General features: G+C 70.3%; 55 protein-coding genes (2 of these 55 cut by a window edge). 33 read left to right on the forward strand and 22 right to left on the reverse strand.

What is annotated here, in order from left to right; translation table 11 throughout:
• From ugpA to J8J14_RS04615, 7 genes are all read left to right on the forward strand, one after another.
• Positions 1 to 471 carry the 3' portion of a sn-glycerol-3-phosphate ABC transporter permease UgpA gene (gene ugpA, locus J8J14_RS04585; RefSeq protein WP_209378267.1) on the forward strand. 411 nt of this gene lie to the left of the window's left edge, so the window shows 471 of its 882 coding nt (coding positions 412-882); its start codon lies off the left edge, out of view; its stop codon occupies positions 469 to 471.
• Positions 471 to 1,379: a sn-glycerol-3-phosphate ABC transporter permease UgpE gene (gene ugpE / locus J8J14_RS04590; protein WP_209378268.1), complete on the forward strand. Its 909-nt coding sequence runs from the start codon at positions 471 to 473 to the stop codon at positions 1,377 to 1,379. Before ugpA ends, ugpE begins: the two co-directional genes overlap by 1 nt.
• A 4-nt stretch (positions 1,380 to 1,383) precedes the next feature.
• Positions 1,384 to 2,451 carry a sn-glycerol-3-phosphate import ATP-binding protein UgpC gene (locus J8J14_RS04595; protein ID WP_209378269.1) on the forward strand — a complete coding sequence of 356 codons (1,068 nt, stop codon included), beginning with the start codon at positions 1,384 to 1,386 and terminating at the stop codon, positions 2,449 to 2,451.
• A gap of 53 nt (positions 2,452 to 2,504) precedes the next feature.
• Positions 2,505 to 4,925, forward strand: a complete 2,421-nt coding sequence (locus J8J14_RS04600; RefSeq protein ID WP_209378270.1) for a glycosyltransferase — start codon at positions 2,505 to 2,507, stop codon at positions 4,923 to 4,925.
• 62 nt (positions 4,926 to 4,987) lie between these two features.
• Positions 4,988 to 5,248 carry a hypothetical protein gene (locus tag J8J14_RS04605; RefSeq protein ID WP_209378271.1) on the forward strand — a complete coding sequence of 87 codons (261 nt, stop codon included), beginning with the start codon at positions 4,988 to 4,990 and terminating at the stop codon, positions 5,246 to 5,248.
• Between the two features lie 53 nt (positions 5,249 to 5,301).
• Entirely contained in the window at positions 5,302 to 5,874 is a 573-nt protein-coding gene (locus tag J8J14_RS04610; protein ID WP_209378272.1) for an NUDIX hydrolase, read from the forward strand.
• Positions 5,871 to 6,302: a hypothetical protein gene (locus J8J14_RS04615; protein WP_209378273.1), complete on the forward strand. Its 432-nt coding sequence runs from the start codon at positions 5,871 to 5,873 to the stop codon at positions 6,300 to 6,302. The genes J8J14_RS04610 and J8J14_RS04615 overlap by 4 nt, the downstream gene beginning before the upstream one ends.
• Here J8J14_RS04615 and J8J14_RS04620 read toward each other — a convergent pair.
• From J8J14_RS04620 to J8J14_RS24870, 6 genes are all read right to left on the reverse strand, one after another.
• Positions 6,299 to 7,099, reverse strand: coding sequence for a creatininase family protein (locus tag J8J14_RS04620; protein WP_209378274.1), 801 nt, complete (start codon positions 7,097 to 7,099; stop codon positions 6,299 to 6,301). The two genes, J8J14_RS04615 and J8J14_RS04620, sit on opposite strands and share 4 nt — an antisense overlap.
• Entirely contained in the window at positions 7,099 to 8,214 is a 1,116-nt protein-coding gene (ftsY, locus tag J8J14_RS04625) for a signal recognition particle-docking protein FtsY (RefSeq protein WP_456307505.1), read from the reverse strand. The genes J8J14_RS04620 and ftsY overlap by 1 nt, the downstream gene beginning before the upstream one ends.
• A gap of 295 nt (positions 8,215 to 8,509) precedes the next feature.
• Positions 8,510 to 9,340: a diaminopimelate epimerase gene (dapF, locus tag J8J14_RS04630; protein ID WP_209378276.1), complete on the reverse strand. Its 831-nt coding sequence runs from the start codon at positions 9,338 to 9,340 to the stop codon at positions 8,510 to 8,512.
• 47 nt (positions 9,341 to 9,387) lie between these two features.
• On the reverse strand, positions 9,388 to 9,927 hold the full coding sequence (locus tag J8J14_RS04635) for a deoxycytidylate deaminase (protein WP_209378277.1): 540 nt from the start codon (positions 9,925 to 9,927) through the stop codon (positions 9,388 to 9,390).
• The gene (locus J8J14_RS04640) at positions 9,924 to 11,336 is read right to left on the reverse strand and encodes a serine/threonine protein kinase (protein ID WP_342452385.1); all 1,413 of its coding nucleotides are present in this window, start codon (positions 11,334 to 11,336) and stop codon (positions 9,924 to 9,926) included. The genes J8J14_RS04635 and J8J14_RS04640 overlap by 4 nt, the downstream gene beginning before the upstream one ends.
• Before the next feature lie 4 nt (positions 11,337 to 11,340).
• Positions 11,341 to 12,078, reverse strand: a complete 738-nt coding sequence (locus tag J8J14_RS24870) for a metallophosphoesterase family protein (protein ID WP_245215418.1) — start codon at positions 12,076 to 12,078, stop codon at positions 11,341 to 11,343.
• A 216-nt stretch (positions 12,079 to 12,294) separates the two neighbouring features.
• Between J8J14_RS24870 and rpmI the strand changes: the two genes are divergently transcribed.
• From rpmI to J8J14_RS04710, 14 genes are all read left to right on the forward strand, one after another.
• Positions 12,295 to 12,501, forward strand: a complete 207-nt coding sequence (gene rpmI, locus J8J14_RS04645) for a 50S ribosomal protein L35 (protein WP_073132793.1) — start codon at positions 12,295 to 12,297, stop codon at positions 12,499 to 12,501.
• 18 nt (positions 12,502 to 12,519) lie between these two features.
• Positions 12,520 to 12,891 (forward strand): 50S ribosomal protein L20, encoded by a 372-nt coding sequence (rplT, locus tag J8J14_RS04650; RefSeq protein ID WP_209378279.1) that lies wholly within the window; start codon positions 12,520 to 12,522, stop codon positions 12,889 to 12,891.
• Between the two features lie 145 nt (positions 12,892 to 13,036).
• The gene (gene pheS, locus J8J14_RS04655) at positions 13,037 to 14,122 is read left to right on the forward strand and encodes a phenylalanine--tRNA ligase subunit alpha (protein ID WP_209378280.1); all 1,086 of its coding nucleotides are present in this window, start codon (positions 13,037 to 13,039) and stop codon (positions 14,120 to 14,122) included.
• 10 nt (positions 14,123 to 14,132) lie between these two features.
• Positions 14,133 to 16,628: a phenylalanine--tRNA ligase subunit beta gene (gene pheT / locus J8J14_RS04660; protein WP_209378281.1), complete on the forward strand. Its 2,496-nt coding sequence runs from the start codon at positions 14,133 to 14,135 to the stop codon at positions 16,626 to 16,628.
• 70 nt (positions 16,629 to 16,698) lie between these two features.
• On the forward strand, positions 16,699 to 17,289 hold the full coding sequence (locus J8J14_RS04665) for a peroxidase-related enzyme (RefSeq protein ID WP_209378282.1): 591 nt from the start codon (positions 16,699 to 16,701) through the stop codon (positions 17,287 to 17,289).
• A gap of 105 nt (positions 17,290 to 17,394) precedes the next feature.
• Complete coding sequence (locus tag J8J14_RS04670; RefSeq protein WP_209378283.1) at positions 17,395 to 18,174, forward strand: potassium channel family protein; 780 nt, start codon at positions 17,395 to 17,397, stop codon at positions 18,172 to 18,174.
• Between the two features lie 119 nt (positions 18,175 to 18,293).
• Positions 18,294 to 20,099 carry a translation elongation factor 4 gene (gene lepA, locus J8J14_RS04675; protein ID WP_209378284.1) on the forward strand — a complete coding sequence of 602 codons (1,806 nt, stop codon included), beginning with the start codon at positions 18,294 to 18,296 and terminating at the stop codon, positions 20,097 to 20,099.
• Between the two features lie 94 nt (positions 20,100 to 20,193).
• Positions 20,194 to 21,189, forward strand: a complete 996-nt coding sequence (locus tag J8J14_RS04680) for a tripartite tricarboxylate transporter substrate binding protein BugD (protein ID WP_342452386.1) — start codon at positions 20,194 to 20,196, stop codon at positions 21,187 to 21,189.
• A gap of 122 nt (positions 21,190 to 21,311) precedes the next feature.
• Complete coding sequence (locus J8J14_RS04685) at positions 21,312 to 21,674, forward strand: response regulator (protein ID WP_209378285.1); 363 nt, start codon at positions 21,312 to 21,314, stop codon at positions 21,672 to 21,674.
• A gap of 67 nt (positions 21,675 to 21,741) precedes the next feature.
• The gene (locus J8J14_RS04690) at positions 21,742 to 23,118 is read left to right on the forward strand and encodes a xanthine dehydrogenase small subunit (protein WP_209378286.1); all 1,377 of its coding nucleotides are present in this window, start codon (positions 21,742 to 21,744) and stop codon (positions 23,116 to 23,118) included.
• Between the two features lie 8 nt (positions 23,119 to 23,126).
• Complete coding sequence (gene xdhB, locus J8J14_RS04695; protein ID WP_245215377.1) at positions 23,127 to 25,421, forward strand: xanthine dehydrogenase molybdopterin binding subunit; 2,295 nt, start codon at positions 23,127 to 23,129, stop codon at positions 25,419 to 25,421.
• Between the two features lie 188 nt (positions 25,422 to 25,609).
• Complete coding sequence (locus J8J14_RS04700) at positions 25,610 to 26,779, forward strand: isovaleryl-CoA dehydrogenase (protein WP_209378288.1); 1,170 nt, start codon at positions 25,610 to 25,612, stop codon at positions 26,777 to 26,779.
• On the forward strand, positions 26,779 to 28,401 hold the full coding sequence (locus J8J14_RS04705) for a carboxyl transferase domain-containing protein (RefSeq protein WP_209378289.1): 1,623 nt from the start codon (positions 26,779 to 26,781) through the stop codon (positions 28,399 to 28,401). The genes J8J14_RS04700 and J8J14_RS04705 overlap by 1 nt, the downstream gene beginning before the upstream one ends.
• Positions 28,402 to 28,406: 5 nt before the next feature.
• The gene (locus tag J8J14_RS04710) at positions 28,407 to 30,386 is read left to right on the forward strand and encodes an acetyl-CoA carboxylase biotin carboxylase subunit (RefSeq protein ID WP_209378290.1); all 1,980 of its coding nucleotides are present in this window, start codon (positions 28,407 to 28,409) and stop codon (positions 30,384 to 30,386) included.
• Positions 30,387 to 30,391: 5 nt separating this feature from the next.
• Here the strand turns inward: J8J14_RS04710 and J8J14_RS04715 are convergent, their stop codons facing one another.
• From J8J14_RS04715 to J8J14_RS04725, 3 genes are all read right to left on the reverse strand, one after another.
• Positions 30,392 to 32,350 carry an AsmA family protein gene (locus J8J14_RS04715; RefSeq protein ID WP_209378291.1) on the reverse strand — a complete coding sequence of 653 codons (1,959 nt, stop codon included), beginning with the start codon at positions 32,348 to 32,350 and terminating at the stop codon, positions 30,392 to 30,394.
• 121 nt (positions 32,351 to 32,471) lie between these two features.
• On the reverse strand, positions 32,472 to 33,065 hold the full coding sequence (locus tag J8J14_RS04720; RefSeq protein WP_209378292.1) for a hypothetical protein: 594 nt from the start codon (positions 33,063 to 33,065) through the stop codon (positions 32,472 to 32,474).
• A gap of 95 nt (positions 33,066 to 33,160) precedes the next feature.
• Positions 33,161 to 33,586, reverse strand: coding sequence for a secondary thiamine-phosphate synthase enzyme YjbQ (locus J8J14_RS04725; RefSeq protein ID WP_245215378.1), 426 nt, complete (start codon positions 33,584 to 33,586; stop codon positions 33,161 to 33,163).
• 261 nt (positions 33,587 to 33,847) lie between these two features.
• Here J8J14_RS04725 and J8J14_RS04730 point away from each other — a divergent pair, with 261 nt between their 5' ends.
• The 10 genes from J8J14_RS04730 to phnE (J8J14_RS04775) all read left to right on the forward strand — a co-directional run bounded on the left by J8J14_RS04730 (position 33,848) and on the right by phnE (J8J14_RS04775) (position 44,374).
• A complete protein-coding gene (locus J8J14_RS04730; RefSeq protein ID WP_209378294.1) occupies positions 33,848 to 35,617 on the forward strand; it encodes an IlvD/Edd family dehydratase in 1,770 nt (589 codons plus the stop codon).
• A gap of 14 nt (positions 35,618 to 35,631) precedes the next feature.
• A complete protein-coding gene (locus J8J14_RS04735) occupies positions 35,632 to 36,702 on the forward strand; it encodes a LacI family DNA-binding transcriptional regulator (RefSeq protein WP_209378295.1) in 1,071 nt (356 codons plus the stop codon).
• Positions 36,703 to 36,713: 11 nt separating this feature from the next.
• On the forward strand, positions 36,714 to 37,658 hold the full coding sequence (locus J8J14_RS04740; protein WP_209378296.1) for a sugar kinase: 945 nt from the start codon (positions 36,714 to 36,716) through the stop codon (positions 37,656 to 37,658).
• Positions 37,655 to 38,293: a bifunctional 4-hydroxy-2-oxoglutarate aldolase/2-dehydro-3-deoxy-phosphogluconate aldolase gene (eda, locus tag J8J14_RS04745; RefSeq protein ID WP_209378297.1), complete on the forward strand. Its 639-nt coding sequence runs from the start codon at positions 37,655 to 37,657 to the stop codon at positions 38,291 to 38,293. The genes J8J14_RS04740 and eda overlap by 4 nt, the downstream gene beginning before the upstream one ends.
• A gap of 37 nt (positions 38,294 to 38,330) precedes the next feature.
• Entirely contained in the window at positions 38,331 to 39,521 is a 1,191-nt protein-coding gene (gene uxuA, locus J8J14_RS04750; RefSeq protein ID WP_209378298.1) for a mannonate dehydratase, read from the forward strand.
• A gap of 135 nt (positions 39,522 to 39,656) precedes the next feature.
• Positions 39,657 to 40,670: a Bug family tripartite tricarboxylate transporter substrate binding protein gene (locus tag J8J14_RS04755; protein ID WP_209378299.1), complete on the forward strand. Its 1,014-nt coding sequence runs from the start codon at positions 39,657 to 39,659 to the stop codon at positions 40,668 to 40,670.
• 107 nt (positions 40,671 to 40,777) lie between these two features.
• Positions 40,778 to 41,587, forward strand: coding sequence for a phosphonate ABC transporter ATP-binding protein (gene phnC / locus J8J14_RS04760; RefSeq protein WP_209378300.1), 810 nt, complete (start codon positions 40,778 to 40,780; stop codon positions 41,585 to 41,587).
• 48 nt (positions 41,588 to 41,635) lie between these two features.
• On the forward strand, positions 41,636 to 42,544 hold the full coding sequence (phnD, locus tag J8J14_RS04765; protein WP_245215380.1) for a phosphonate ABC transporter substrate-binding protein: 909 nt from the start codon (positions 41,636 to 41,638) through the stop codon (positions 42,542 to 42,544).
• Positions 42,545 to 42,617: 73 nt separating this feature from the next.
• Positions 42,618 to 43,508, forward strand: a complete 891-nt coding sequence (phnE, locus tag J8J14_RS04770) for a phosphonate ABC transporter, permease protein PhnE (protein WP_209378301.1) — start codon at positions 42,618 to 42,620, stop codon at positions 43,506 to 43,508.
• Complete coding sequence (gene phnE, locus J8J14_RS04775) at positions 43,505 to 44,374, forward strand: phosphonate ABC transporter, permease protein PhnE (protein WP_209378302.1); 870 nt, start codon at positions 43,505 to 43,507, stop codon at positions 44,372 to 44,374. Before phnE (J8J14_RS04770) ends, phnE (J8J14_RS04775) begins: the two co-directional genes overlap by 4 nt.
• Positions 44,375 to 44,506: 132 nt before the next feature.
• On the opposite strand, the gene phnN is transcribed toward phnE (J8J14_RS04775), so the two are convergent.
• Genes phnN through phnF form a run of 9 tightly spaced genes read right to left on the reverse strand, consistent with a single transcriptional unit; the run spans position 44,507 to position 51,420 of the window.
• Positions 44,507 to 45,049, reverse strand: coding sequence for a phosphonate metabolism protein/1,5-bisphosphokinase (PRPP-forming) PhnN (gene phnN / locus J8J14_RS04780; protein ID WP_209378303.1), 543 nt, complete (start codon positions 45,047 to 45,049; stop codon positions 44,507 to 44,509).
• Positions 45,046 to 45,750 (reverse strand): phosphonate C-P lyase system protein PhnL, encoded by a 705-nt coding sequence (phnL, locus tag J8J14_RS04785; protein WP_209378304.1) that lies wholly within the window; start codon positions 45,748 to 45,750, stop codon positions 45,046 to 45,048. Before phnL ends, phnN begins: the two co-directional genes overlap by 4 nt.
• On the reverse strand, positions 45,747 to 46,529 hold the full coding sequence (gene phnK, locus J8J14_RS04790; RefSeq protein ID WP_245215382.1) for a phosphonate C-P lyase system protein PhnK: 783 nt from the start codon (positions 46,527 to 46,529) through the stop codon (positions 45,747 to 45,749). Before phnK ends, phnL begins: the two co-directional genes overlap by 4 nt.
• A complete protein-coding gene (locus J8J14_RS04795) occupies positions 46,526 to 47,383 on the reverse strand; it encodes an alpha-D-ribose 1-methylphosphonate 5-phosphate C-P-lyase PhnJ (protein ID WP_209378305.1) in 858 nt (285 codons plus the stop codon). Before J8J14_RS04795 ends, phnK begins: the two co-directional genes overlap by 4 nt.
• Positions 47,380 to 48,471, reverse strand: coding sequence for a carbon-phosphorus lyase complex subunit PhnI (locus J8J14_RS04800; RefSeq protein ID WP_209378306.1), 1,092 nt, complete (start codon positions 48,469 to 48,471; stop codon positions 47,380 to 47,382). Before J8J14_RS04800 ends, J8J14_RS04795 begins: the two co-directional genes overlap by 4 nt.
• 4 nt (positions 48,472 to 48,475) lie before the next feature.
• Positions 48,476 to 49,051, reverse strand: coding sequence for a phosphonate C-P lyase system protein PhnH (phnH, locus tag J8J14_RS04805; protein WP_209378307.1), 576 nt, complete (start codon positions 49,049 to 49,051; stop codon positions 48,476 to 48,478).
• The gene (gene phnG / locus J8J14_RS04810) at positions 49,048 to 49,509 is read right to left on the reverse strand and encodes a phosphonate C-P lyase system protein PhnG (RefSeq protein WP_209378308.1); all 462 of its coding nucleotides are present in this window, start codon (positions 49,507 to 49,509) and stop codon (positions 49,048 to 49,050) included. The genes phnH and phnG overlap by 4 nt, the downstream gene beginning before the upstream one ends.
• Positions 49,506 to 50,675, reverse strand: coding sequence for an alpha-D-ribose 1-methylphosphonate 5-triphosphate diphosphatase (locus J8J14_RS04815; protein ID WP_209378309.1), 1,170 nt, complete (start codon positions 50,673 to 50,675; stop codon positions 49,506 to 49,508). Before J8J14_RS04815 ends, phnG begins: the two co-directional genes overlap by 4 nt.
• Positions 50,662 to 51,420, reverse strand: a complete 759-nt coding sequence (gene phnF / locus J8J14_RS04820; RefSeq protein WP_209378310.1) for a phosphonate metabolism transcriptional regulator PhnF — start codon at positions 51,418 to 51,420, stop codon at positions 50,662 to 50,664. The genes J8J14_RS04815 and phnF overlap by 14 nt, the downstream gene beginning before the upstream one ends.
• A 150-nt stretch (positions 51,421 to 51,570) precedes the next feature.
• Between phnF and J8J14_RS04825 the strand changes: the two genes are divergently transcribed.
• Positions 51,571 to 52,248 carry a type 1 glutamine amidotransferase gene (locus tag J8J14_RS04825; RefSeq protein WP_209378311.1) on the forward strand — a complete coding sequence of 226 codons (678 nt, stop codon included), beginning with the start codon at positions 51,571 to 51,573 and terminating at the stop codon, positions 52,246 to 52,248.
• 31 nt (positions 52,249 to 52,279) lie between these two features.
• Here the strand turns inward: J8J14_RS04825 and J8J14_RS04830 are convergent, their stop codons facing one another.
• From J8J14_RS04830 to J8J14_RS04845, 4 genes are all read right to left on the reverse strand, one after another.
• Complete coding sequence (locus J8J14_RS04830; protein ID WP_209378312.1) at positions 52,280 to 53,254, reverse strand: Bug family tripartite tricarboxylate transporter substrate binding protein; 975 nt, start codon at positions 53,252 to 53,254, stop codon at positions 52,280 to 52,282.
• 73 nt (positions 53,255 to 53,327) lie between these two features.
• A complete protein-coding gene (locus J8J14_RS04835; protein WP_342452389.1) occupies positions 53,328 to 53,792 on the reverse strand; it encodes a DUF2214 domain-containing protein in 465 nt (154 codons plus the stop codon).
• Positions 53,793 to 53,807: 15 nt separating this feature from the next.
• Complete coding sequence (locus J8J14_RS04840; protein WP_209378314.1) at positions 53,808 to 54,179, reverse strand: DUF6152 family protein; 372 nt, start codon at positions 54,177 to 54,179, stop codon at positions 53,808 to 53,810.
• 192 nt (positions 54,180 to 54,371) lie between these two features.
• A complete protein-coding gene (locus J8J14_RS04845) occupies positions 54,372 to 54,911 on the reverse strand; it encodes a hypothetical protein (protein WP_209378315.1) in 540 nt (179 codons plus the stop codon).
• A 205-nt stretch (positions 54,912 to 55,116) separates the two neighbouring features.
• Here J8J14_RS04845 and J8J14_RS04850 point away from each other — a divergent pair, with 205 nt between their 5' ends.
• Positions 55,117 to 55,185, forward strand: the 5' end (the start) of a protein-coding gene (locus J8J14_RS04850) for a hypothetical protein (protein WP_209378316.1). 510 nt of this gene lie beyond the right edge of the window; the window shows 69 of its 579 coding nt (coding positions 1-69); the start codon lies at positions 55,117 to 55,119; the stop codon falls past the right edge of the window.

The raw sequence follows: 55,185 nt of genomic DNA on the forward strand, positions 1-55,185 counted from the left end.
AAGGGGCTGAACGCAATCGGCATCCCCTGGGACTACAGGCTGAACGGCACCCATGCGATGATCTTGGTGATCATCGCCGCGGCCTGGAAGCAGCTGGCCTACAACTTCATCTTCTTCCTTGCAGGGCTGCAATCCATTCCCGCCAGCGTGCTGGAAGCCGCCGCCATCGATGGCGCGCGCCCGGCGCGGCGCTTCTGGACGGTGGTGTTCCCCTTGCTCTCCCCCACCACCTTCTTCCTGCTGGTGGTGAACCTGACCTACGCCTTCTTCGAAACCTTCGGCATCATCCATGCCCTCACCAATGGCGGGCCGGCGAAGGCGACGGAGACGCTGATCTACAAGGTTTATGTGGACGGGGTTGAGAACCTGAATCTCGGCCAGTCCGCCGCCCAGAGCGTGATTCTCATGATCATCGTGATCGGGCTGACGGCAATCCAGTTCCGCGCGATCGAGAAGAAGGTGCACTACTGATGGAGGGCAGCCTCGCCACCCCGGCGCCCGTGCTGCAGGACGATGCGCTGCTGCGCGCCACGCGCCGGCGGAAGCTCGTGTCCCGTATCATCGCGCATGGTGCGCTGATCCTGGGCGTGCTGATCGTCGCCTTCCCGATCTGGATGACCCTGGTGGGTTCCACGCATGACGCCGCCACCATCGGCCGGGGCGACGTCCCCCTGCTGCCCGGCGCGCACGCGGTGGAGAACTACACCACCGCCTGGAACGAGGGCGGCGGGCGCACCCGCACCACCCCCGCCCAGGTCATGCTGCTCAACAGCCTGCTGATGGCGGTGCTGATCGCGGTCGGGAAGATCCTCATCTCCATCCTCTCGGCCTATGCGGTGGTGTTCTTCCGGTTTCCGGGCCGGATGGCGGCCTTCTGGGCCATCTTCATCACGCTGATGCTGCCGGTGGAGGTGCGGATCATCCCGACCTTCCAGGTCATCGTGGACCTTAATCTCGGGAACACATGGACCGGCCTGATCGTCCCGCTCATCGCTTCTGCCACCGCGACGCTGCTGTTCCGCCAGTTCTTCCTGACGATCCCCGACGAGTTCGTGGAGGCGGCCAAGATGGATGGCGCGGGTCCGCTGCGCTTCCTCAAGGACGTGGTGCTGCCCCTCTCCCTGACGAATATCGCCGCGCTCTTTGTCATCCTCTTCATCTATGGGTGGAACCAGTATCTCTGGCCGCTGCTCATCATCAACGATCGTTCCATGGAGACGATCGTCGTCGGCCTGTCCAAGATGATCGGCCGCGGCGACTCCCAGAATGACTGGAACACCATCATGGCGACCGCCGTGCTGGCCCTGCTGCCCCCCGTGCTCGTGGTGGCGCTGATGCAGCGCTGGTTCGTGCGTGGCCTGACCGAAACCGAGAAGTAAGCCGATGGCGACCCTTTCCCTGCGGGATGTCCGCAAGTCCTTCAACGCCACCGCGGTGCTGCATGGCATCGATCTGGAGGTGGCGGATGGCGAGCTGGTCGTGATCGTCGGCGCGTCCGGCTGCGGCAAATCCACCCTGCTGCGCATCGTGGCCGGGCTGGAATCGCCCAGCTCCGGCCAGGTGGTGATCAATGGGCGGGACGTGACGGGGCTGGAGCCGGCGGACCGCGACATCGCCATGGTGTTCCAGAACTACGCGCTCTATCCGCATATGACGGTCTTCGGGAACATGGCCTATGGCCTGAAGATCCGGGGCCTGCCGCGCGCGGAGATCGAGCGCCGCGTGAAGGATGCCGCCGACATCCTCGGCATCGGCGCGCTGCTCGACCGTCGGCCGAAGCAGCTCTCGGGCGGGCAGCGGCAGCGCGTGGCCATGGGCCGCGCCATCGTGCGCGAGCCGGCCCTCTTCCTTTTCGATGAGCCGCTCTCGAACCTCGATGCCAAGCTGCGCGTGCAGATGCGGGCGGAGATCCGCCGCCTGCAGCGGCGCCTCGGCGTCACCTCGCTTTTCGTCACCCATGACCAGGTGGAGGCGATGACGCTGGGCGACCGGCTGGTGGTGATGAATGCGGGCCGTCCGGCCCAGGTGGCGCCGCCCATGGAGATCTTCTCCCGCCCGGCGGACACCTATGTCGCCGGCTTCATCGGCAGTCCCGCCATGAACTTCATCCCGGCGACGCTCGAGGAAGGCGGCGCCTCGGCCCGGCTCCCCGGCGGCGCGCCCATCCATTTCGCGGATGGGCCCCGCCCGGGCCCCGCGGGCAAGCCGCTGACCCTGGGGCTGCGGCCCGAGCATGTCTCGCCCGGCGACGGGGCCGACTCCATTCCCCTGGCCGTGGAACTGGTGGAGCCCCTGGGCTCCGAGACGGTGGTGCATGGCCGGGCGCCCGGCGGGCTCGCCGTCACGGCCCGCCTGCCCGGCGCCTTCTCCGGCTCGGCCCTTCCGGTTCGGCTTCCCCCGACGCATCTGCACGTGTTCGACGCTGAAACGGGCCGCCGCATCGATCCCTGATCACGCGCCTTTCCCCTTCCGGCGGCGCCTGTCCCCCGCTACCCATCACCCCGATGGACGCCTGGCCGAACGAGACCCCCGCCCCCTCCGCCCAGCAGGAGCAGGCTGCCCGCCTGTGGCACGCCGGTGATCACCAGGGTGCCGCGCGGTTGTTCGCCGAGGCCGCGGCGCTTTCAGCGGATCCGGCACCGCTGATGCTGTGGCAGGGCCATGCGCTGCAGGCGGCGGGGCGGACGGATGAGGCGCTGGCCGCCTATGAGCAGGCGGCGGCGGAGGCACCGGCCGATCCGGCGCCGCACCGCCATCGCGGCCATGCCCTGCGCCTGGCCTCCCGCCCCGAGGAGGCGGGCCAAGCCTATGCGCTCGCGGTGGCGCTGGAGATCGGGGCAACGGCCACGCCCGAGGCGGAAGCGGCCATCCAACGGCTCGGGGCGGAGAGTCCCGCCCCGCCAGAGCCACCCCGCCCCGAAAGCCCCGCCGGGACGCCCCCTGGCCCCGCGGACTTGCAAGCCGCCCGCGCGCCAGCCGCATCGGCGCGGACGGAAGCGCAGCCAGCACAGGGCATGGCACATCGCGGGCTGGTCCCCGCGGCGGCGGCGGCGCGCGCCACCACCCAGCTTGCGCCACCCGCCCGGCCCCGGATCGCGATGCTGCGGGTTGGCGGCAGCACGCCGCGCAGCGCGCAGCCCTCTCCCTCCGCCATGGCTGGCGGCAGCGCGGTGCCCGCGGCGGCCCGCGGGATCCAGGCAAGTCGCCTCACGGCCTTCGACGTGACGGACCTGCTGCTCCATTTCGGTCATCGCCGCACGCTCACGGGCATCCAGCGCGTCCAGGCGAGCATCCTCGGCGCCTCCCTCGCGGCGGGCTACGAGGCAAGCTATGTCAGCTTCGAACGGGAGCGCGCCGGCTGGCGTGCCGTGGACCCCGAGGCGCTGGCCCGCCTCCTGGCCGCCGCCGCCGCCGGGGCGGACACCGCGGACCCTGCCTGGATCCTTGCACGGGATGCGGTGCTGGAGCCCGGTGGAAACGCCCTGCCCTACAGCTTCCTCCCTGGCAGCACCCTCGTGAACCTGGGCAATTCCTGGGGCATCCCGGATTATTTCCGCGCGCTCCGCTTGGCGCAGCGCCAGGCCGGGCTGCGCTACGTGCCCTTCCTGCATGACTGCGTGCCGCTCGTGATGCCCGAGCATTGCGTCCGTACGCTGGTCCAGGACTATGCGCGCTGGTTCTCCTCCATGGGGGTGCATGCCCATGCGGTGCTCTGCAACTCCGAATGCACCCGCGCGGATGGCCAGCGATTCCTCGATGCCCTGATCCCCGGCCTGAACCTTCCGATGGAGGTGGTGCGGCTGGATGCGGATCCGCGCCCCACCGCCGCGCCCGATGCGGCCGCGCTGGAAGGCACGCGCGCCCCGCGGGCGCCCGAGCCCTATGTGCTCTTCGTGGCGACGATCGAGAGCCGCAAGGACCACCTCACCGTCTTCCGAACCTGGCTGAGCCTGCTGCGCCGGCACGGCGCGGGGCGGATCCCGCGCCTGGTCTGCGTCGGTGCCCGGGGCTGGCATGCGGAAGCGGCGATGAACTTGCTGGAGGGCAGCCCCGAGCTGGCCCGGCATGTGGTGCTTCTGCACGACATCTCGGATGGTGGGCTGGCGGTCCTGTACAGGGACTGCCTCTTCACCCTCTACAACTCGCATTACGAGGGCTGGGGCCTTCCCGTCACGGAAAGCCTGGCCTGGGGCAAGGTGCCGGTCATACCCCGACATTCCGCCCTGCTCGAATCGGGAGAGGGCGTCGCGGTCTATGTGGAGCCGCAGAGCGAGCCGCATATGGTCGCGGCGGTGGAGCGCCTTCTCTTCGAGCCGGGGGCGCTTGCGGCGGCCGAACGCGGCGTGGCGGCCAAGGGCCGGCGCCGTTCCTGGGAGGCGGTGCTGTCGCAGATCGGCACGGCGCTCGAGGCATTCGGGCAGGAAGAGCCGCCCCCGGTCGCCGAGCGTATCGCCATCCCCCTGGGCCACCGAATTCCGCTGCGCCGCAGCGCCTCCCCGGTGCCGGACCTCTCCATCGCCCTGTCCGACCTGGTACGGGACGGGGTCGGCTGGCGGCCGCTCGAGGATTGGGGAGCCCCGATGGCGGAGGGGCGGGCACGGCTGCGCATGCCCTTGCCCCCGGGCCTTTCGGGCCTGCTGCGCCTTCATCTCGAGTTGCGTGGCGTGGGCGGGGGCCCTCTCTCCTTCGTGCTGCTGGCGGATGGGGCGCCGGCCGGGGCCGCGACGATTGCCGAGCCGCCCGAGGGCGATTTCGCCACGGCCATGCCGGTGGAGGTGGCGGAGGGTACGCGGATCCTGGACCTGGAGTGGGACGCCGCAGACGGTATGGGGCTTCGGGGCCTCATGATCTGCCGCGAGGACGACCTGCTGGCGCGGCTCGACTTCCTGGAGGCGCAGCGCATGCCCGCCTTCCACGCCGGCTGATCTGCCCGGAATACAGCCACCGGTTGCTGGATGGTTAACGCCTGCCGGGGCGAGGCTGCGGCATGCGCGCTGCCAGCCATTCCGCCCGATTCACCCGTGATTCACGCCTTTCCGGCATGGTGCTGCGCATGATCAGCACCAACGCCCTGGCCGCCTTCACGCAGGATGTCTCCCGTGCTGCCGGTATCCGGGAAATCCAGCCGGTGCGGGAGGCGCGCGGCGGATCGGGCCAGGCCGTTCCAGCCCAGCGGGCGCTCGAATCAGTGCCCGCCGCCCCGGCGACTCCCCTGCCCCGCGGGTCACTCCTGGACCTTCGTGTGTAGCACCGCCGCCAATTGGGGTTGTGACCGGGGAGGCCCGGCGCCATTCTGTGCCCATGGCCGGTGCTTTCGAGAGAAAACGGCATGAGGGTGACGACCGGGACCGGCTGACCTGCCGAGACTGCGGCTTCGTCGCTTATGAGAATCCCAAGGTCGTGGTGGGCTCCGTGGTGTCCATCCCCGAGGCGGGGCCGGGTGGCGTGCTGCTCTGTCGCCGGGCGATCGAGCCCAGGCGGGGCTTCTGGACACTGCCCGCCGGCTATCTCGAAATGAACGAAACGGTCGAGGAAGGTGCGCGGCGCGAGGCCTGGGAGGAAGCATGCGCCCGGATCGCGACCGACGGCGTGCTGGCGGTCTTCTCCATCGCGCGGCTGGGGCAGGTGCAGGTGATGTTCCGGGCCCGGCTGGCCGTGCCCGGCTATGCGCCCGGCCCTGAGAGCCTGGAGGTCCGCGCCTTCGCCTGGGATGAAATCCCATGGGCCGAGATCGCCTTCCCGAGCGTGCACTGGGCCTTGCAGGCCTGGAAGGAAGGGGCCGGGCATCCCGGCCCCGCCATGCTCAATCCGCCCGAGGATCCGCGTGGCATGCGCCCGCTGGCCGGGCCTGCCCTGGCGGGAGATGCCGGATGATCGCCACCCTTGCCCTGTCGGCCCTGCTGCTCGGCGCGGCGCCCGAAGCGCCTTCCTCCCCAGCCATCCTGCTGGTCCAGGAAACCGAGGCGCCACGGCCAGCGGCCGCCCCGGCCCGCCGCCAGCAACAGCGCCCGGCGCGCCGGCGTTCCGCGCGCCGGGCTACACCGCCCGCGATCCAGGCGCCGCCGCCTCCACCACCCACGCCCGCCCCGCGCGCGGACATCGCGCCGATGCCGGATCGCTCGATCGAGGCGCCGCGCGGACCCTTCGAGCCGGAAACCGCACGGCTGCGGCCAGACCTCATCCGGCCCCGGAACCTCCCCGATGCCCGGGTCCAGTCCGACAACGAGTACACGCGGGAGCGGGACAGCCTCTATCGAGAGCCGGCGGCCGGCGCCCGGATGAACATTCCCTTCTCCTACTAGGCCGGGCGCTGGGCGCGGCCCGGAGTCCAGACATCGTCCGGGGTCGCCCAGAGCGCCTCGTCCCGCAAGCCGCGCGCGAGGGCTTCCGCGATGGCGGCGAGAATGCGCTCCCCCTTTTCGGCCGTGGCGGCGCGGGGATCGCCCCGCACGCCCGTCACCGGCGCGCGCTCGGCGAAGGACCAGAAGCGCTGGAAGGCGCTGCCGCCGACGGAAGGGCCGCCATTGGAGAGCGCACCCGCCACCTCGTCCTTCCGCACCTGGTCCGGTTCAAGCGCGAGCCAGAGGCTCGTTTCCGCCTCGCAGGCATGCTGGGTGCCGGGCTGTGTCTCCAGGATGGAGGCGATCGCGGCCGCCGCGGCCTGGTGCACGGTGGTGGTGACCACGGGAATGCCCATCTCCGCGCCGAGCTCGCGCGCGATGACCATCAGCGGCTCGATGTTCCCACCATGGGAGTTCACCAGGAACAGCTTGCGGAAGCCGCAGGCCATGATGGATTTCGCCACGCAGGCGATCACCGCCTGCATCGTCCGGAAGTCCAGGCTGATCGTGCCGCCGAAGGGCAGGTGATGCTCGCTGATGCCCTGCCACATCGGGGGCAGGACGAGAGCGGGGGCATCTTCCGCCACCAGCTCCGCCGCGCGGATGCAGGAGGCATGCCCGATCAGGCTGTCGGTCCAGACCGGCAGATGCGGGCCATGCTGCTCCAGCGCCGCGACGGGCAGCATCACCACCGCGTCGCGCGCGGCCCATTCCTTGATCTCGGGCGCGGTCAGCCGCTCCCAGCGCACTTCGGTCATCAGGAAAGTCCCACCAGCGAACGGGCGTAGTCGCGTGCCTCGAAGGGCCGCAGGTCAGCGGCGGTCTCGCCCACGCCCACGGCATGCACGGGAAGGCCGAATTCCTCGGCCAGCGCGACAACGACGCCGCCCTTGGCGGAACCATCGAGCTTCGTCACGACGAGCCCGGTCACGTCCACCATCTCGCGGAACACCTTGCATTGCTGCACGGCATTCTGGCCGGTGGTGGCGTCCAGCACCAACAGGACAGCATGGGGCACGTCCGGGTCGAGCTTGCGGAGAACGCGCACGACCTTGCGCAATTCTTCCATCAGACCGGCCTTGTTGTGGAGCCGACCGGCCGTGTCGATCAGCAGGATGTCAGCGCCTGCGCCCCGGGCGCGCTGCAGCGCCTCATGGGCGAGGCCGGCGGCATCGGCGCCCTCCTTGGCCGGAGCAATGACGGTGCTGCCGGTGCGCTCGCCCCAGATCTGCAGCTGCTCCACGGCGGCGGCGCGGAAGGTGTCGCCGGCCGCCATCATCACGCTGCGGCCCTCGGCGCGGTAGTTCTGCGCCAGCTTCGCGATCGTGGTGGTCTTTCCGGTGCCGTTCACGCCGACGACGAGGACCACATAGGGCTTCTTTCCCCAGTCCGGCTGCAGTGGCTGGGCGACGGGGGCGAGGATGGCGGCGATCTCGTCGGCCAGTGCCGCCTTCACCTCATCGTCGCCCACCTCCTTCCCGAAGCGCGTGCGGCGGAAGCCGGCCACGATGCGCTGGGCGGCGGGAAGGCCGAGATCGGCGGTGATGAGGGTTTCCTCCAGCTCCTCCAGCGCGGCATCGTCCAGCCGGCGCTTGCGGAACAGGCCGGTCAGGTTCTCGGTCAGCTTGGCGGTGGAGCGGGAGAGCCCTGCCTTGAGCCGCGCGAAGAAGCCGCCCGCCGCGGCCGGTTCGGGCTCCGGGATCGGCACGGGCGGCTCGGGGATCGGCTCCTCTGGCTCCGGGGTCGGTTCCTCGGGCGGCATGGTGAAAGCGGGCGGGATGCCGGCCTGGGCGCCGACGGGCTCGCCGAGCTTCGGTTCCTCCGGGATGCTCGGCATGGCAGGGCCCGGGGCCTGCGGGAAGCCGCCCTCCATGGGCATGGGGGCGAGCTGCGGCGGGGCGAATCCCGCGATCCCGGTCACCGAGGGAAGGAGATGGTCCGGCTGACGTGCCTCGACCGGAGGAGGCGATGCGGGCGGGTCGCCCTGCCCCGGTTCCGTCCCCGGCTCCCGGACCGGCGGTGGCGCCTCGGCGGGCGGGGGCGCGACGGGCGGCGCTTCCGGCTCGGTGACGGGGGGCGTGGGCGCTTCGGGCGTGCCCGCCCTGCCCGTCAGCCGGCTCCAGAGGTCCTTCAGCGCCATTTCGTCTCCTCTCCGAAGCCGCCGCGACTCAGGCGGGGTAGGCGTCCAGCTCGATCATGCCCGTGAAGGCCGTGGCGGTCGGGCCGGACATGAGCACATGCCCGTCAACGCGCCATTCGATGTGCAGGTCTCCGCCGGGCAGCGACACGGTGGCGGCCCGGCCGCACAGGCCGCGCCGGGCCGTGTTCACCAGGGCCGCGCAGGCGCCGGAGCCGCAGGCGAGCGTCAGCCCCGCACCGCGCTCCCACACCACGAGGCGGATGTGGTCCGGGGCCAGGACCTGGACGAAGCCGATATTGGCCCGCTGGGGAAAGAGCGCGTCGTGCTCCAAGGCCGGGCCGATCCGGGCCGCATCGATGGCGTCCAGATCCGGCACGAAGAAGGTCGCGTGCGGATTGCCCATGGAGCAGGCGGCGGGATCGGAGACGCCATCGGCCGAAAGGGGCAGGTGCAGCGTATCCATTTCCCGGGCCAGGGGCACATCCGCCCAGCCCAGCCGGGCCGGCCCCATATCGACGCGGATGATCCCGCCGGGCAGGGTTTCGGAGGGCAGCAGGCCCGAGATGGTGCGAATGGTGACGGCTTCCGTCCCGGCCTCGGCCATCGCCAGATCGGCGATGCAGCGCGTGGCGTTGCCGCATGCCCCGGCCTCGGAACCGTCAGGGTTCAGGATCCGCATGAACAGGTCCGCCCCTTCCCTGCCCGGCTCCATGATAATGAGCTGGTCGCAGCCGATTCCCCGGTGGCGGTCCGCGATGGCGGCGGCGCGTGCGGGCGTGACGGGCAGCGGCGCCCGGCGTGCGTCCAGCACGACGAAGTCGTTGCCAAGGCCGTGCATCTTGCGGAAGGGAATGATCATCGCGGAGCCGATATAGGCGCCGCAGGGCCGTGCCGGAAGCGGCAGGCCTATCCGGAGGGGGTCGGGGTGGGATCGAGCGTGCTCGCCCCGCCGGCCTCGCCCGGCAGCAGCTCGGCCAGCAGAACCTCGGGCACCGCGTCGAACCGCAATCCCGCCTCGGCGAAGAGCCTGGCCGAGATATGCCCGCGGCGGTCCCATTCAGAGCGCGTGCCCAGGCGCGGCGGAGAGGCCACCACGCGCCGGATGCCGGACTGGATCGAGAGCACGGCGCAGTGGTTGCAGACGGGTTTGCCGACGACGTAGAGGGTGCATCCCCGCGCCTCCCGCCCGGCGAAGAGCAGGGCCGACTGCTCGGCATGCACCATCATGTCCAGCTTGGTCGGCTTGTCGGAAAGCCGGTCCATGTCGTCCTCGATCCGCGTGGGGAAGCCGTTGAACCCGGTGGCGACGATGCGGTTCAGCTCCGGCGCGACGATCACGGCGCCCACCCGGCCGCGCGGGTCCTTCGACCAGTCGCGGATATGGGCGGCAAGGCGCAGGTAGCGGCGGTCCCAATGGGTCAGGGTCACGCCCTGCTCGGCGTTCATGCCGGCATCTCCCGCGCCCGGACCACGGTGACGCTGCACGGAGCGCGGGCCGCCACCTCCCCCGAAACCGATCCCAACATCGTCCGGAGCATCGAATTGGCACGCGCGCCCATCACCACGTGATCCACCCCATTCGCCTCCGCATATTCCAGCAGCGCCTCCGCCGCGCTCGAACCCTCCAGTACATGGAAGGTGATCTGTCCCTCCTCCAGCCCAAGCGGCGCGGCCCAATGGCGCAGCTCCGCCAGGCGCTGGACGCGGGCGGAGCGTCCGGCCGAGTCATGGGGAGCATCTCCCCGGATATAGCCGTCCAGCAGCACGTTGAGGCAGGCCACGCGCGCGCCGGGCAGGGTGCGGAGCACATTGCCCACGCTGGTCCGCAGGGCCTCGGCCAGGGGGGCGGTCTGCTCCCTCAGGTCCACGGCCACCGCGACGATCGGTGCGGCATGGGAGGTGACGGCGGGGCGCCCGGTCCGAAGGCTGCGGTCCCGGTTGAAGCGCCGTTCCAGCAGCTTGAGCCAGCTGTCGCGCCGCGTGCGCGCGGCACGCGGCCCCAGCCGCACGGCCTCGGGGTTGCGCAGATCGAAGGCCAGCTGGGCAGCGGTTGGGTGCCTTCGGGCCGGGTCCACCTCCAGGCAGCGCAGGATCACCTCCTGCATCCAGGGGCGGATCTCCGGACGCAGCCGGCGCGGCGGAACGGGATCGCGCCAGAGCCGGTGGCGCACGGCGCGCAGGTGCAGAGGCTCCCCGAAGGGCAGGAACCCCGTGGCGAGCTGGTAGAGCAGCACGCCCAGCGCGAAGAGGTCGCTCCGCGGCTCGCTTCGCTGCCCCATGGCCTGCTCCGGCGCCATGTAGGGGGCGGTGCCATAGGGGATGCGGAACTCCTCCTCGATCAGGTCGGGGAGCTTGCCGTGGTGCGAGAGCCCGAAATCCACCAGCACCGCATCGCCTCGCAGCCCGTCCGGGGTGCGGCGGAAAAGGATGTTCGCGGGCTTCACGTCCAGATGAGAGACGCGCTGGCGGTGCAGCGAGGCCAGGGCGAGCGCCACCTTGGCACCGATCGCCGCCACCTCGTCGAGCGGAAGCGGAAGTTCGCGCAGGCGGGTCAGGAGAGAGGCGCCGGGAATCCGCTCCATGACCAGATAGGGATTCGGCGCCTCGAATCCCTTTGCAGCCACGAATTCCGGCACATGCGGCCCGGTGAGGCGGGGCAGGATCATCTGCTCCATCTCGAAGGACACGATATGCGCAGGGTCCAGCCCGTCCAGATGCGGCAGCTTCATCAGCAGCGGCATGGAATGGTCGGGATGCGTCACCTCGAAGATCGAGGCCATCCCACCCTCGCGCAGCGGCGCGCCGAGGGTGAAGCCGTCGATCACCTGGCCCTGGCGGGGGCGACGATGCGGCACGGGGTCAGCGCCCCACCAGAAGCCGGTCGGCCAGGCTCTCCGGCAGGCCGGCGCGGCGGATCTTCTCGGCCGCCGCATCCACGTCGTAGGGCACGCGAATCCAGCGCAGCTCCGCTGCGTCCGGGTCCAGCAGCCCGTAGCAGGCAGAGGGGTCGCCATCCCTGGGCTGGCCGACCGAGCCCATCACGGCCAGCCAGCGGCGGGGCCGCGAAAGCGGCACCGGGGCATCATGGGCCGGGCGGAAGGCGGTGCACTTGTCCGTGGCGGTAAGGCCAAAGAGCCAGGGAACATGCACATGCCCGCAGAGGGTCACCCGGGCCGGCGTGGCCTCCAGGCTCCGCCGTGCCTCCTCGGGGCTTGTGACATAGCGCCAGGCTTCCGGGTCGGAGGCATCGGCATGGACATAGAGCCGGTCCTCCTCGGCATGTTCCAGCGGCAGGCTTTTCAGGAAGGTGGCGGCGTCCGGGCTCAGCTGGGCCCGGGTCCACTCGATCGCGGCGGCGGCGCGGCCGTTCATGCGGTGGTTGCGGGAGAAGATGGCCTGGTCGTGGTTTCCCCGTATCGCCACCGCGCCATGGGCGATCCGGTCCATCACCGTGCGCAGGCACCAGGCGGGGTCGGCGCCATAGCCGACATAGTCGCCCAGGAAGACATAGCGGGTGGCACCCGCTCGGTCGGCATGGGCCAGGCAGGCGGAAAGCGCCTCGCGGTTGCCGTGGATGTCGGAGAGGATGGCGATCATCACCGGGATATGTTGGTACCTGTGGCGGGCCGATGCCAGCACCGGCATGACACTTGCCCGCGCCCTGCCCATCCCCTATACCGCGCCCTCCACGCGCCCCGGGCTTCTCTGGGCTGCCCGGCCGTGGTCCCGGCCCCCGCCGCATGGTGCGGCCTGTCCTCGCAGGAGGGCGGCGCAAGGTGGGGCCGTCCATCCCCCGCCTATAGGAGGACCCAAATGCCCAAGATGAAGACGACGTCTTCGGCCAAGAAGCGCTTCAAGATCACGGCCACGGGCAAGGTGCTCGCTGGCCCCGGCAAGAAGCGCCACAACCTCTCCGCCCGTTCGCAGAAGGTGAAGCGCCAGAACCGCGGCAACCAGGTGCTGCGCGACCAGGACGCCAAGACCGTCATGCAGTGGCTGCCCTACGGCCTGCCCCGGTAAGCGAGAGGAGACAGACACATGGCTCGTGTTAAGCGCGGCGTTACCGCCCACGCCCGTCACAAGAAGGTCCTCAAGCTCGCCAAGGGCTATGTTGGCCGTTCTTCCACCGCCTACCGCCCCGCTCTCGAGCGGGTCGAGAAGGCGCTGCAGTACGCCTATCGCGACCGCCGCAACAAGAAGCGCGATTTCCGCGGCCTGTGGATCCAGCGCATCAACGCGGCCTGCCGCGAGAACGGGATCGTCTATTCCCGCTTCATCGCCGGGCTGAAGGCTGCCGGCATCGAGCTGGACCGCAAGGTCCTGTCCGCGATCGCCTATGACGACGCCACCGCCTTTGCGGCCCTCGTCGAGAAGGCCAAGGCGTCCCTCCCGGCTCAGCAGACCGCCTGAAGCCGGGCGCCCCGCCCGGCGCGGCGGGGCATCCTTTCTGAATGAACGCCAAGGGCCGCTTCCGCTGGGATTTCCCAGCGGCGCGGCCCTTGGCATATCAAGCGCCCGCCGGCCCCAGGCCGGGGCCAAAGGATCAGGTTCGGGAATGGCTGACGATCTCGACATGCTGCGCGCCTCGATCGAGGCCGCCATCGCGGAGGCGGCGGATCCCCGCGCGCTGGATGCCGTGCGCGTCTCCGCGCTAGGCAAGAGCGGCGAGGTGACCGCGCTGCTCAAGAGCCTGGGCGCCCTGCCGCCCGATGAGCGCAAGGCGCGCGGCGCGCAGGTGAACGTGCTGAAGGGCGAGATCGAGCGGGCGCTGGAGAACCGGCGCGTGACGCTGGAGGCCTTCGCCCTGGATGCGCGCCTGGCCGCCGAGCGGATGGACGTGTCCCTGCCCCCCCGCCCCTCCGCACCCACGGGCCCCGACGCCGGCAGCATCCACCCGATCTCCCGCACCATGGAGGAGCTGATCGCCCTCTTCGGCGCCATGGGCTTCGCGGTGGCCGAGGGGCCGGATATCGAGGGGGACTGGCATAACTTCTCCGCCCTTAACATCCCGGACCACCACCCGGCCCGGCAGGACCACGACACCTTCTACCTGACCGCGCCCGAGCCCGGCGCGCGGCGCCCGGTGCTGCGCACCCACACCAGCCCCGTGCAGATCCGCACCATGCTGACCCAGGAGCCGCCGATCCGCGTGATCGTGCCCGGCCGCACCTGGCGCGCCGACCATGACGCGACCCATTCCCCGATGTTCCATCAGGTCGAGGGGCTGGTGATCGGGCGCGACATCCATATGGGCCACCTCAAGGGCACGCTGGTGGACTTCCTCCGGGCCTTCTTCGGCATTGCCGACCTGCCCGTTCGCTTCCGCAGCAGCTACTTCCCCTTCACCGAGCCCTCGATGGAGGTGGATATCGGCTGGAGCCGCAAGACCGGCGAGCTGGGCCAGGGCGGCGACTGGCTGGAGATCCTGGGCAGCGGCATGGTCCACCCGAAGGTTCTGGCCAATGTCGGGCTGGACCCGCGCGTGTGGCAGGGCTTCGCCTTCGGCATGGGGATCGAGCGCATCACCATGCTGAAGCACGGCATCCCCGATCTGCGCCCCTTCTACGAGGCCGACCTCCGCTGGCTGCGCCACTACGCCACCAGCCCGCTCTCCCCCTTCACCCTGCACGACGCCGCCTGAGGGTCGAAAGATGAAGTTCACCCTGTCCTGGCTGCGCGACCACCTCGAGACCGAGGCGACGCTCGAGCAGATCCTCGCCACCCTCAACACCATCGGCCTGGAGGTGGAGGGCGTGGAGGACCGCGCTGCCGCCCTCGCCCCTTTCCGCATCGCCCATGTGGTGGAGGCGGAGCAGCACCCGAATGCGGACCGGCTCCGTGCGCTGAAGGTGGATGTGGGGGACGGCACCCTGCGGTCCGTTGTCTGCGGCGCGCCGAATGCGCGGGCGGGCATGAAGGGCGTGGCGGCCCTACCCGGCGCCTTCGTGCCGGGGACCGGCATCACCCTCAAGGCGGGCGAGATTCGCGGCGTGAAGAGCGAGGCGATGATGCTGTCGTCCCGCGAGATGGGGCTGGGCGACGACCACAGCGGAATCGTGGACTTGCCCGAGGATGCGCCGGTCGGCACCCCCTATGCCGAATGGGCCGGGCTGGGCGACCCGGTCATCGAGATCAGCGTCACCCCGAATCGCGGCGATGCCCTCTCCGTGCGCGGGGTCGCGCGCGACCTCGCCGCTGCCGGCCTCGGGACGCTGAAGCCCTGGGGGGCGGAACCGGTGGCGCCGGCCTATCCCACGCCGCTGGAATGGGTGATCGAGGATCCCCGCGCCTGCATCCAGGTCTTCGGCCGGGCGGTGCGCGGCGTGACGAATGGCCCCTCGCCCAAGTGGATGCAGGACCGGCTGACCGCGATCGGGCTGCGCCCGATCAACGTGCTGGTGGACATCACCAACTACTTCACCTTCGATCTCGGGCGGCCGTTGCACGTCTTCGACGTGGCCAAGGTAAAGGGCCGCACCCTCACCATGCGGCTGGGGCGCGAGGGCGACGAATACCTGGCGCTGAACGGCAAGACCTATCGCCCGACCCCCGAGGACATCGTCATCGCCGACGAGGCCGGGGTGGAAAGCCTGGCTGCCATCGTCGGCGGCGAAACGACGGGCTGCGACGAGACCACGCGCGAGGTCTTCATCGAGTGCGCGCTCTTCGATCCCGTGCGCATCGCCCTTACCGGGCGCCGGCACCAGGTGCATAGCGATGCCCGCGCGCGGAACGAGCGCGGGCTGGACCCGGCCGCGCAGCGCGCGATGATCGAGGCCGCCACGCGCATGGTGATGCAGCTTTGCGGCGGCGAGCCCAGCACCATCACCGAGGCCGGCGCGGAACCGGCCTGGCAGCGCCAGGCCACGCTCCGCTTCGAGCGGATCGCCGGGCTGGGCGGCTCCTCCATCCCGCCTGAGGGCGCCGTCGCCTCGCTGGAACGCCTCGGCTTCAGCGTGCTGGCCCGAGACGCCGCCCAGGTGACGGTGGCCGTCCCCTCCTGGCGCAACGACATCGCCTCCTCCGGCTCGGCCTATCGTGCCGGCGGGACGGAGCTGACGCAGGAGCCTGGAATAGACCCAGCTCGCGCCAGGGCCGCGGCCGAGGGCGCCGATGCGGTGGAGGCTGAGTGCGACCTGCTGGAGGAGGTGCTGCGGCTGGAGGGGCTGGACGCCATTCCCGCCGTTTCCCTCCCGGCGGAGGGGCGCCTGCCCCTGCCCTCCCTCACGCCGCGCCAGTCCCGCACGGTTCTTGCCCGGCGGGTGCTGGCCTCCCGCGGGCTGGCCGAAGCCGTGACCTTCGGCTTCGCCGCCCGGGGTATCGCCAGCTATTTCGGTGAGGTTCCGGACGCGCTTCGGGTGGAGAACCCCATCGCGGCCGATCTGGACCAGATGCGCCCCACCCCTGTCGCCACGCTGCTCCAGGCGGCAGGGCGGAACGCGGCGCGCGGCTATCCGGACGTGTCGCTCTTCGAGATCGGCGCCTCCTACCTTGCGCCTTCGCCCGAGGGGCAGCTGAACACGGCGGCCGGGGTGCGGATCGGCCGCACGCCCCGCCACTGGTCCGAGCCGCAGCGCGCCGTGGATGCGCTGGACGCGAAGGGCGATGCCCTGGCCGTGCTGCTCGCGCTCGGGATCGCCCCGGCGGCGCTGACGGTCACCACGGACGCACCCGGCCACTACCATCCCGGCCGCTCCGGCATCCTTCGCAGCGGGCCGAAGCTGCCACTGGCGCGGTTCGGGGAGCTGCATCCGCGGGTGCTGTCCGCCCTGGGGATCGATGGCCCGGCTGTGGCGTTCGAGGTGTTGCTGGACTCCATCCCGGATCCGAAGCGGAAAAAGAAGTCCGCCCCGGAGCTGCCCGCATTCCAGCCTGTCCGGCGCGACCTGGCCTTCCTGGTGGATTCCACGGTCCAGGCCGATGCGCTGCTCCGCGCGGCGCGGGGGGCGGAGCGAAACCTGGTGGCCGAGGTCTCGCTCTTCGACCGCTACGCGGGCAACCGCCTGCCTGAGGGCAAGGTCTCGCTGGCGCTGGAGGTCGTGCTGCAGCCGCGCGAGCGCACGCTGACGGATGCGGAAATCGAGGCGGTGATCGCCAAGGTCGTCGCCGCGGTCACGAAAGCCACCGGGGCGAGCCTGCGGGGCTGACCCCATGGCAGGGGCGGTCTAGCCTGGTGGCGCGCCCGCCCTGGCGGGTGCCCACCATACGGAAACGCCCATGGCCGCCGAATCCAGCCGGGAAGCCCCCCGCCCCTTCCGCTATCCCGTGCCCGAATTGGGCTCGCTGCCCGAGGATATCCGCGCCCGGATCCTGGCCGTGCAGGAGAAGGCGGGGTTCGTTCCCAATGTCTTCCTCCTCCTCGCCCGGCGGCCTGAGGAGTTCCGCGCCTTCGTCGCCTATCACGACGCGCTGATGGAAAAGCGCGAGGGGCTGACGGCGGCGGAGCGCGAGATGATCGTGGTGGCGGTTTCGGCCGCCCATGGCTGCCAGTACTGCGTCGTCGCCCACGGGGCGATCCTGCGCGTGCGGGCCAAGGACCCCGTGGTGGCGGACCTCGTGGCCACGAATTACCGCAAGGCCGGGCTGCCGGCGCGCCAGCGGGCGATGCTGGATTACGCGCTGAAGGTCGCCACCCAGTCGCATCTGGTCGGGGATGAGGATCACCGCGCCCTGGCGGAGGCCGGCTTCACCGAGGACGAGGCCTGGGACATTGGGGCGATCGCCGCCTTCTTCTCCATGTCCAACCGCCTGGCCAACGCCACGGATCTGCGCCCCAACGCGGAATTCCATATGCTCGGCCGGCGCTGAGGCCGTACTTCCCCGCCGGGCCCTGTTCCGATATGCGAAAGGCATGACGGCGAACGCGGCCCGGTTCCACCAATGAAAGTGCCGTATCACGCGCCTGGCCAGCCCATGCAGCACGCCCTCCCGGCCGACCGGAAGCTGTTCCGGGAGCTCTATTTCCGGGAAACGGCCCGGGCGGTGCGGTACCGCTACGCCCTCCTGGTCCTCGATGCGCTGACGCTGGTCTTCATCATCGCTACCTCCTTCATCGAGCGGACGACGGCGGTCGAGGTGGCGGACACCGTGCTCGGCCTGGTTCTCCTGGCGGAGTTCTACGCCCGGCTGCGCGCCAACCCCCGCCCGTGGCACGAGTTGGTCCACCCGGCCAGCCTGGCGGATGCGGTGGCGATCATCTGCTTCCTCATCCCGGCCCTGGGGGCCGCCGCGGGGTTCCTGCGCGCGCTGCGGGTGCTTCGCCTGCTCCGCTCGCCCCGGCTGCTGAACCGGCTGGCGCGCGACTTCCCCGGGTTCCGCAGCAACCAGGACACGGTGGTGGCCGGAACCGACCTCCTGGTCTTCATCTTCATCATGACCGGGCTGGTCTATGAGACCCAGTACCGCTTCAACCCGCAGATCGCCGACTACGCCGATGCCCTGTATTTCACCATCACGGCCCTGACGACCACCGGCTTCGGCGACATCACACTGCCCGGCCGGACCGGGCGGCTGCTGAGCGTCATCATCATGTTCTGCGGGGTCACGCTGTTCCTGCGGCTGGCCCAGGCGCTGTTCCGGCCCGCCAAGGTCCGCTACCCCTGCCCCACCTGCGGGCTTCAGCGGCACGAGCCGGACGCGGTGCATTGCAAGGCCTGTGGGCAGATCCTCAACATCCCGGACGAGGATAGCTGAGGCGCAGGCCCGCGCCGCGCTTGGCCCCGGCGCCTCGCTGCCTTATCTGAGGGGCTGAGACGCCCCAGTTGGCCCTTTGACAAGGCTGGGGGCCCACCAGCCCCACGGCCCGGAACCCGATGACCGATACGCCCCTCGACCGCATCCGCAACTTCTCGATCATCGCCCATATCGACCATGGCAAGTCCACCCTGGCCGACCGGCTGATCCAGAACACCGGCGCCCTGTCCTCCCGCGAGATGACGGAGCAGGTGCTGGACAACATGGATATCGAGAAGGAGCGCGGCATCACCATCAAGGCGCAGACCGTGCGCCTGAACTACCGCGCCCAGGACGGGCAGGACTATGTCCTGAACCTGATGGACACGCCGGGCCATGTGGACTTCGCCTATGAGGTCTCGCGCTCGCTCGCGGCCTGCGAGGGCTCGCTGCTGGTGGTGGACGCCTCCCAGGGCGTGGAGGCGCAGACCCTCGCCAATGTGTACCAGGCGCTGGATGCCGGGCATGAGATCGTCCCGATCCTGAACAAGGTGGACCTGCCGGCCGCGGAGCCGGACCGGGTGAAGCAACAGATCGAGGACGTGGTGGGCCTGCCGGCCGACGACGCCGTGATGATCTCGGCCAAGACCGGGCTGAACATCGAGGGCGTGCTGGAGGCGATCGTCACCCGCCTTCCCCCGCCCAAGGGCGATGCCGCGTCCCCCACGAAGGCGCTGCTGGTGGATAGCTGGTACGACCCCTACCTGGGCGTGGTCATCCTCGTGCGGGTGAAGGACGGGCATCTCCGCAAGGGCCAGAAGATCCGGATGATGGCCGCGGGCTCCACCCATGTGGTCGAGCAGGTCGGCGTGTTCCGGCCGAAGATGCAGGGCGTGGATAGCCTCGGGCCGGGCGAGATGGGCTACATCACGGCCGCCATCAAGACCGTGGCCGAGACCAATGTCGGCGACACCATCACCGATGACCGCAACCCGGCCGCCGAGCCGCTGGCCGGCTTCAAGCCCTCCATCCCGGTTGTGTGGTGCGGCCTCTACCCGGTGGATGCCGATGATTTCGAGAAGCTGCGTGACAGCCTGGGCAAGCTGCGGCTGAACGACGCCTCCTTCCACTATGAGGCCGAGAGCAGCGCGGCGCTGGGCTTCGGCTATCGCTGCGGCTTCCTCGGGCTGCTGCATCTGGAGATCATCCAGGAGAGGCTGTCGCGCGAGTTCGACTTGGACCTGATCGCGACGGCGCCGAGCGTCGTCTACAAGCTGAAGATGACGAACGGGGAGGAGCGCGACCTCCACAACCCTGCGGACATGCCCGACATCGTCTCGATCGACAGCATCCAGGAACCCTGGATCAAGGCGACGATCTTCGTGCCCGACGAGTATCTGGGCAACATCCTGACGCTCTGCAGCGAGCGGCGCGGGCAGCAGGTGGAACTCACCTATGTCGGCAGCCGCGCCATGGCGGTCTACCGCCTGCCGCTGAACGAGGTGGTGTTCGACTTCTACGACCGGCTGAAGTCGATCTCGCGCGGCTATGCCAGCTTCGACTACGCGATGGACGGTTATGAGGAAGGCGATCTCGTGAAGATCTCCATCCTCGTGAACAACGAGCCGGTGGACGCCCTCTCCTTCATGGCGCACCGCACCCAGGCGGAACGCCGCGGGCGCTCCATCTGCGAGAAGCTGAAGGAGCTGATCCCCCGCCAGCTCTTCAAGATCCCGATCCAGGCGGCGATCGGCGGCCGCGTGATCGCGCGCGAAACCATCGGCGCCATGTCCAAGGACGTGACGGCGAAGTGCTACGGTGGTGACATTTCCCGCAAGCGCAAGCTCCTGGAGAAGCAGAAGGAGGGCAAGAAGCGCATGCGGCAGTTCGGCAAGGTGGAGATCCCGCAGAGCGCCTTTATCGCCGCCCTTAAGATGGACAGCTGAATGTTGCGCCGGGGGTGCCGTTGCGCCCCCGGAACCCGCTTGACAGCGGAGGGCTTTTCTTGCGACCGCGAGCCATCAACGGGAGTTTACGTTCATGGTGCCCATGACGCGCCGCCGCGCGCTTCTTCTCGCGACCGCCCTTGCCGCCCCGGCCCTGCTTCCCGGCCTCGCCCAGGCCCAGGCCGCCTATCCGAACCGCCCCATCACGATCATCGTCCCCTTCGCCGCCGGCGGTCCCACGGATGTGGTCACGCGCCTCGTGGCCGAGGTGATGTCCCGCGATCTCGGCCAGCCCGTGGTGGTGGAGAATGTCGGCGGCGCCGGTGGCACGCTGGGTGCCCAGCGCGTCGCCCAGGCCCGGCCCGATGGCTACACCCTGCTGCTGCACCATATCGGCATGGGCACCACCCCATCCCTGTACCGCCGCCTGTCCTATGACGCGGTGAACGGGTTCGAGACGATCGGCCTCGTCACCGAGGTGCCGATGACGATCATTACGAAGAAGGACTTCCCCGCGAACAACCTGGCCGAGCTGGTCAAGGTGCTGCGCGAGCGGAAGGCGGAAGTGAACCTGGCCAATGCCGGCGTGGGCGCGGCCTCCCATATCTGCGGGCTGCTGCTGCAATCCGCGATCCAGACGCAGCTCACCACCGTCCCCTATCGCGGCACCGGCCCGGCCATGACGGACCTGATCGGCGGCACGGTGGACGTGATGTGCGACCAGACCACCAACACCACCCAGCAGATCAACTCCGGTTCGGTGAAGGCCTTCGCGGTCACCACCAGCACCCGCAACGCCGCCCTGCCGAACCTGCCGACCGCGGCCGAGGCCGGCCTGCCCGGCTTCGAGGTTTCGGTCTGGCACGGGCTGTACGCGCCGAAGGGCACGGATGCCGCCATCGTCAACCGGCTCTCCCGCGCCCTGCAGGTCGCCCTGCGCGAAGACCGGCTGGTGGCGCGCTTCGCCGAGCTGGGTACCGCCCCGGTGAGCCAGGAAATGGCGACTCCGGAAGCCCATCGCCGCTACTGGCAGGCCGACATCGCCAAGTGGCGGCCGATCATCCAGGCCGCGGGACAATACGCGGACTGAATTGACTCGCCGGACGAAACGGTTGCCGGCCGCCCTTGACAGAGGGGCGGCCGGGCGCCACCCCGTTCGGCATGAATGGAAACGGGTGTCCCAGGATGCCCGGGCGGATGGAGACGGTCTGAATGGCAAGCCTCGCCGGGCGACGTGTTCTGGTGGTCGAGGACGAAACGCTGGTGGCGATGCTGGTGGAAGACACCCTGGCCGATGCCGGCGTTGTCGTGCTGGGCCCGGTGGCGACCGTTTCCGAAGCCCTCGCCATGTTGGACGCGCAGCGGCCTGATCTCGCCGTGCTCGATCTCAACCTGGCCGGGGAAACCTCGGAGCCCGTGGCCGATCGCCTGATCCAGCTGGAAGTGCCCTTCGTGGTGGCTTCGGGCTACGGCGCGGCGGGCCTGCCCCAGCGCCTGGTCGGCGTCCCCGTGCTCGCCAAGCCCTATGCGCCCGAGGATCTCACGGCCGCCCTCGCCCGCCTCCCGATGGGCTGATCGTTACCCGGAGCCCCGGAGCCGTGGCGGGATGCTGGCCCGGCACGGACCCTGCTAGGCTCCCTTCATGAACACATCCGGCCCCATCGCCTTCACCCTGAACGGCGCGCCGCGTTCACTGCCGGCAGCCACATCGCCGACCATGACCCTGCTTGACTGGCTGCGGGGTCCGGCGGGGCTGACCGGCACCAAGGAGGGTTGCGCGGAGGGGGATTGCGGCGCCTGCACCGTCGTGATCGAGGAGGCGGATGGGTCACGCGTTCCGGTGAATGCCTGCCTTGCCCTTCTCGGCCAGATGCATGGCCACCGGATCCGGACAGTAGAGGGCCTGCGGGGCCCGGCGGGCTCCCCCCATCCGGTCCAGCGCCTCCTTGCCGAAGCCGATGCCACCCAATGCGGCTTCTGCACCCCCGGCATCGTGATGACCGCCTGGGCCCATGCGCGCGAAGGCGGCGATCCGCATGACGCGCTTGCCGGAAATCTCTGCCGCTGCACGGGGTACCGCCCCATCGTCGAAGCTTTCGCGGCGCTTGAGGATGATGGGGCCGCGCCCCCGCCCGCCCCCGCCGCCACCGCAAGGCAGCTTGAGTCACCAGGGCAGGTCTTTCACCGGCCGGACAGGCTGCGGGAGCTGCTGGAGCTTCGCGCCGCGCATCCGGAAGCCTGGCTGCTGGCCGGCGGGACAGATCTGGGGCTGCGCGTCTCCGAGCGTCGGGAAGCGCCGCCCGTCGTGATCTGCCTTTCCGATGTTCCGGAGCTGAAGCAGCTGGAGGTGACGCCTGCGGGCCTCCGGGTGGGAGCCGCCGTCACCTATCGCCGGCTTCTTGCCGCTATCGCGGCGGAGCCGGGCTACATTCCGCTTGTGGCTCTTTTGCGCCGCCTCGGCTCCCGGCAGATCCGCGGAATGGGAACGCTGGGCGGCAATCTCGGCACCGCCTCACCGATCGGAGACGCCCTGCCGCCACTGATTGCTCTGGGTGCCACCCTGCGCCTGGCAGGCTTCTCCGGGGAGCGCGTGATGCCGGTCGAGACCTTCCTCACGGGGTATCGCCAGAACGCGCTCGGGCCGGGAGAGGTGATCCGGGAGGTTTGGATCCCCCGGCCACCCGCCGGAAGCCTTTTCGCGGCCGAGAAGCTCTCGAAGCGGCCGGACCAGGACATTGCCACCGTGGGCCTCTCCGCGCTGCTCACGCTGAAGGCCGGCCGCGTCGTCGCGGCCCGGGTCGCGCTCGGCGGCACAGGGCCCCGGGCGGCGCGTTGCGCGCCGGCGGAGGCATCCCTTACCGGCCAGGCCTGGAGCCGGGAGGTGGTGGAAGCGGCCGCGGCGGCGCTGGAAGGCGCGATCGCTCCGCTCTCCGATCTCCGGGGCAGCGCCGCCTATCGTCGGATCGTGGCGGGCAACCTGCTGCGCCGGCTCTGGCACCGCGCATCGGAGGCGGCGTGATGGACGGCATGGCCCGGCGTAGCGGCCCTGGCGCCGCCCTGCGGCAGGACAGCGCGCTCAGACACGCAACAGGCGAGGCGCGCTTCACCGACGACATCCCGGCGCCCCCGGGCCTGCTCCACGCCGCGCTCGTCCTCTCCCCTGTCGCCCATGGGCGCCTTGCCCCACTGGACTTCTCCCCCGCGCGCGCGGCGCCGGGGGTGGTGGCCGTGCTGGGCGCGGCCGAGATTCCCGGGCGCAACGACATCGCCCAGGCCGGCAAGGCGCCGGAGGTCATGTTGGCCGAAGGGCTGGTCGAACATTGGGGGCAGCCCCTCGCCATTGTTGTCGGGGAAAGCCGCGATGCCGCCCTGGCCGGCGCCGCCGCCCTGCGCCCCACCATCGAGCCGCTGCGCCCTGTCCTCTCCGTGGAGGAGGCGCTGGAGGCCGGTTCTCTCCTGATGCCCCCGATGGTGCTGGCGCGGGGCAATGCGCGGGCGGCGCTGGAAGCGGCGCCCCACCGGCTCTCCGGCCAGTTCCAGGCCGGTGGGCAGGAGCATTTCTACCTGGAGGGGCAGATCGCCCTTGCCGTGCCGGGCGAGGACGGGGATCTGGTGATCCATTCCTCCACCCAGCACCCGACCGAGGTGCAGCATGTCGCGGCGCGCGTCCTCGGCTGCGACCAGAACCGAATCTCGGTGCAAGTGCGGCGGCTGGGCGGGGGCTTCGGGGGGAAGGAGAGCAATGCCTCCTGGGTCGCGGCCTGCGCCGCCCTGGCCGCGCGGCATACGGGCCGCCCGGTGAAGCTCCGGCTTGGCCGCAACCAGGACATCGCCGCCACCGGAAAGCGCCACCCGATGCTGTTCCGCTGGGAGGCGGGCTTCGACGGGAACGGCCGCATCCTGGCGCTGGACGCCACCCTGGCCGCGGATGGCGGGCACAGCCTGGACCTTTCGGGCGGGGTGGTGTTCCGGGCGGTGACCCATGCGCTGAACTGCCTGGACGTGCCGGACGTGACCATCACCGGCCTGGCCTGCAAGACCAACACGGTAAGCAACACCGCGTTCCGCGGCTTCGGCGGCCCCCAGGGCGTGCTGCTGATGGAAGAGGTGACCCGCCATGTCGCCCGTGCCCTGGGCCGCAGCCAGGAGGCCGTGCGCGAGTGCAACCTGGCAGGCGGTGGGAATGGCGAGGAGACGCCCTATGGCCAGGCGCTGGAGGGCGACCTGATCCGTCGTGTCTGGGCAGAATGCCGCGACGGTGCGCAATGGGAGCGGAGGCGCGCGGAGGTGGATGCCTTTAACGCCTCCCATGAAGTCGTCCGGCGGGGGTTGGGGAGCTTCGTCCTCGCCTTCGGGATCTCCTTCGGCATCATGTCCATGAACCAGGCCGGCGCGCTGGTGCATGTGTATGAGGATGGCTCGATCCGGCTGAACCATGGCGGCACGGAGATGGGCCAGGGCCTGTTCATCAAGGTCGCGCAGGTCGTGGCAGGCGTGTTCGGCGTACCGGTGGAACGGGTTCGGATCACCGCGACCAGCACGGCGGAGGTGCCGAACACAGCGCCCACCGCCGCCAGCACGGGATCCGACCTCAACGGCTGGGCTGCCCATCTGGCGGCCATGACGATCCGCCACCGCATGGCCGAACAGGCCGCCGCGGAATGGGGCGTGTCCCCCGGGGATGTCCGGTTCGAGGAGGGGGAGGTCCTGGCGGGCAACCACCGCATGCGCTTCGGCGAGCTGGCGCATCGCTGCGTTCAGGCGCGGGTCTCGCTCTCCTCCACCGGTTTCTATCGAACGCCGGGCATTCACTGGGATCCGGTGAGGCTGCGGGGACAGCCCTTCTTCTACTTCTCCTACGGCGCAGCGATCGCCGAGGTGGAGCTGGACCTGCTGACGGGCGAGCACCGGCTGCTCCGGGCCGACCTCGCCCAGGATTGTGGCGCCTCGCTCAACCCGGCGGTGGATCGCGGGCAGATCGAGGGCGCGTTTGTGCAGGGGCTGGGTTGGCTGACCTGCGAGGAGCTCTGGTGGGATGCGGAAGGCCGGCTCCGGACGCTTGGCCCCTCCACCTACAAGATCCCGGGCTCACGCGACGTGCCGCCGGAGTTCCATGTGCAGATGCTGGAAGGCGCGCCCGCGCGGGCGGAGACGATCTTCCGCTCCAAGGCGGTGGGCGAACCCCCGGTGATGCTGGCGACTGCTGTCTGGAACGCGCTCTGCGACGCGGCGGGGGTGGAACACCTCGACCTGCCTGCCACGCCGGAGCGACTGCTCATGGCGGCGCGCGCCGCAGGCGGGAGGCCCGGCGCCGGCGGCTGACCCGCCGCGAGCCCCGCGGAAGATTGTTCCGTGCCTCTAGTGGGATGCTGCGTTTGCATCCTGCACGGCTGGGGCGACAGGTGCCGGACCGGCAGGAACGCCTGCCGCTTGCGAAGCGGCTTCCTGCCCCATACCGTTCCCCGAACCCCGCCGGATGAGCGGGACGAGGAACGGCCAGAGGGCGGTGCATGAGCAACAGCTTCCGCGGACTCGATTTCGGGCTCGGCGAGACGGCCGATGCGTTGCGCGAGCAGGTGGCCGCCTTCGCCGCCGACGAGATCGCGCCCCGCGCGGCGGACATCGACCGCAGCAACGAGTTCCCCATGGATCTCTGGCGCAAGTTCGGTGATCTCGGCCTTCTCGGGATCACGGCGCCGGAGGAATATGGCGGCGCCGGCATGGGCTATCTGGAGCATTGCGTCGCGATGGAGGAGCTGAGCCGCGCCTCGGCCAGCGTCGCGCTCTCCTATGGCGCGCATTCCAATCTCTGCGTGAACCAGATCGTGCGGAACGGGAGCGAGGAGCAGCGGCGCCGCTACCTGCCGCGCCTTATCTCCGGCGAGCATGTTGGCGCGCTGGCGATGAGCGAGCCCGGCGCGGGCTCCGACGTTGTGGGGATGCGCACGCGCGCGGAGCGCAAGGGCGACCGCTACGTCCTGAACGGCAACAAGATGTGGATCACCAACGGGCCGGATGCCGATGTGCTCGTGGTCTACGCGAAGACGGACCCGGATGCGGGGCCCCGCGGGATCACCGCCTTCCTGATCGAGAAGGGCTTTCCCGGCTTCTCCACCGCGCAGAAGCTGGACAAGCTGGGCATGCGCGGATCGAACACCTGCGAGCTGATCTTCCAGGATTGCGAGGTGCCCGCCGAGAATGTGCTCAGCGCCGAGGGGCGCGGCGTGAACGTGCTGATGAGCGGTCTGGATTATGAACGCGCAGTGCTCGCCGCCGGCCCCACCGGCATCATGCAGGCCTGCATGGATGTGGTGCTGCCCTATGTCCATGACCGCCGGCAGTTCGGGAAACCAATCGGCGAATTCCAGCTGATGCAGGGCAAGATCGCCGACATGTACACGGTGATGAACGCCGCGAAGGCCTATGTGTACGCCGTGGCCAGGGCCTGCGACCGCGGCCAGACCACGCGCAAGGACGCGGCCGGCGCCATCCTCTACGCCGCCGAGAAGGCGACCTGGATGGCACTGGAAGCAATCCAGTGCCTTGGCGGCAATGGCTATATCAACGACTACCCGACGGGCCGGCTGCTGCGCGACGCCAAGCTCTACGAGATCGGGGCCGGCACGAGCGAGATCCGCCGCATGCTGATCGGCCGCGAGCTTTTCGCCGAGACCGCGTGATGCCGGTGTTGCGGAGTGCGGCGGATGAACGTTCGCCGGAGCATGCGGAGAATGCGGCGCGAATGCGGGCCCTGGTCGAGGATCTGCGCGCCAGGGCCGAGCGGGTCCGCCAGGGCGGCGGCGCGGCTGCGCGGGAGAAGCACCTGGCGCGCGGCAAGCTGCTGCCACGGGACCGCGTGCGGGCGCTGATCGACCCGGCCTCTCCGTTCCTTGAAATCGGGCAACTCGCGGCGCAGGGCATGTATGGCGATGAGGTGCCCTCGGCGGGGCTCATCACGGGCATCGGCCGCGTCTCCGGGCGCGAGTGCATGATCGTGGCCAATGACGCGACGGTCAAAGGCGGCACCTACTTCCCGCTGACGGTCAAGAAGCACCTGCGCGCCCAGGAAATCGCCGAGCAGAACCGCCTGCCCTGCCTCTACCTGGTGGACTCGGGCGGCGCGAACCTGCCAAACCAGGACGAGGTCTTCCCGGACCGCGACCATTTCGGCCGCATCTTCTTCAATCAGGCGAACATGTCGGCGCGGGGGATCCCGCAGATCGCGGTGGTGATGGGCAGTTGCACCGCGGGCGGTGCCTATGTGCCGGCAATGTCGGACCAGAGCGTGATCGTCCGCAACCAGGGCACCATCTTCCTGGCTGGCCCGCCACTGGTGAAGGCCGCGACCGGCGAGGTGGTGAGTGCCGAGGAGTTGGGCGGCGCGGAAGTGCATTCCCGCATCTCCGGCGTGACCGACCACATGGCCGAAAGTGACGCGCATGCGCTGGGGATCGCGCGCCGCATTGTTGCCGGGCTGAACAGTCGCAAGCCGGTGACGCTGGACATCGCCCCGCCCCGCCCCACGCTGCACGACCCCGCCGGTATCCACGGGCTGATTCCTTCCGATCCGCGCCAGCCCTATGACGTGCGGGAGGTGATCGCGCGGCTGGTGGACGGCTCGGAGTTCGACGAGTTCAAGCCCCTCTATGGTCCCACCCTCGTCACCGGCTTCGCGCGGCTGCATGGCTATCCCGTGGGCATCATCGCCAATAACGGCGTCCTCTTCTCGGAGAGCGCGCAGAAGGGAGCGCATTTCATCGAGCTGTGCTGCCAGCGCGGCATTCCGCTGGTCTTCCTGCAGAACATCACGGGCTTCATGGTGGGCCGCAAATATGAAAGCGGCGGCATCGCCAAGGACGGCGCGAAGATGGTGACCGCGGTCGCCACCGCGACCGTACCCAAATTCACCGTGGTGATCGGCGGCAGCTTCGGCGCGGGCAATTACGGCATGTGCGGCCGCGCCTATTCCCCCCGCTTCCTCTTCATGTGGCCCAACGCGCGGATCAGCGTGATGGGCGGGGAGCAGGCGGCTTCCGTTCTGTCCACCATCCGGCGCGACGGGATCGAGGCGAAGGGCGGCCAGTGGAGCGCCGAGGAGGAAGAGCGCTTCAAGGCGCCGATCCGGGAGCAGTACGAGACCCAGGGCCATCCCTACTACGCCACCGCGCGGCTCTGGGATGACGGCATCATCGACCCGGCGGAAACCCGCACCGTGCTGGCCCTTGCCCTTTCCGCCTCGCTCAACGCGCCGATCGAATCCTGGGCAGGCCGCGCCCCGGGCTTCGGCCTGTTCCGGATGTGACCGCCATGTTCGGAACCATCCTCATCGCCAATCGCGGCGAGATCGCCTGCCGGGTGATCCGCACCGCGCGGCGGCTGGGCATCCGCAGCATCGCGGTGCATTCGGATGCCGATGCGGGCGCGATGCACGCCGCCATGGCCGATGAATCCCGCAGGATCGGCCCCGCACCCGCGCGGGAGAGCTATCTGCGCATCGATGCCATCATCGAGGCCGCTCTCGCCTCCGGGGCCGAGGCGATCCACCCCGGCTACGGCTTCCTCTCGGAGAATGCGGAGTTCGCCGAGGCCTGCGCGGCGGCCGGCATCACCTTCATCGGCCCGCCGCCCGCCGCCATCCGCGCCATGGGCTCCAAATCCGCCGCCAAGGCGCTGATGGAGAAGGCGGGCGTCCCGCTGGTGCCTGGCTATCATGGCGCGGACCAGTCCCCCGACACGCTGCGCCACGAAGCCGAGCGCATCGGCTACCCGCTGTTGATCAAGGCGAGCGCGGGCGGCGGCGGCAAGGGGATGAAGGTCGTCGAGGCGGCCGAGGGGCTGGAGGCCGGGCTGGCGCTCGCCAAGGGGGAGGCCCGCTCCGCCTTCGGCGACGACCATGTGCTGCTGGAGCGCTATCTCACCCGTCCGCGCCACATCGAGATCCAGGTCTTCGCGGATACCCGGGGCAACACCGTCCACCTCTTCGAGCGGGATTGTTCCATCCAGCGGCGCCATCAGAAGGTGGTGGAGGAGGCTCCGGCCCCGGGCATGGACCCGGCCCGGCGCGAGGCGATGGGGCGGGCCGCCTGCGATGCGGCGCGGGCCATCGGCTATGTCGGCGCGGGCACGGTGGAGTTCATCGCCGAGGGTGACAGCTTCGCCTTCATGGAGATGAACACCCGCCTGCAGGTGGAGCATCCGGTGACCGAGGCGATCACCGGGCAGGACCTGGTCGAGTGGCAGCTTCGCGTCGCCGCCGGCCAGCCGCTTCCGCTTCTGCAGGACGGGCTCCGCATCCAGGGCCATGCCATCGAGGTCAGGCTCTATGCGGAGGACCCGGCGCGGGACTTCGCCCCCTCCACCGGCCGCATCGAGCATCTGCGCTTCCCGGCCGAGGCGGGCGGCATTCGCGTTGACACAGGCATCCGCGAGGGCGACGCGGTGACCATCCATTACGACCCGATGATCGCCAAGATCATCGCCCACGGGCCGGACCGGGGGGCGGCGCTTGCCCGGCTCTCCCGCGCCCTGGCCAGCACCGAGATCGTGGGCCCCGCCACCAACCTCCGCCTCCTCCGCGCCATCGCGGCCGAGCCGGAGTTCCGGGCGGGGCAGCTGGATACCGGCTTCATCGCCCGCCACGGCGAGACGTTGCTGGCCCCGGCCGGCGCCGCGTCGCGCACCGTCCTGGCGGCCGCCGTGGCAGGGCTCCTGGCCGAGGGAGCCGCGAGGGATGCGGCAGACCCGGCCGATCCTCACTCACCCTGGGGCGCCGCGACGGCCTGGCGGCTGAATGGGGACGGCTACCAGGATTTCCACCTGATCGATGGAGAGGCGCGGCATGTGCTGCGCGCCCATATCCTACCCGGCGGATTTCGCCTCGACCTGCCCGAAGGAGCCGCGGAGGTGACCGCCGTGCCGGGAGCCGAAGGGAGCTTTTCCCTCCGGCTCGACGGGCGCGTGCTGCCGGCCCGCGTCCAGCGCCGGGAGGACCGGCTCGCCGTCTTCGCCGAAGGTTCCACCCATATGCTCAGGGTGGCGGACCCGCTGGCGCCTGCCGGGGCGGAGGGGCCAGCCGCCGGGCGCATCCTTGCTCCCATGCCGGGCAAGGTGCTGGAGGTGCTCGTCTCCCCCGGCCAGACCGTCGCGCGTGGCGCCGTGCTGCTCGTGCTGGAGGCGATGAAGGTGCAGATGCGGATCACCGCGCCCGCTGAGGGGGTGGTGGACGCCGTCCTCTGCACCCCAGGCGAACTGGTGGAGGATGGGGCGGAACTGGTCTCGATGGCGTAGTCGCCTCAGCGCCGGGCCCGGCCCCGACCGATCAGCGCCTCGCACCGGCCGTCCTCGCCCGTGCCGAACTGGATGGTGGGCAGCAGCCCGGCAACCGGGGCCACCAGGGCCGCCAGGCCGCCAATGATGCCACCCCGCGCGGCCAGCTCGCCCATTTCCGGCCCCACATCGGGGTTGCGGAAGCTGCCGTCCACCAGAATGGAAGTGGGCACGGCGCCAATGGTGAAGCTCTTGGACTCACTGCGAAGCCGAATTTCGAGGCGCTCCCTCGCAAGGTTCACATTGCCGGTCGCGTTGATGATCACGTCCTCCGTGTCCAGGATGACCGTGCGCAGCTGCGCCACGCCGCGCTGCAGCGCCACGCTGCCGACGAAGCACTGCACTGTCGTGCGGCCGGGAACACCAAGGGCGGAGAGCAGGGCGTTGCCCAGGCGAAGCCCGGACAGATCAACCAGCAGGGCTGAAAGATTGCCGCCGGACATGCCGAGTGTGAGATCGCCCGTCCCGCTGCCCAGGATATCAGCGAAGGATTTGCCGGTGCCCTCTATGCGCGCGCGTCCGTTGATGCGGCCCGCGCCCTCGAAGGTGTTGGTGGCCTGCATGAGGCGCGAGAGGTCCAGCCGCTGGAGGCGGAGGTCGGCGCGGGCATGCAGCCGCTCCTCCTCGCGCGGGGTGAGGACGATGTTACCTTCGATCTTTCCGGAGCCGACGCCGAGCGCCAGCGGGCGGAGCGTGACCGCGCCTTCCTTCACCTCCATCACGGCGCGCATGTTGTCGAACGGCATGTTGCGGCCAACGATACTGTCCGCCTGGTAGTTCAGGCTGACATTCGCGGCCTCCAGCTTCGGGAAATTGATGGGATCGTCCGGCAGAACGCGGGAGCGCGCCTGGTTCCGCGCCTGCTCGCGGCGCTGCTGCGGGCTTTGGCCGGGCGTGGAGGCGCGGCCCGGTTCCTCGCCGATGAAGCCGCCAAGATCGGCCAGGTCCACCCGGCGGGAGCGCAGCTCCGCCTCCACCTCTGGCTTTTCCCCGCCCGTGGTGACGGCGATGGTGCCGGAGAGATCGCTGCGGCCCATCCGGCCCTCGAAGTCGCGAAAGCGCACGCGGCCGGCGACATAGTCGAGCTGCCCGCCAATCTCATAGGCAGGAGTTTTCGGCACGGGAACGCCGGTGAGCGGCTGGAGCAGGCCCATATCGGGCCCGGAGAGGTCCAGCCTCACATCAGCGCCCTGGAGCTCAAGCGGATTCTGCAGCGTGCCGCGCAGCGAGGCCCGTGTGGGGCCGTTGGCGATCTGCATCTCGATCGGCCAGGGCTTCCCCTCCTCCCGCAAGGCAAGGATCGCGCCGCCCAGGGCGGTGCCGGAAATGGGCTGGCCGGCATAGGTGCCGCGCGCCTCCACGGCGATGCGAGGCTCCGCCCCTTCTTCGTCTCGCGTGGCGACGGCGAGGTTGAAATCGGCTTTCAGCCGCGGGTCCACCACATGGGCCTGCCCTTCCACGATGCGGAGAAGCCCGATCCGCGGGGCGGCGCTGGATGGCGGCGGCTCGGCTCCCTCGCCAGCGGGCTGCCCGAGGTCGAAGGTATAATTGGTCCGGCCATCCTCCCGGGCGATCGCCTCGACCACGGGCCGCGTGACCTCGATGGCCGGGATGACCACGGCGCGATCGTGCCAGTAGGCCATGACATCAAGCCGCGCCGTCAGGCGCTCGGCCCGCGCGAAGGGAGGGTCTTGCTCGAAGCCTTCGGGGTTGGCGATGCGAACGCCATCGGCACTGATTTCCGTCACCCGCCCCAGGCGCACATGCAGGTGCTCGATGCTGACCGGCCGCCCCAGCGCGGCGGAGGCCCTGCTTTCCGCCAGGGGGATGAACCAGTCCCAGGACCAGAGGGCGATGAGAAGGCCGATCGCCGCCAGGGGCAGGCCCGTCCAGATTGCCCAGCGCGGTATCCGGCGCGCAGCCATGGCGCTACTCCGCCCTTGTTACGTTCCTTGGCTGTAATGCGCGAGAGGCGCCAGGGTTCAGTGACCCGGGAGCGGGCTTGATCCGGGGCGGGTGGTCCGTGACCGGCCCGATGCTCCCACTCTAGGAGCGACGAGCCGTAGGGGGACGGGTCCGGCCGGCGGGCTGATGCGCGGCGGGATGCGCGCGGGGCGATGCGGCGGGACGTTCAGCGCCGGTCGTTCCGGCGGGCCGCAGCAGCCGGGGCTCGGCACGCGCCGGTCGGGCGGCAGCGGCGCGTGCCCGCGCCGCGCTGGCCGGCATGGCGGCTGCCGCCACCGGGCGCGCCGGTGTCGTGTTCTGGCGCACCGGCCGGGGATGCGGCGCAGCGGCGGCCGGGGTGGGGGTGAGCAGCACGGCCGGGCTCGGGCGCGGCGGCGCGGCCAGCCCCGCGGCGCGCTGGAAGTTCGGCTGGATCTCCTGGGCCACGTAGCGAGTCACGTTCGGCGTGCGGATGACCTCGCGATAGGTATCGAGCGGCACGTTGCGGAACTCATCGCTGCTGCCGCCGCGGCGTATCATCCGAAGCGTACCAGCCCCAGGCGGGACGCCGCACCAGCGCGCGACCGAATAATCCGGCGAGACGAGCGTGGAACTGCTGCAGGTCTCAGCCGCCCCCGCGGGCATGGCCAGGATCGCCAGCAGCAAGGACGCCCCGAACGCACCAGCCCGGATCATGCAGCCTGCCTCTTTCAGCCGTGGGGACCGCACGCATATCGCCGATGCCATCCGGCCGAAAGCCGCAGGGGCGCAACACCTCACCGGAAATTCGGTCATCCGTCTCCAAGCAGGTGCAGGAGGAGCCGGCGCCTGTGCGCCCGCAGGCGGTGCTCGTAGAGATAGACGGCCTGCCAGGTACCCAGTGCCAGGCTCCCGTCGAGCACAGGGATAGAAAGCTGCACGGAAGTGAGCACCGCGCGGATATGGGCGGGCATGTCGTCCTCGCCTTCCTCATGGTGGCGGTAGCGCTCACGGCCGCCATCCGGGACGAGCCGCGCCAGGAAGGTCTCCAGGTCGGTCCGCACCTCCGGAGAAGCGTTCTCCTGGACGATAAGCGATGCCGAGGTGTGCTGGCACCAGATGGTGAGGAGCCCGGTGGAAATGCCCTGCTCCGCGAGCCATTCGCGGAGGGGCCGCGTGATATCGACAAGCCCGCGGCCGCGGGTGCCGATGACCAATTCCCCCGTGCGCTGCTGCAACGCCATGTTCCCGTCTGACCTACTGTGTTTTGGATAGGTCTAACGCGAAGGCGGCCGAGGCGCTGCAGGTCGCGGCCGGCGGCAGCCCCCCGCGCCCTGCCGCAGTGCAGCATCATTTGGGTGTTCTACGGTTCTGTGCAGCCTTGCTCGGACGGCAGTTGACGTGGCCACGAATGCCGCCTTACAGCAGACCTATTGGATCGTTCCAATGACGGGAGCGACCGGGCGGCACCGTCCCGTCCAGGAGGAGCGAAGGCGTTCATGGCCAAGCTGCGCAGCCAGTCCTGGTTCGATGATCCGGAGGACCCGGACATGACGGCGCTCTATCTGGAGCGCTACCTGAACTTCGGGCTGACCCGCGCGGAGCTGCAATCGGGCAAGCCGATCATCGGCATCGCGCAGACCGGCAGCGACCTCGCGCCCTGCAACCGCCATCACCTCGCGCTTGCGGAGCGGACAAGGGCCGGCATCCGCGATGCGGGCGGCATCCCGCTGGAATTTCCATGCCACCCGATTCAGGAGACGGGCAAGCGGCCGACTGCGGCGCTGGACCGGAACCTTGCCTATCTCTCGCTTGTGGAGGTGCTCTACGGCTACCCGCTCGATGGCGTGGTCCTCACCACCGGCTGCGACAAGACCACCCCTGCCCTGCTGATGGGCGCGGCCACGGTGAACATGCCGGCGATCGTCCTCTCGGGCGGGCCCATGCTCGATGGACACTACAAGGGCCGCCTTGCCGGCAGCGGGACGATCATCTGGGAATCGCGCCGCCGCCTCGCCGCCGGGGAGATCGGCTACGAGGAGTTCATGCGCATCGCAGCGGCCTCCGCGCCGAGCGTTGGGCACTGCAACACGATGGGCACGGCGCTCTCGATGAACTGCCTGGCGGAGGCGCTGGGCATGAGCCTGCCGGGCTGCGCCTCGATTCCCGCGCCTTACCGCGAGCGCGGGCAGATGGCCTATGACACCGGCCGCCGCATCGTGGAGATGGTCCGCGAGGACCTGACCCCGCGCAAGGTGATGACCAAGCCTGCCTTCGAGAACGCCATCATGGTGGCCTCCGCCCTGGGTGCCTCGACCAACTGCCCGCCGCATCTCATCGCCATCGCGCGCCATACCGGCGTGGAGCTGAGCCTTGATGACTGGCAGCGCGTCGGCCACGCGCTCCCGCTCCTGGTGAATTGCCAGCCGGCCGGCGCCTATCTGGGCGAGGCCTTCCACCGCGCGGGCGGCGTGCCCGCCGTGATGCGCGAACTGCTCGATGCCGGCGTGCTGCATGGCGAACCCGTGGGGGTGACCGGCCGTCCCGTCGCACAGGTCCTGGCGGGCATCGCGGCCGAGGATCGCGACGTGATACGCCCCTTCTCGGCGCCGCTCATGCCCGAGGCGGGAATGCTCGTGCTGCGCGGCAACCTCTTCGACACGGGTATCATGAAGACGAGCGTGATCTCGAAGGAGTTCCACGCGCGCTATCTCTCCAACCCGGATGATCCCGATGCCTTCGAGGGGCGCGCGATCGTTTTCGAGGGGCCGGAAGACTACCACGCCCGGATCAACGACCCGGCGCTGGAGATCGACGAGAACTGCATCCTCTTCATGCGCAACTGCGGACCGGTCGGCTATCCCGGCTCGGCGGAGGTGGTGAACATGCAGCCGCCTGACGCGCTGATCCGCAAGGGCGTGACGGCCCTGCCCTGCATCGGCGACGGGCGGCAGAGCGGCACATCGGCCAGCCCCTCCATCCTGAACGCCTCGCCCGAAGCGGCGGTGGGCGGTGGCCTGGCCCTGCTCCGCACCGGGGACCGCGTGCGCTTCGACCTGCGCCAGCGGCGCGTGGACGTGCTGCTGCCGGATGAGGAAATGCAGGCCCGGCGGGACGCGCTGCGGCCCTTCGTCCCGAGCAACCAGACCCCCTGGCAGCAGCTCTACCGGGAGCGCGTGGGGCAGCTCTCGGACGGGTCCTGCCTCGACTTCGCGACCGGCTATCAAGATGTGGTCCATGTCGCGGGCCTTCCCCGGCATTCGCACTGAACCAGCCCGCCGCCATGCGCCCGCCATCCCCCAATCGCCTGACGCTGAATGACGTGGCGGCACGGGCCGGAGTTTCGCGTGCCACCGTCTCCCTCGTCCTGCGCGACAGCCCGCTCGTGGCCGCCGAGACGCGGGAACGCGTGCAGGCGGCGGTGGACGCGCTGGGCTATGTCTATAACCGCGGCGCCGCCACGCTCCGCGCGCGGCGCACCCAGACCATCGGCCTGCTCGTCACCGATCTCAGCAATCCCTTCTTCGCCGAGATGGCGATCGGGGTGGAACGGGTGATGGAGGCCGAGGGCTATGTGAGCTTCCTCGTCAGCACGGGGGAGTCGCTGGACCGGCAGGAACGCTTTCTCCGCCGCATGCGGGAACAGGGCGTGGATGGCGTGGTGCTCTGCCCCGCCACGGGCACGACGCCGGAGGTGATCGCCCGCCTGCGGGAATGGCGCCTGCCCTGCGTGCAGGCCCTGCGCTTCGTCTCCCCCAGGCCGGGCGGGGAGGAGGGCGACTATGCCGGCGCCGACTACCAGTTCGGGATCGAGCAGGCGGTCGAGCATCTCATCCGGCTCGGCCACCGGCGTATCGCCTTCATCGGCGGCCAGCTCCTGCACTCCGCCACGCGCGAGCGATGGACCGGCTTCAGCCGCGCCATGCGGCGGAACGGGCTGGATGACGGCCTCGTCCTTCGCACCCCGCTCACCCGCCTCGCGGGGGCAGAGGCGGTCGGCGCACTCCTGGACACGCCGGATCCGCCCAGCGCGGCGGTCTGCTTCAACGATATCGTCGCCTTCGGTGTCATGCTCGGCCTGGAGCGGCGTGGCCTGCGGGCCGGGCGGGACATGGCCGTAACCGGGGTGGACGACCTGCCCGACGCCGCCCTGACCGAGCCGCCCCTGACCACCGTGGCAACGCTGCCGCGCCTGGTCGGCGAGGAATCCGCCCGCTTGCTCCTGCGCCGCATCGCCGAACCGGACCGGGCGCGTGAACGCATCATCCTCCCTGCCCGCCTGGTCGTGCGTGCCACCTGCGGCGGTCCGCGGGCCCAGGCGCCGGCGCGCCCCATCCAGGCCGCCCTGCCATAACCGGAGATGCCATGCCGCGCCTCGCCTGCCTGGGCGAATGCATGATCGAGCTGCGGGAGCGTCCGGACGGGCTTCTCTCCCGCGGGTTCGGCGGCGACACCCTCAACACCGCCGTCTATCTCGCCCGCCTCGGCGTGGCGGTGGACTACGTGACCGCCCTCGGCGACGACCCGCATAGCGAGGCGATGATCCGGGCCTGGGAGGAGGAAGGGGTCGGCACCGCGCTCGTCGCGCGCGTGCCGGGCGCGGTGCCCGGGCTCTATCTGATCCAGACCGACGACAAGGGCGAGCGCCGCTTCTCCTACTGGCGCGACACCGCGCCCGTCCGGCGCCTCTTCGAAATACCCGAACGGCTGCGGATCGAGGCGGGGCTGGCCGCCGCCGACCTGCTTTATCTCTCCGGCATCACCCTTTCCCTCTTCCGCGGCGACGCGCGGGAGAGGCTTTTCGGGACGCTGGAGCGCGTGCGCTCGGCCGGCGGAAGGCTGGTGTTCGACAGCAACTTCCGCCCCCGTGGCTGGCCGGACCGTGGCGAGGCACAGGCCGCGTATGCGCGCATGATCTCGCTCAGCCACGTCGTGCTGGCCGGCGTGGAGGATTTCGCGCTCCTGGACGGCGACGCCGCGCCGGAAGCGATCATCCAGCGGCTGCGCGATGCCGGCGTCGCGGAAGCCGTGGTGAAGCTGGCCGAGCCCGGCGCCATCGCGGTCTCGGCCACAAACGAGACGCTGGTGCCCGTGCCCGAGCCGGTCACCCCCGTGGACACCACGGCGGCCGGGGACAGCTTCGCGGCCGCCTATCTCGCCGCCCGCCTCGCCGGGGCCGCGCCAGAGGCCGCCATCCTCGCCGGCCATCGCCTGGCGGGAAGCGTGATCCGCCATCCCGGCGCGATCATCCCGCGCGATGCCATGCCCGAGGGGATACTCCCCTCCCCTGCAGCCCCGGAGCCCCGATGAACGCCCCAGCTTCCCCCGCCGAGATGCTGCGCGCCGCGCGGCTCGTCCCGGTGCTGACCATCGAGGATGCGGCCCAGGCCGTGCCGCTCGCCCGCGCGCTGGTGGCGGGCGGCGTGCGGATGCTGGAGGTGACCCTGCGCACCGAGGCAGGTGCGAGGGCCGCCGAGGCCATCATGGCCGAGGTGCCGGACGCCATCGTGGGGCTGGGCACCGTGGTGACGCGGCGCGACCTGGATCTGGCCCTGCGGCTGGGCGCAACCTTCGCCTTCTCCCCCGGTGCAACCCCGGAACTGCTGGACGCGGCGGCGGAGGCGGGCATTCCCTTCGTGCCTGGCATCGCCACGGCCTCAGAGCTGATGGCCGCCATGGCGCGGGGCTTCTCCACGGTGAAGCTCTTCCCCGCGGCGCAGCTCGGCGGGATCGGCGCCATCCGGGCCCTTGGCGCCCCCTTCCCCGAGGCGCGCTTCTGCCCGACCGGCGGCATCGGGGAAAAGGAGCTCGGGGATTACCTCGCCCTGCCCAATGTCGTCGCGGTGGGTGGTTCTTGGCTCGTGCCCGCGACCGAACTGAAGGCAGGGAACTGGACCGCGATCGAGGGCCGCGCCCGCCGCGCCATGGACGCGCTGGGCGCGTGACCCGGCTTCGCGATCTCCCGCCAGGAAGGATCAACTGATGCTGGAAAGCTGGCGCTGGTTCGGCCCCGATGATCCCGTGACGCTCGGCCACGTGCGGCAAACCGGCGCCGCCGGCGTGGTTTCCGCCCTGCACCACCTGAACCAGGGCCGCGCCTGGCCCGAGGAGGAGGTGCTCCGCCGCAAGGCCGAGATCGAGGCCGCCGGGCTGCGCTGGGCCGTGGTGGAGAGCATCGCCGTGGCCGAGGACATCAAGACCCGCACCGGCGACTTCCGCACCCTGATCGAGGCCTACAAGGACTCCATCCGCGCCGTCGCGCGGGCGGGGGTGCGGACCATCTGCTACAACTTCATGGCGGTGACCGACTGGACGCGCACCGACCTGGCCTGGCGCGTGCCCAGCGGCGGCTACGCGCTGCGCTTCGACTGGCCGGCCCTCGCGGCCTATGACCTTTTCGTCCTGCGCCGTCCGGGGGCGGAGGCCGATCACCCGCCCGAGCGCCGCGCCGCCGCCGAGGCGCGCTTCCGTGCCATGTCCGAGAGCGATGTCGCGGCGCTGGAGCGCGTGCTGATCGACTGGCTGCCCGCCCGGGAATTCGTCTATGACCGCGCGGGTTTCCAGCGCATGCTGGACATCTACCGCGATGTCGGCACGGATGGCATGCGAGCCAACCTGTTCGAGTTCCTGCGCGAGATCACGCCCGTGGCCGCCGAGGAAGGGGCGCGGCTCTGCATCCACCCGGACGACCCGGCCTTTCCGATCTTCGGCCTGCCGCGGGTCATGTCCACCGCCGCCGATGCGCGCGCGCTGCTGCAGGCCATCCCCGATCGCGCCAACGGGCTCACCCTCTGCACCGGCGCCTTCGGGAGCAATCCGGCCAATGACCTGCCCGCCATGGCGGAGGAGTTCGGGCCACGCATCCACTTCGCCCATCTCCGGAACGTCACCATCGAGCCCGACGGTTCCTTCCATGAGGCGGATCACCTGGATGGGCATACGGACATGGTGGCCGTGGTGTCCGCGCTATTGCGCGAGGAGGAGCGCCGCCGTGCGGAGGGGCGGGTGGATGCGGAGATCCCGATGCGGCCCGATCACGGCCACCTGCTGGTGGACGACATCGGGAAGCGCGTGAACCCCGGCTATTCTTGCATCGGGCGGCTGAAAGGCCTGGCCGAGCTGCGCGGCGTGATCCGCGCGGTGGAGGCTTTCCGGGCAGGGCGCGTCCACTAGGGCGCGGACAGATTCTGGCCAGGCGGCGGCCAAGCGCCGGCGGGCCAGGGGAGAGGACCGGTTCCCGCGGGAAAGGATGGCTGCAGAGGCCGCCGCCGGGGATCGGATGAGGAAACCCAGGAGGGAGGACGGACGATGAGCTTCAAGCAGATTCTGGACAGGCCATTATCGCGCCGAGGGGCGCTGGCGGGCGCAGCAGGCATCGGCCTCGCCTCACCCTCCGTCTCGCGGGCCCAGGGTGCCTATCCCAACCGCCCGGTGACGCTGGTGGTCGGCTTCCCGCCGGGCGGCCAGACCGACTTCGCGGCCCGCATTCTGCAGCAGGGCCTCGCAGCCGCGCTCGGGCAGAGCGTGGTGATCGATAATCGCGGCGGTGCCGGCGGCAATCTCGGCACGGATGCCGTGCTGCGCGCCCGGCCGGATGGCTATACGCTGCTGGTCGGCAACGCCAACCCGCTGACCATCAACCCGCATACCTTCCAGGGCATGACCATCGACCCGCTGCGGCTGACCGCAGTGGGCATGATGCTCAAATCCGCCCTCATCCTCTGCACCCATCCCTCGGTTCCGGCGAAAAACCCGGCGGAGCTCGCCACCTGGGCCCGCCAGCAGAACGGCGGCAACGGGATCAACTACGGCTCGGGCAGCGCGGGCAGCCTCACCCATGTGGCGATGGAGCTGTTCAAGAACCGCGTCGGCAACCCGCCGATGGAGCATGTGCCCTATCGCGGCAGCGGCCCGGCCCTGCAGGACTTCATCGTGAACCGCTTCAGCGCCATGTTCGACGCTTCCTCGGTGATGGCGCCCTTCATCCGCTCGAACCAGCTGCGCCCGATGCTGCAGACCGGGCCGGCCCGCATCCCGGCCTTCCCCGACATCCCCACCGCTGCCGAGGCGGGGCTGCCGGACTTCGTCATCACGGCCTGGATCGGCCTCTTCGGCCCGCCCGGCATGCCGCAGGAGATCGTCCAGCGGCTCAACACGGCCCTGAACCAGGCGGTGGGCGACCAGACCGTGCGCGAGCGGATCACCAGCCAGGGCGATGAGCCCGGCGGCGGGACCGCCGAGGAACTGGCGAACCTGCTGCGCACGGACCATGCGCGCTGGGGCGAAGTGGTGCGCGCGAACAACATCCGCGCGGACGGCTGAACCCTGCCTTGCCCCGGCGGCCTCCGCCGGGGCAACCCTCGCATCGTCATCAATCCTTCAAACGCCTGTCACGCGGCGGTCAGCGGCGCTCACTAAGCCCCGCCCTCATGTTGATCATCGAAGGACTGACCCGGCGCTTCGGCGAGCGGATCGCGGTGGACGATGTCTGCCTCGAGATTCCTCGCGGAAGCTTCGTCGGGGTCATCGGGCGTTCCGGCGCCGGCAAGTCCACCCTGCTCCGCATGGTGAACCGGCTGGCCGATCCCACGGCGGGGCGCATCCTGTGGGACGGGCGCGACGTCACCGCCCTCCGCGGGCGTGAGCTGCGCGACTGGCGCGCCCGCTGCGCCATGGTGTTCCAGCAGTTCAACCTGTCCGGCCGGCTCGATGTGCTCACCAATGTGCTGGTCGGGCGGCTGAACCAGGTGCCGGCCCACCGCTCGCTGCTGCGCCTCTGGTCCGCCGAGGACCGTGCCATCGCCCTGGCGGCGCTGGAGCGGTTCGACATCGCCGAACTCGCTGCCCAGCGCGCCGAGCATCTCTCGGGCGGTCAGCAGCAGCGAGTGGCGATCGCGCGCGCCCTGGTCCAGGAGCCCGATCTGATCCTGGCGGACGAGCCCATCGCCTCGCTGGATCCGCGCAACACCCGGGTCGTCATGGACGCGCTGGCGCGCATCAACCGCGAATTCGGCATCACCGTCCTCTGCAACCTGCACGCGCTCGACATAGCGCGCAGCTACTGCGACCGCCTTGTCGGGCTCTCGGCCGGGCGCCTGGTCTTCGATGGCCCGCCCGACGCGCTGGACGCGGATGCCGCCCGCCAGCTCTACGGGCTTGAGGCCGACGAGGTGGTGGATGCCACGCCGACCGTGCCGCCGGCCGCCCCGCATGTGGTGCCCTTCGCCTTTCAGGCCTGACGGCCGCCGAGCCGCCACGCCACAGCTTCCGCATCAGAGAGGTTTGCCATGATCCTGAACCGTCGCGCCCTGATGGGCGCCACCGCCGCGCTCGCGCTGCCCTCCGTCGCCCGCGCCCAGGCGAATTTCTCGAGCCAGTTCCCCGAGCTGGTCTTCGCGATCATCCCCGCCGAGAACGCCTCGGGCGTGACAGAGCGCTGGGCGCCCTTCACCAACTATCTCTCCCAGCGGCTGGGCACCAAGGTGACGCTGCGCATCGCCAACGACTATGCGGCGGTGATCGAGGGCCAGCGCGCCGGCAACATCCATATCGCCTCCTACGGCCCCTCCTCCTTCGCCCGCGCGCTGATGACCGGCGCCCGCATCACCGCCTTCGCCATCGAGGTGAACCTGGACGGCACCAAGGGCTACCACTCCGTCTTCTACGTGAAGGCCAGCAGCCCCTATCAGAAGGTTGAGGATCTGCGCGGCAAGAACCTCGGCCTCGTGGACCCGAACTCCACCTCGGGCAACAACGTGCCGCGCTTCGCGCTGAACAAAATGGGCATCACGCCCGAGAGCTTCTTCGGCCGGGTCGTCTACACGGGCAGCCATGAGAACGCGCTGATCGCGCTCAACCAGGGCACGGTGGACATGGCCGCCAACTGGTGGAACGACGAGAGCGAGAGCAACCTGCTCCGCATGGCGCGCAAGGGCATGGTGAAGGCGGAAGACTTCCGCATCATCTTCAAGTCCGACCAGATTGTGAACTCCCCGATGGCCTATCTGGACAGCCTGCCGCAGGATCTGCGCAGCGCCATCCAGACCGCCACGCTGGAAATGCCGCAGCGCGATCCCGAGGGCTTCCGGCGCATCACCGATGGCAAGCAGGCGCCGTGGCAGGCGACCAGCAACGCCGAATACAATCCGATCATCGAGCTGAACCGCTTCGTGGACGGGCTACGCCGCCGCTCGTAAGCCACCCCTTCGCGCTGGAACGCCGCTCCGGTCCTCTTTCCGGAGCGGCGTCTGCATTTCCAGGAGCCGTGACTTGGCCACCGCCCTTACCCGCCTTCCGGATGAACGCCTCGCCGAGCTGCTGCACGGCTACCGCGCCAGCTCGGCCGGCCCGCGCCGCCGGGCCCTGCTCCTCGCGCTGACCATCGCCTTTCTCGTTGCCGTGGCGGCCCAGGTGGCGGAGGTCGATCTGCCCCGGCTCTGGGAGCATGCGGGCGCCTTCTTCGGCTACTTCGACCGTATCACCATGCTCGAATCCGGCGCGGGGCGGGTCTGGGCCGATCCCGCGGAGTGGTTCTGGGGCTGGCGGAAATGGGGCGTGCTGCTCCTGGACACGCTGCTCATCGCCTATGTCGGCACCGCGCTGGGAGGGCTGGGTGGCTTCCTGCTGGCCTTCTGCGCATCGGCCAATCTGGTGTCCAATCCCTGGGCGCGCGGCGCCGCGCGGCGCTTCCTGGAATTCTGCCGCACGGTGCCGGATATCGTCTTCGCGCTGATCTTCGTCATCGCCTTCGGCCTCGGCCCCGTTCCGGGCGTGCTGGCCATCGCCATCCACAGCATGGGCGCGCTGGGAAAGCTCTTCTCCGAGGTGGTCGAGAACATCGACATGAAGCCGGTGGAGGGTGCGAATGCCGCCGGCGCCTCCTGGCCGGCCATGGTCCGCTTCGCCGTGCTTCCGCAGGTGCTGGCGAACTTCATCAGCTACGCGCTGCTGCGCTTCGAGATCAATGTGCGCCAGGCTTCCGTTCTCGGCTTCGTCGGCGCGGGCGGGATCGGGCAGGATCTGATCGAGGCGATCCGCAAGTTCTACTACAATGACGTCGCCGCGCTGCTGCTCCTCATCATCGTTACCGTCATGCTGATCGACCTCGGGACGGAGCGCCTCCGGCACCGGCTGATCGGCGCGCTGGAGTCCCGCGCATGAACCGCGCCGTCACGCTTCGCGATGCCGCCGTGGCCGAGATGGCCGGTATCGCCGCGCGCCACCCGCAGCAGTTCCGGGCCATGCCGCCGGCGCGGCTGCGCGCCCTGGCACTTTTCCTTGCCTCCACCGGGTTGCTGGTCTTCGGCCTCTGGCGGCTGGAGTTCTCGCCGTCCCGCCTGGTGGATGGCTTCGGGCAACTCGTTCACTTCCTCGGCCTGATGATCCCGCCGGATCCGGGCACCTGGTCGCGCACGATGCTCATCCTGCGTGGCCTGTCCGAAACCCTCGCCATTGCCCTGCTCGGCACGCTCGGCGCGGCGTTGCTGGCCTTCCCGCTCGGCTTTCTCGCTGCGTGGAACACCTCCGTGAACCGCCTCGTGCAGTTCCTCTCGCGCCGGGTGCTGGACAGCGTCCGCGGGATCGATGCCCTGATCTGGGCGCTGATCTGGGTCAGCGTCGTCGGGCTCGGGCCCTTTGCCGGCGTGCTGGCCATCCTGACCAGCGATATCGGCACCTTCGGGAAGCTTTACTCCGAGGCCATCGAGGCAGCGGATCGCAAGGCGGTGGAGGGCGTCACAGCCTCGGGCGGCGGCAAGCTCCATGGCATCCGCTTCGGTGTGCTGCCGGCCGTCCTGCCCGTGATGGCCGGGCATGTGCTCTACATGTTCGAGTCCAACACGCGCTCCTCCACCATCATCGGCATCGTCGGCGCCGGCGGCATCGGGCTGATGCTGTCCGAGATGATCCGCACCCTCGAATGGGGCGTGGTCTCCTTTATCGTGCTCCTGATCCTCGTCACCGTGGCGGTGATCGACACGATCTCCGGGCGGCTGCGCGCCGCCCTGGCCGGTGCCCGCGCAGGCTGAGCCTGCCGCCTGGTTCCCTGTCGGGCGCGCGCCGCCCGGCCTGGCCGCGGGTGTGTAATGCCGACGTGATTTCGCCGGGAATGCGGGCCGGGCCCGCCTTCCCGGCGATCTTGCCTGTCCTGCAACCGCGCGTCAGGCAGCCATCAGCACCGCAAGCACCCGCTCCACCCCCTGCTCGACCGGCCCATCATTCAGCACGGTCGCAACCGGCAGCCCGGACGGGAACGGCGCCTGCCGCGCGAGGCGGCGGGCAACATCCTCCACCGTTTCCCGCCCGCGTGCGGCAAGGCGCTCGGCCCTGAGCTGGACCGGGGCCGTGATCTCCACCACCTGCAAGGGATAGCTGACGGCCGCTTCCTCAAGCGCCTGGCGGGAGAGGTTCGCCACCGCCACCTTCCCTTCGGCCAGTGCCTCGTCCAGCGCGGGCCGGGGCAGGCCGTAGCGCAGGCCATGCGCCTCCCAGGAAAGGGCCAGCCCGCCCGCGCCGCGCAGGGCCTCGAACTCCTCCTCGCTCACGGCAAGGTGGTCCTCCCCGCCTGCATCGGCCGGGCGGGTGATCACCCGGCGGAGAAAGGTGAACCGGGGATCTCCGGCCAGCCTGGCGCGGGCCGCCTCCATCAGCGTGTCCTTGCCGGCGCCGGAGGGCCCGACGACGGCGACAAGGCGGCCGCTCACGCGGCCTCGCGCAGCGGCAGTACCTCGACCACGCGGTCGGCCACGCGCCCCCGCACATCAAGATCATGGAAGATGCCCACCAGGGCGGCTCCGCGCGCCTTGGCCTCGCCGATAAGGGCGATCACCACCTCGCGGTTCGCGGCATCCAGGCTGGCGGTCGGCTCGTCCAGGAGCACGAGCGGGAAATCCGCCACGAAGCCGCGGGCCAGGTTCACCCGCTGCTGCTCCCCGCCCGAGAAGGTGGCGGGCGGCAGGGCGTGCAGCCGGTCCGGCAGGTTCAGGCGGCGCAGCAGGGCCTGCGCCCGGGCCAGCGCCAGCTCGCGCGCCACGCCCCGCGCCAGCAGCGGCGCCGCCACCACCTCAAGTGCGGGCACGCGGGGAATGACGCGGAGGAACTGGCTCACATGGCCGATCGTGTCCCGCCGCAGCCCGTTCACCTCACGCGGGCTGGCCGTGGCGAGATCCGCCACCGACCCGTCCGCGCGGCAGATGAGGATGGCGCCCTCGTCCGCGCCGTAATTCCCCTGCAGCAGCCGCATCAGCGTGGACTTGCCCGCGCCGGAGGGACCGGACAGCGCCACACATTCGCCCGGCGCCACCACCAGGCCGGCATCGCGCAGCACGGGGATGCGGACCCCACCCTGCAGATGCAGGGTGAAGCCCTTGGAAAGGCCCTCGGCCTTCAGAACCCAATCGCTCATGCCGCCAGCACCGAGGAGACAAGGAGTTGCGTGTATGGATGGCGCGGGTCATCCAGCACCCGGTCGGTCAGGCCTTCCTCCACCACCCGGCCATGGCGCATCACCACAAGGCGGTGCGCCAGCAGGCGCGCGGCGGCGATGTCGTGCGTGACGAGCACCACGGCGATGCCGAGATCGCTCACCAGCCCGCGGATCAGATCCAGAAGGCGCGCCTGCACGGAAACATCGAGCCCACCTGTCGGCTCATCCATGAAGACAAGGCGCGGGCGCGTCACGAGGGTGCGCGCGATCTGCAGCCGCTGCCGCATGCCGCCGGAGAACTGGCCGGGGCGGTCGTCGATGCGGGACGGGCTGATCTCCACGCGCTCCAGCCAGCGCTCCGCCTCTGTCCTGATGTCACCATAGTGCCGCGCGCCGACGGCCATCAGCCGCTCGCCGACATTGCCGCCCGCCGAGACACCCATGCGGAGCCCGTCCCGCGCATCCTGGCGGACGAAGCCCCATTCGGTGCGCGCCAGGCGCCGCAGCGCGGGCTCGCCCATGGCATGCACCTCCAGCGCCTCGCCGGAGGCGTCGCGGTAGGTCACCCGGCCCGCATCGGGGCGCATCTCGCCGGCCAGGGCGCGCAGCAGGGTGGACTTGCCGGAGCCCGACTCCCCCACGATCGCCAGCACCTCGCCGGGCCAGAGATCGATCGAAACCTCGTCCAGTGCGCGCACGGCGCCGAAGGAAAGGGACAATCCGCGCGCCGAGAGGATCGGCTCGTCATCCGCCATCATGCCGCCCGCTCCGCCGCTTGCTGTTCCTGCCGCTCGCCGCAGTAATCCGTGTCCGAACAGACAAAGAGCCGCCCGCCCCGGTCATCCGTGACCATCTCATCGAGATAGGTGTGGTCCGCGCCGCAAAGCGCGCAGCTCCCGCTGGCCCGCAGCGGTACGAAGGGATGGTCATCGAAGTCGAGGCTGCGGACCTCGGTATAGGGCGGCACCGCATAGAGCCGCCTCTCCCGTCCCGCGCCGAAGAGCTGGAGCGCAGGGGAAAGGTGCATCTTCGGATTGTCGAAGGAGGGGATGGGCGAAGGCGCCATGAGGTAGCGCCCGCCGACCATCACCGGGTGGTCATAGGAGGAGCCCACGCGGCCGTGGCGCGCGATGTCCTCGTAGAGCTTCACCTGCATCAGCCCGTAATCGGCCAGGGCATGCAGCCGCTTCGTCTCGGCGCGGCGAGGCTCCAGCTTGAAGAGCGGCTCGGGCTGCGGAACCTGGTAGACCATCACCTGCCCCTCGCGCAGCGGCGTCTCGGGGATGCGGTGGCGGGTCTGGATGATGGTGGCCTCCGCCGTGCGCTCTGTGGTGCGCAGCCCAGGCGCCACCCGCGCGAAGAAGCGGCGGATGGAAACGGCGTTGGTGGTGTCATCCGCGCCCTGGTCGATGACCTTCAGCACGTCATCGGGCCCGACCACGCTCGCTGTCACCTGGATACCGCCTGTGCCCCAGCCATAGGGCAGCGGCATCTCGCGCGAGCCGAACGGAACCTGGTGCCCCGGCACGGCCACCGCCTTCAGCAGGGCGCGGCGGATCATCCGCTTGGTGCCCTCGTCCAGATAGGCGAAGTTGTAACCCTCGGTCGTCATTCGGCTGCCTCCCGCAGTGCGGCGGGCGCGGCGGCCGCGCGCATGGCGCGCACCACCTCCAGCTCGCTCTGGAAATCGACGTAGTGCGGCAGCTTCAGATGCTCGAGGAAGCCGGTCGCCTCGACATTGTCGGAATGGGAGAGGACGAACTCCTCGTCCTGCGCGGGGGCCGCGATCTCCTCCCCCAGTTCCTCCGCGCGCAGCGCGCGGTCCACCAGCGCCATGGACATGGCGCGGCGCTCCGTCCGGCCAAGCACCAGCCCGTAGCCGCGGGTGAACTGCGGCGGCTCGGTACGGGAGCCGTTGAACTGGTTCACCATCTGGCATTCGGTGACGGTGATGTCGCCGATCTCGATCGGGAAGCCGAGCTCGGGCGGCAGGATCTCCACCGTCACTTCGCCCTGCCGCAGCTCCCCGACGAAGGGATGGTTGTTGCCGTAGCCGCGCTGGGTGGAATAGGCCATGGAGAGCAGGAAGCCCTCATCAGCCCGCGCGAGGTTCTGGAGGCGCAGCGGACGGCCGGCGGGATAGGAGAGCGGCGTCCGCGTCAGGTCGCCCGGCTCAGCATCAGAAGGTTGCTCCGGCGCCATGAGCCCCTCATCGGCCAGCATGGCCGTGACCCGCGGGCAGGCCGTGTCCTCGCCCGGGTCGGTTTCCGGCACGGGCAACGGCACATGGCCCTCCGCCGCCAGGGCGAAATCCAGCAGGCGATGCGTGTAGTCGAAAGTCGGGCCCAGGATCTGGCCGCCCGGCAGGTCCTTGTAAGTGGCCGATACCCGGCGCCGCACGCGCATCATGCCCGTATCGATGGGCAGGCTCGCCCCGAAGCGCGGAAGGGTGGTGCGGTAAGCCCGAAGGAGGAAGATCGCCTCGATCAGGTCCCCGCGCGCCTGCTTGATGGCCAGGGCCGCGAGCCCGGGATCGTAGCACGATCCCTCCGCCATCACGCGGTCCACCGCCAGGGTCATCTGCTCCCGGATCTGGCCCGTGCTGAGCTCCGGGACGGAAGGGTCGCCGCGCCGTTCCTCGGCCAGCCAGGAATGGGCATTTGCAATGGCGGCCTCTCCGCCCTTCACCGCGACATACATCGGCTCAGCCCTCCTCGATCCGCAGGCTGCGCGGCAGGGCGGCGATCCGGTCGCCGTCGCACAGGATCACATCCACGCCGCGCGGAAAGCGCGCGCCATTCGCCTTCCACTCCGCAAGGAAGCCCTCGGGCAGGCCGCGCACGCGCAGCCCGTGCTCGCGCTCAATCCCGGGGCCGGTCAGGCGCCAGCCAGTGCCTTCCTCCAGCGCATCGACCTGCAGGATCAGCGTGGCGGATCCCTGCGGTTCCTCGTCCGTACCCTGCCGAAGCGAGGCAAGGCGCGGTGCCGTGCCGGTGCAGAGGACGAACTCCGCCTCCCCCGCGCCTGGCACGATCGGGCAGCCCGCGTGGAAGCGCACCCATTCCACCGCATCCGCCCCGGCATCGATGAACAGCGGCGTGGCGGAGTCCACCAGTGCCAGCAGCACGGCGCCGGCAGCCGCGCCGAGCGGCGCGGGTGGCGACGGCGCGCGGGGCAGGCGCTGCACGCGCCCGGGGCGGCTCATCGCCTCCAGCACGGCGCGGAAGGAGGACTGCGCGTCCAGCACAGGGTCGGCGAAGCCGGGAAGAAGGCCGCTCATCGCATATTCGCCATGGTCAGGAACCGCACCCGCGTCGCGGCGGCCTTCCGTGCCATAGACGCCTTTCGTTCTTGCTGCTCCGCCGCCAGCGGATCGATCACCGCCGCCATCAGCGCGGGGCGCCGCGCCGGGTTCTGAAGCAGGGCGTCCAGCACGGCGGCCAGTTCCGCCCCGCGCAGGTCGCGCCCGGCGAGATAGGCGTGGCCCACCGCGCCATCCTCTAATCGCACCGCGCAGCGCGTCACGGTCATCTCGCCCAGGTTGAAGGGGGCGCCATCGCCTCCGGCGCGGCCGCGCAGCATGGTCAGCCCGATTTCCGGGCCGCGCAGCCGCACATGGGGCGGCAGCGCCGGCAGCTCCTTCAGCCGCGCATCGATGGCGTCCGCTCCGGCGCGCGCCAGCACGCCCATCCAGTGCTGCCGTTCGGCCACGGCAGCGTCTTGCAGGGCCGCGCTCATGCCGCCTCCGCCACCTGCGCGGCGGCGCGGGCCGACCAGCCATCGGAATGGATCACCTGGCCAGCGCGCCAGACGGCGCGCACGCGCGGGGCCGCGCCGCTGTCATCCAGCAGCACCAGATCGGCCCGCTGGCCGGGCAGCAGCGTGCCGCGATCCGCAAGCCCCGCCGCGCGGGCGGGGTTGGACGTGACCAGCGCCACCGCCTCGTGCAGCGGCACCAGCCCTTCGCGCACCCAGCCGAGCACCGCGGGGAGCATCGCCCCCTGGTGGTAATCCGCCGCGAGCATGTCCAGCAGCCCGGCCTGCATGACGGCGCGCGCGGTGGCATTGCCGGTCATGGAAGCGTTGCGAAGCGCGTTGGGGGCACCCATCAGGGTCGTCATGCCGAGCCGCCGGGCTTCCTCGGCCGCTTCCAGCGTCACCGGGAACTCGCTGATGGTGGCGCCGAGCTCGCGCATCAGGCGCACCTTCTCGGCCGTGTCATCGTCATGGGAGGCAATGGGCAGGCCTTGCTCGCGCGCAAGGGCGGTCACGCCACGCGCCACATCCCAGGCGCGGGGGGCGCCCATGCGCTCCTGGGCGCGCGCCGCCGCCGCCGCGGGGTCCTCGCCATAGGCGTGGGACTGCCAGCGCACATACTGCTCCACGTCCCGGAACTGGCCCTGGCCCGGCGTGTGGTCGGTAAGGGAGACAAGCCCGACCAGGCCGCGCGCCACCAGGTCCCGCAGCACGGGCTCGGCGCGCAGGTTTGTCACCTCGAAGCGCGCATGCACGCGCAGGTCCACGCGAAGGCTGTCCCGCATGCGCGCCACGGCCTCGATCACGCCGCGCGCGCGCTCCTCGGTGCGGATATGCTTCGCCTTCCCCTCCGCGAAGGAGAGGCCCGCATAGGCGGTGGTGACGCCGGAGGCGGCGAGGCGCGCATCCAGCTCTCCGATCGCCACGTCCAGCGGGAAGGCTGCGCCGGGGCGCGGCTCCACCTCCTTCTCGATCATGTCCCCATGCAGGTCCACGAGGCCGGGGATGAGCAGAAGGCCGTCGCCGTCCAGCGCGGGGCCACGCGGCGCGCCTTCCACGATCTCGGCGATGCGGCCGCCTTCGATGCGCAGCGCGGCGCGCGGCACCACGCGGTCCGGCAACGCCAGCCGGATGTCAGCGATCCACATGGGGGTCCTCCTCGCGCGGGGCATGATCGACCGAGAGCTGCACGCGCTCCGCGGCCCAGATGGTTTCGGAACAGGCGATGGGGATGCCGGAGAGATCCGCATCCACCTTGCGCACCACAAGCACGGGCTGCGCCTCATGCTGGTCCAGCAGTTGCGCCTCCCCGGCGCTGGGAAGGCGGGCCAGGACGGTGCTCGCCACGCGGCGGTAATCGGCGATGCCATAGGCGGCCAGGATGGCGGACGCCCCCTCCCCGCCTTCCCAGGCGCCGAGCATCCCCGGGAAGCGGCGGGCGGGGTAATAGGCGATGGAGAGGTTCACCGGCACGCCATCGGCCAATCCCAGGCGGCGCACCTGGAACACGGGCGATCCGGGCGGAAGGCGCAGCGCCTCGGCCACGTCCTGGCCCGCCACCTCCTCGATGGCGCCCAGCGCCCGGCCGGAGGGTTCGCGGCCCTGAACCAGCAGGTTCTCGGAAAAGCGCGTGCGTTCGGAGAGCCGGTAATCCAGCACCGGCGCCTCGCGCACATAGGTGCCGCTGCCCTGGCGCGTGCGGACCAGCCCCTCGGCGGCCAGGGCCGCGACGGCGCGCCGTATGCTGTGCCGGCCGGCCCCGAAACGGGCCATGAGCAGGGGCTCGGTCGGGAGGCGGGAGCCCGGGGCCAGGCTGCCATCGCGGATGGCGGCGCCAAGGGCCTGCTGGACATCACGCCAGGACGGCGCGGTGGAGGTATCTTCGGTCGTCACGGGTAGCACTATAGCGGCCCGGCCAATTCATTCGGATGACTTCATCCTGACATTTCGGTGACAGCGCCGCCAGAGGGTCCCGGGACGGCGATGGACTGGGCGGGCGCCCAGGGATAGTTGCGACGGGAGGACAGAAGGACCGGAGCCAGGATGCGGGTCGCCGTTGTCGAGAATTCCTCCCTGGCGCCGCTTGGCCTGCTCGGGCCCGCCCTGGAAAGGCGAGGAGCGCGCATCGAGACCTACAGCGGCCCCGAGCTGGCCGCCCATGCCCGCGCACTGGACAGCGCCGGCTTCATCGTCACGCTCGGCTCGCCGAAGGCGGTGTATGATGGGGATGACTGGATCCGCTGGCAGGCCGGCTATCTGCGGGACGCCGTGCTGGCCGACCGCCCCGTGCTCGGCATCTGCTTCGGCGCGCAGCTTCTGGCCGCGGCGATCGGCGGCAGCGTGAAGGCCACGGGCCGGTTCCATGCGGGCTGGGGAGAACTGCCCGAGGCCGCCGCCCCGGTTTTCAAGGGCCCCTGGCTTCGGTGGCATGGCGACCATGTGCACCTGCCCGCGGAGGCCGAGATCCTCGCCCGTGCGGACGACACGATCCAGGCCTTTGCCTTCCGGCGTGCCATCGGCCTGCAATTCCATCCCGAGGCACATGCGGGCTGCGTGGCCGACTGGATCGGGATGACCGCGCCGGAGCGGATGGCCGGACTCGACCCCGTGGCGCAGCTCGAACTGACGCGGGAGCGGGAAACCTCCCATGCGCCTGTCCGGGAGGCCTTGCTGGACGAGGTGCTTCGCCGCTGCGGCGTGGAACTGCCGGCGCCGGCCTGAGGTTTTTCAGGCCGGCGCCGGGTAAAGGCGCCTATTCGCGCGCGATGCCGAGTTCCTCCAGCACCTTGCGGTTCGCCGTGCTCTCCGCCGCGAACCGCTCCTGGAACTCGGCGCCGGTGGCGTAGCTCGGCACGGAATTCAGCCGCTCCGCCGCTGTGCGGAAGCTCTCGCTTCCCACCGCCTCGCTGCAGGCGCGCTGCAATACGGCGGCCGCGGCGTCAGGCAGGCCGGCAGGCGCGATCAGCCCGCCGGCGGAGCTGCCCACGATCGGGTAGCCCGCCTCCGTCACGGTCGGCACGTCCGGCAGGGCGGAAAGGCGGGAGGCGTTGAACACGCCGGCCACCGGAAGCCCGGTTGCGACCGGGATCGAGGGGCTTTCGACGAAAGCCATGATCTGGCCGCCCAGCGCCGCCTGCGCCATGGGGCCGGCGCCGGTGAAGGGCACGTGCAGCCCGTCGATTCCGGCGGCGCGCAACAGCCGGGCGACCAGGATGTGCTGCGTGCTGCCCTGCCCGGGCGAGCCATAGACCAGCGCTTCCTTCTTGCCGCGCCCGTAATTCACCATCCCCGCGATGTCACGGAAGGGCGCGTCCCGCCCGAGGACGAGAACCTGCGGGTTGTCATAGACCAGGCAGAGGAAGCGGAAGCTCTCCAGCTTGTAGGTGACCGGCACGATATGCGGCTGGGTGGTGAGCGGCGCGTTCGGGGAGAGGGCGATGGTGTAGCCATCCGGGCGTGCACGTGCGAGCTCGGCATCGCCGATCGTCCCGCTTGCGCCACCCCGGTTCACGATCACCACGCTCTGTCCCAGCGCCTGGGAGAGCGCGGGTTGCAGGGCGCGCGCCATCAGGTCCGTATTGCCGCCGGGCGGATAGGGAACGATCAGCTGCACCGGGCGGGAGGGATAGCTCTCCTGGGCGAGTGCGGTGCCCGGCAGGGCGAGGACAAGCGGCGCGAGAAGGCCCGCACTCCAGCGCCGCATCCGGTCCCAAAGGCTGTTGCCCATCACGTTCCTCCGCTCGATTCCTGGGCTGGAGCCTATGGGTGCCGAACCGATGCCTCAAGCGCGGCGGGCGGGCCTATTCGACAAAGGCGATCCATCGTCCGGCGAGAAGCGCCGCAACCCAGATCATGGCGGATGCGGCGGCCCCTGCCCTCACCCGCGCGGAGATGCCGCCCCCGGCAAGGGCGCTGCGCCATGAGGCGGCGCGGTGCAGGAGGAGGATATTCGCCAGCCCCGCCAGGATCAGCGCCAGCTTCAGCTGGAAAGCGGGGTTGGCGAGATAGGCGTCCGGCCGGACGCTGAACAGCAGCGCGCCGGTCAGCAGCGTCAGCGCGAGCCCGATCCCTGCCACGCGCACCAGCACGGGCCCGATCAGGCCGATCGGCGCCCCGGCAAATGCGCCGAGCAGGCGCAGATCCAGCGCCAGGATAGGGCCCACCAACAACGCGATCCCCAGGATGTGGGACGCGTTCGCGAGTGGATAGAGAATGACAGAGCGACGAAGCGCCGCGGCCACCGGGGATTCGGCGAGGAGCTGCACAAGGTCCAAGCCGGATCAGCCGCCCTGGATGCGCTCCGGGTAGATGTCGTAGCGCCGGTCCCCGACCGTGACCTGCACGGCCTTCATTCGGCGCTCATTTTGGTTCTGCGAGCGGTTGCCACGTGCGACGATGCGGTCTCCTGGCCGGGCGACGCCCTCGACGAAGCCGGCGCGGCTTGTCTGGGACGGGTTACCCAGTTCCACAGTCCAGACGCCATCAGGTCCTTCCACCCGGAGCGTCGGATGGGGGGGCGCGATGCTGACCTCCCGGATCGTGCCGGTCAGCTCCATCTGCTCCGCTTCGGCCCAGCTCCAGCCGTGATGTGCCTGGGCGCGGCCGGCGCCGAGCAGGACGGCCAAACCGCCGAGAAAGGCGCGCCTGTTCATTGTGATGCTCCCTGCCGATGCGCCGAGGCTTGCGCAGAAGGGCTGCCTCCGCGACTCACAAAGCGGCGCGCCGGCGTGAAATGCACGGCGTTGTTCCGGCATCCAGAGTATCGCGAGCGAGAGCGGGGCTCTTCGTGCCAGGCGGTTTGGTGAGAACCTGACGGCAGGCCCGCGCGCGCATCAGCATGCCTGCTAGGGCGTCTGCTCACCGGCCGATCGGATCTTCTGCAGGTCCAGGCTTCCCTTCGCGCCCCATCCCTTGATGTCAGGCGGCACCTCCGGGCGGAAGGCCTCATAAAGGCGGAAGCCAATCCGGTTCAGCTCCTCCGGGGAGAAGCCCGCGGCAAGCGCCTCCATGGCGCCCCGTGCCTCCGCCAGTCTCGGTCCGAAGGCCCTGGCGAGGTAAGCCCTGGCCGGTTCGGCCGGAACCGGGCGCCCATCGCCGGCATCGGCCATGAGCATGCCGCCATCATCCCGTGTCACGGCGATCTCGCGGCCGAGGAGCCGCTGCCGTTCCTCCGCCACGCTCGCCGCGCGCGGCTCCTCCCGGGCGGATACCTCGTCCAGGCCGAGGCGCCTGGCCTTGGCCCGTGCCGCCGTGCCCGCAACATGGCTGCCGAGGCTGAGCGCTGTGTCCGGCGGATGGCCAAGGCGCTCCGCGACGATAGCGGCCCAGAGAGTCAGGACCGGGGCGCGGTTGATGCGGATCGTCTTCTCATCCGTGGGTGCCATCCCGGCCCGGCTTCCTCTCGCCTGGAACATCGGTGCAGAACGCCGTCTCCGGGCCACGGTAACAGCGCGGCCCCTGGCGGGCAGCGATGGCAGCGGGGGTGCAGAACCAGCGCTGCCCCGGGCCGCCCGCCGGGCCAGCCATGAAACGCCCGGCCCGGAGGGGCGCTAGAGGAGGACCGTTCCACCAATGCGGGATCTCCGTTGCATGCCCAGCGCGTCCGACCTGAAGCTTTTTGATGCCCTGGCCACGGTGAGCCGCGCCTTTGCCGAAGGG

This window comes from Pararoseomonas baculiformis, assembly GCF_017813395.1.
In the GTDB taxonomy this organism is placed as follows: Bacteria; Pseudomonadota; Alphaproteobacteria; order Acetobacterales; family Acetobacteraceae; genus Roseomonas; species Roseomonas baculiformis.

What these genes read in the sequence shown, in the direction of transcription:
- ugpE (WP_209378268.1), top strand. Translation starts at nt 471, where the DNA reads ATGGAGGGCAGCCTCGCCACCCCGGCGCCCGTGCTGCAGGACGATGCG.
- J8J14_RS04595 (WP_209378269.1), top strand. Translation starts at nt 1,384, where the DNA reads ATGGCGACCCTTTCCCTGCGGGATGTCCGCAAGTCCTTCAACGCCACC.
- J8J14_RS04600 (WP_209378270.1), top strand. Translation starts at nt 2,505, where the DNA reads ATGGACGCCTGGCCGAACGAGACCCCCGCCCCCTCCGCCCAGCAGGAG.
- J8J14_RS04605 (WP_209378271.1), top strand. Translation starts at nt 4,988, where the DNA reads ATGCGCGCTGCCAGCCATTCCGCCCGATTCACCCGTGATTCACGCCTT.
- J8J14_RS04610 (WP_209378272.1), top strand. Translation starts at nt 5,302, where the DNA reads ATGGCCGGTGCTTTCGAGAGAAAACGGCATGAGGGTGACGACCGGGAC.
- J8J14_RS04615 (WP_209378273.1), top strand. Translation starts at nt 5,871, where the DNA reads ATGATCGCCACCCTTGCCCTGTCGGCCCTGCTGCTCGGCGCGGCGCCC.
- J8J14_RS04620 (WP_209378274.1), bottom strand. Translation starts at nt 7,099, where the DNA reads ATGACCGAAGTGCGCTGGGAGCGGCTGACCGCGCCCGAGATCAAGGAA.
- ftsY (WP_456307505.1), bottom strand. Translation starts at nt 8,214, where the DNA reads ATGGAGGGCGGCTTCCCGCAGGCCCCGGGCCCTGCCATGCCGAGCATC.
- dapF (WP_209378276.1), bottom strand. Translation starts at nt 9,340, where the DNA reads ATGATCATTCCCTTCCGCAAGATGCACGGCCTTGGCAACGACTTCGTC.
- J8J14_RS04635 (WP_209378277.1), bottom strand. Translation starts at nt 9,927, where the DNA reads ATGAACGCCGAGCAGGGCGTGACCCTGACCCATTGGGACCGCCGCTAC.
- J8J14_RS24870 (WP_245215418.1), bottom strand. Translation starts at nt 12,078, where the DNA reads ATGATCGCCATCCTCTCCGACATCCACGGCAACCGCGAGGCGCTTTCC.
- rpmI (WP_073132793.1), top strand. Translation starts at nt 12,295, where the DNA reads ATGCCCAAGATGAAGACGACGTCTTCGGCCAAGAAGCGCTTCAAGATC.
- rplT (WP_209378279.1), top strand. Translation starts at nt 12,520, where the DNA reads ATGGCTCGTGTTAAGCGCGGCGTTACCGCCCACGCCCGTCACAAGAAG.
- pheS (WP_209378280.1), top strand. Translation starts at nt 13,037, where the DNA reads ATGGCTGACGATCTCGACATGCTGCGCGCCTCGATCGAGGCCGCCATC.
- pheT (WP_209378281.1), top strand. Translation starts at nt 14,133, where the DNA reads ATGAAGTTCACCCTGTCCTGGCTGCGCGACCACCTCGAGACCGAGGCG.
- J8J14_RS04665 (WP_209378282.1), top strand. Translation starts at nt 16,699, where the DNA reads ATGGCCGCCGAATCCAGCCGGGAAGCCCCCCGCCCCTTCCGCTATCCC.
- J8J14_RS04670 (WP_209378283.1), top strand. Translation starts at nt 17,395, where the DNA reads ATGCAGCACGCCCTCCCGGCCGACCGGAAGCTGTTCCGGGAGCTCTAT.
- lepA (WP_209378284.1), top strand. Translation starts at nt 18,294, where the DNA reads ATGACCGATACGCCCCTCGACCGCATCCGCAACTTCTCGATCATCGCC.
- J8J14_RS04680 (WP_342452386.1), top strand. Translation starts at nt 20,194, where the DNA reads ATGGTGCCCATGACGCGCCGCCGCGCGCTTCTTCTCGCGACCGCCCTT.
- J8J14_RS04685 (WP_209378285.1), top strand. Translation starts at nt 21,312, where the DNA reads ATGGCAAGCCTCGCCGGGCGACGTGTTCTGGTGGTCGAGGACGAAACG.
- J8J14_RS04690 (WP_209378286.1), top strand. Translation starts at nt 21,742, where the DNA reads ATGAACACATCCGGCCCCATCGCCTTCACCCTGAACGGCGCGCCGCGT.
- xdhB (WP_245215377.1), top strand. Translation starts at nt 23,127, where the DNA reads ATGGCCCGGCGTAGCGGCCCTGGCGCCGCCCTGCGGCAGGACAGCGCG.
- J8J14_RS04700 (WP_209378288.1), top strand. Translation starts at nt 25,610, where the DNA reads ATGAGCAACAGCTTCCGCGGACTCGATTTCGGGCTCGGCGAGACGGCC.
- J8J14_RS04705 (WP_209378289.1), top strand. Translation starts at nt 26,779, where the DNA reads ATGCCGGTGTTGCGGAGTGCGGCGGATGAACGTTCGCCGGAGCATGCG.
- J8J14_RS04710 (WP_209378290.1), top strand. Translation starts at nt 28,407, where the DNA reads ATGTTCGGAACCATCCTCATCGCCAATCGCGGCGAGATCGCCTGCCGG.
- J8J14_RS04715 (WP_209378291.1), bottom strand. Translation starts at nt 32,350, where the DNA reads ATGGCTGCGCGCCGGATACCGCGCTGGGCAATCTGGACGGGCCTGCCC.
- J8J14_RS04720 (WP_209378292.1), bottom strand. Translation starts at nt 33,065, where the DNA reads ATGATCCGGGCTGGTGCGTTCGGGGCGTCCTTGCTGCTGGCGATCCTG.
- J8J14_RS04730 (WP_209378294.1), top strand. Translation starts at nt 33,848, where the DNA reads ATGGCCAAGCTGCGCAGCCAGTCCTGGTTCGATGATCCGGAGGACCCG.
- J8J14_RS04735 (WP_209378295.1), top strand. Translation starts at nt 35,632, where the DNA reads ATGCGCCCGCCATCCCCCAATCGCCTGACGCTGAATGACGTGGCGGCA.
- J8J14_RS04740 (WP_209378296.1), top strand. Translation starts at nt 36,714, where the DNA reads ATGCCGCGCCTCGCCTGCCTGGGCGAATGCATGATCGAGCTGCGGGAG.
- eda (WP_209378297.1), top strand. Translation starts at nt 37,655, where the DNA reads ATGAACGCCCCAGCTTCCCCCGCCGAGATGCTGCGCGCCGCGCGGCTC.
- uxuA (WP_209378298.1), top strand. Translation starts at nt 38,331, where the DNA reads ATGCTGGAAAGCTGGCGCTGGTTCGGCCCCGATGATCCCGTGACGCTC.
- J8J14_RS04755 (WP_209378299.1), top strand. Translation starts at nt 39,657, where the DNA reads ATGAGCTTCAAGCAGATTCTGGACAGGCCATTATCGCGCCGAGGGGCG.
- phnC (WP_209378300.1), top strand. Translation starts at nt 40,778, where the DNA reads ATGTTGATCATCGAAGGACTGACCCGGCGCTTCGGCGAGCGGATCGCG.
- phnD (WP_245215380.1), top strand. Translation starts at nt 41,636, where the DNA reads ATGATCCTGAACCGTCGCGCCCTGATGGGCGCCACCGCCGCGCTCGCG.
- phnE (WP_209378302.1), top strand. Translation starts at nt 43,505, where the DNA reads ATGAACCGCGCCGTCACGCTTCGCGATGCCGCCGTGGCCGAGATGGCC.
- phnL (WP_209378304.1), bottom strand. Translation starts at nt 45,750, where the DNA reads ATGAGCGATTGGGTTCTGAAGGCCGAGGGCCTTTCCAAGGGCTTCACC.
- phnK (WP_245215382.1), bottom strand. Translation starts at nt 46,529, where the DNA reads ATGATGGCGGATGACGAGCCGATCCTCTCGGCGCGCGGATTGTCCCTT.
- J8J14_RS04795 (WP_209378305.1), bottom strand. Translation starts at nt 47,383, where the DNA reads ATGACGACCGAGGGTTACAACTTCGCCTATCTGGACGAGGGCACCAAG.
- J8J14_RS04800 (WP_209378306.1), bottom strand. Translation starts at nt 48,471, where the DNA reads ATGTATGTCGCGGTGAAGGGCGGAGAGGCCGCCATTGCAAATGCCCAT.
- phnH (WP_209378307.1), bottom strand. Translation starts at nt 49,051, where the DNA reads ATGAGCGGCCTTCTTCCCGGCTTCGCCGACCCTGTGCTGGACGCGCAG.
- phnG (WP_209378308.1), bottom strand. Translation starts at nt 49,509, where the DNA reads ATGAGCGCGGCCCTGCAAGACGCTGCCGTGGCCGAACGGCAGCACTGG.
- J8J14_RS04815 (WP_209378309.1), bottom strand. Translation starts at nt 50,675, where the DNA reads ATGTGGATCGCTGACATCCGGCTGGCGTTGCCGGACCGCGTGGTGCCG.
- J8J14_RS04825 (WP_209378311.1), top strand. Translation starts at nt 51,571, where the DNA reads ATGCGGGTCGCCGTTGTCGAGAATTCCTCCCTGGCGCCGCTTGGCCTG.
- J8J14_RS04830 (WP_209378312.1), bottom strand. Translation starts at nt 53,254, where the DNA reads ATGGGCAACAGCCTTTGGGACCGGATGCGGCGCTGGAGTGCGGGCCTT.
- J8J14_RS04840 (WP_209378314.1), bottom strand. Translation starts at nt 54,179, where the DNA reads ATGAACAGGCGCGCCTTTCTCGGCGGTTTGGCCGTCCTGCTCGGCGCC.
- J8J14_RS04845 (WP_209378315.1), bottom strand. Translation starts at nt 54,911, where the DNA reads ATGGCACCCACGGATGAGAAGACGATCCGCATCAACCGCGCCCCGGTC.